The 50,285-nt window shown below is 42.9% G+C and carries 40 protein-coding genes; 21 read left to right on the top strand and 19 right to left on the bottom strand.

Annotated elements, in window-relative coordinates; all coding sequences use genetic code 11:
- Positions 1-367 precede the first annotated feature (367 nt).
- The 4 genes from KFO40_RS18420 to KFO40_RS18405 all read left to right on the top strand — a co-directional run bounded on the left by KFO40_RS18420 (position 368) and on the right by KFO40_RS18405 (position 5,217).
- On the top strand, positions 368-1,321 hold the full coding sequence (locus KFO40_RS18420) for a tyrosine-type DNA invertase cluster 3b (protein ID WP_211146679.1): 954 nt from the start codon (positions 368-370) through the stop codon (positions 1,319-1,321).
- Between the two features lie 414 nt (positions 1,322-1,735).
- Positions 1,736-2,485, top strand: a complete 750-nt coding sequence (locus KFO40_RS18415; RefSeq protein ID WP_004325599.1) for a YjbH domain-containing protein — start codon at positions 1,736-1,738, stop codon at positions 2,483-2,485.
- A gap of 6 nt (positions 2,486-2,491) precedes the next feature.
- The gene (locus tag KFO40_RS18410; protein ID WP_211146678.1) at positions 2,492-3,709 is read left to right on the top strand and encodes a hypothetical protein; all 1,218 of its coding nucleotides are present in this window, start codon (positions 2,492-2,494) and stop codon (positions 3,707-3,709) included.
- Between the two features lie 47 nt (positions 3,710-3,756).
- On the top strand, positions 3,757-5,217 hold the full coding sequence (locus tag KFO40_RS18405; RefSeq protein ID WP_211146677.1) for a carboxypeptidase-like regulatory domain-containing protein: 1,461 nt from the start codon (positions 3,757-3,759) through the stop codon (positions 5,215-5,217).
- A gap of 397 nt (positions 5,218-5,614) precedes the next feature.
- On the opposite strand, the gene KFO40_RS18400 is transcribed toward KFO40_RS18405, so the two are convergent.
- A complete protein-coding gene (locus KFO40_RS18400) occupies positions 5,615-7,831 on the bottom strand; it encodes a patatin-like phospholipase family protein (protein ID WP_120143354.1) in 2,217 nt (738 codons plus the stop codon).
- Between the two features lie 271 nt (positions 7,832-8,102).
- Between KFO40_RS18400 and KFO40_RS18395 the strand changes: the two genes are divergently transcribed.
- From KFO40_RS18395 to KFO40_RS18350, 10 genes are all read left to right on the top strand, one after another.
- Positions 8,103-9,359 (top strand): efflux RND transporter periplasmic adaptor subunit, encoded by a 1,257-nt coding sequence (locus tag KFO40_RS18395; protein WP_008021831.1) that lies wholly within the window; start codon positions 8,103-8,105, stop codon positions 9,357-9,359.
- A 3-nt stretch (positions 9,360-9,362) separates the two neighbouring features.
- On the top strand, positions 9,363-12,467 hold the full coding sequence (locus KFO40_RS18390; RefSeq protein ID WP_008643983.1) for an efflux RND transporter permease subunit: 3,105 nt from the start codon (positions 9,363-9,365) through the stop codon (positions 12,465-12,467).
- Positions 12,467-13,846: an efflux transporter outer membrane subunit gene (locus KFO40_RS18385; RefSeq protein WP_004314974.1), complete on the top strand. Its 1,380-nt coding sequence runs from the start codon at positions 12,467-12,469 to the stop codon at positions 13,844-13,846. The genes KFO40_RS18390 and KFO40_RS18385 overlap by 1 nt, the downstream gene beginning before the upstream one ends.
- Positions 13,847-14,052: 206 nt before the next feature.
- Positions 14,053-15,699 (top strand): diphosphate--fructose-6-phosphate 1-phosphotransferase, encoded by a 1,647-nt coding sequence (locus KFO40_RS18380; RefSeq protein WP_004314973.1) that lies wholly within the window; start codon positions 14,053-14,055, stop codon positions 15,697-15,699.
- Positions 15,700-15,867: 168 nt separating this feature from the next.
- The gene (locus KFO40_RS18375; RefSeq protein ID WP_004314972.1) at positions 15,868-16,761 is read left to right on the top strand and encodes a glycoside hydrolase family 25 protein; all 894 of its coding nucleotides are present in this window, start codon (positions 15,868-15,870) and stop codon (positions 16,759-16,761) included.
- Between the two features lie 76 nt (positions 16,762-16,837).
- On the top strand, positions 16,838-18,181 hold the full coding sequence (gene lpdA / locus KFO40_RS18370) for a dihydrolipoyl dehydrogenase (RefSeq protein ID WP_211146676.1): 1,344 nt from the start codon (positions 16,838-16,840) through the stop codon (positions 18,179-18,181).
- Positions 18,182-18,200: 19 nt separating this feature from the next.
- Positions 18,201-18,923 (top strand): biotin/lipoate A/B protein ligase family protein, encoded by a 723-nt coding sequence (locus KFO40_RS18365; RefSeq protein WP_211146675.1) that lies wholly within the window; start codon positions 18,201-18,203, stop codon positions 18,921-18,923.
- 109 nt (positions 18,924-19,032) lie between these two features.
- Positions 19,033-20,469, top strand: coding sequence for a dihydrolipoamide acetyltransferase family protein (locus tag KFO40_RS18360; protein ID WP_149941714.1), 1,437 nt, complete (start codon positions 19,033-19,035; stop codon positions 20,467-20,469).
- A gap of 37 nt (positions 20,470-20,506) precedes the next feature.
- Positions 20,507-22,543: a thiamine pyrophosphate-dependent enzyme gene (locus tag KFO40_RS18355; protein WP_008774897.1), complete on the top strand. Its 2,037-nt coding sequence runs from the start codon at positions 20,507-20,509 to the stop codon at positions 22,541-22,543.
- Positions 22,544-22,555: 12 nt separating this feature from the next.
- Positions 22,556-23,062 (top strand): flavodoxin, encoded by a 507-nt coding sequence (locus KFO40_RS18350; protein WP_004314967.1) that lies wholly within the window; start codon positions 22,556-22,558, stop codon positions 23,060-23,062.
- A gap of 226 nt (positions 23,063-23,288) precedes the next feature.
- Here KFO40_RS18350 and prmA read toward each other — a convergent pair whose 3' ends face one another.
- Positions 23,289-24,137: a 50S ribosomal protein L11 methyltransferase gene (gene prmA, locus KFO40_RS18345; protein ID WP_074706057.1), complete on the bottom strand. Its 849-nt coding sequence runs from the start codon at positions 24,135-24,137 to the stop codon at positions 23,289-23,291.
- Positions 24,138-24,362: 225 nt separating this feature from the next.
- On the opposite strand from prmA, the gene KFO40_RS18340 reads away from it, so the two are divergent.
- Together KFO40_RS18340 and KFO40_RS18335 are read left to right on the top strand one after the other, a co-directional pair.
- Positions 24,363-25,697 (top strand): hypothetical protein, encoded by a 1,335-nt coding sequence (locus tag KFO40_RS18340; RefSeq protein WP_211146674.1) that lies wholly within the window; start codon positions 24,363-24,365, stop codon positions 25,695-25,697.
- A 25-nt stretch (positions 25,698-25,722) separates the two neighbouring features.
- Entirely contained in the window at positions 25,723-27,318 is a 1,596-nt protein-coding gene (locus tag KFO40_RS18335; RefSeq protein WP_211146673.1) for a hypothetical protein, read from the top strand.
- A gap of 119 nt (positions 27,319-27,437) precedes the next feature.
- Here the strand turns inward: KFO40_RS18335 and KFO40_RS18330 are convergent, their stop codons facing one another.
- From KFO40_RS18330 to KFO40_RS18250, 17 genes are all read right to left on the bottom strand, one after another.
- Positions 27,438-28,247 (bottom strand): fimbrillin family protein, encoded by an 810-nt coding sequence (locus tag KFO40_RS18330; RefSeq protein ID WP_211146672.1) that lies wholly within the window; start codon positions 28,245-28,247, stop codon positions 27,438-27,440.
- Between the two features lie 39 nt (positions 28,248-28,286).
- The gene (locus KFO40_RS18325; RefSeq protein WP_004314961.1) at positions 28,287-28,757 is read right to left on the bottom strand and encodes a nucleoside deaminase; all 471 of its coding nucleotides are present in this window, start codon (positions 28,755-28,757) and stop codon (positions 28,287-28,289) included.
- Between the two features lie 156 nt (positions 28,758-28,913).
- Entirely contained in the window at positions 28,914-29,900 is a 987-nt protein-coding gene (locus KFO40_RS18320) for a Gfo/Idh/MocA family protein (RefSeq protein ID WP_004325616.1), read from the bottom strand.
- An 80-nt stretch (positions 29,901-29,980) separates the two neighbouring features.
- Entirely contained in the window at positions 29,981-30,253 is a 273-nt protein-coding gene (locus tag KFO40_RS18315; RefSeq protein WP_083823414.1) for a hypothetical protein, read from the bottom strand.
- 159 nt (positions 30,254-30,412) lie between these two features.
- Positions 30,413-31,252 (bottom strand): transporter substrate-binding domain-containing protein, encoded by an 840-nt coding sequence (locus KFO40_RS18310; protein ID WP_211146671.1) that lies wholly within the window; start codon positions 31,250-31,252, stop codon positions 30,413-30,415.
- 17 nt (positions 31,253-31,269) lie between these two features.
- Complete coding sequence (locus tag KFO40_RS18305; RefSeq protein WP_087318851.1) at positions 31,270-33,321, bottom strand: putative porin; 2,052 nt, start codon at positions 33,319-33,321, stop codon at positions 31,270-31,272.
- Positions 33,322-33,442: 121 nt separating this feature from the next.
- Positions 33,443-33,985 carry a 2-oxoacid:acceptor oxidoreductase family protein gene (locus KFO40_RS18300; RefSeq protein ID WP_004297415.1) on the bottom strand — a complete coding sequence of 181 codons (543 nt, stop codon included), beginning with the start codon at positions 33,983-33,985 and terminating at the stop codon, positions 33,443-33,445.
- 20 nt (positions 33,986-34,005) lie between these two features.
- Entirely contained in the window at positions 34,006-34,770 is a 765-nt protein-coding gene (locus KFO40_RS18295) for a thiamine pyrophosphate-dependent enzyme (protein ID WP_004297416.1), read from the bottom strand.
- A gap of 12 nt (positions 34,771-34,782) precedes the next feature.
- On the bottom strand, positions 34,783-34,956 hold the full coding sequence (locus KFO40_RS18290; RefSeq protein ID WP_004297417.1) for a hypothetical protein: 174 nt from the start codon (positions 34,954-34,956) through the stop codon (positions 34,783-34,785).
- 7 nt (positions 34,957-34,963) lie between these two features.
- Positions 34,964-36,046, bottom strand: a complete 1,083-nt coding sequence (locus KFO40_RS18285; RefSeq protein WP_004297418.1) for a 3-methyl-2-oxobutanoate dehydrogenase subunit VorB — start codon at positions 36,044-36,046, stop codon at positions 34,964-34,966.
- 11 nt (positions 36,047-36,057) lie between these two features.
- Complete coding sequence (locus KFO40_RS18280) at positions 36,058-36,285, bottom strand: ferredoxin family protein (protein WP_004297419.1); 228 nt, start codon at positions 36,283-36,285, stop codon at positions 36,058-36,060.
- 54 nt (positions 36,286-36,339) lie between these two features.
- Positions 36,340-36,621 (bottom strand): tetratricopeptide repeat protein, encoded by a 282-nt coding sequence (locus KFO40_RS18275; RefSeq protein WP_008021855.1) that lies wholly within the window; start codon positions 36,619-36,621, stop codon positions 36,340-36,342.
- Between the two features lie 238 nt (positions 36,622-36,859).
- Positions 36,860-37,264 carry an SMI1/KNR4 family protein gene (locus KFO40_RS18270; protein WP_225449825.1) on the bottom strand — a complete coding sequence of 135 codons (405 nt, stop codon included), beginning with the start codon at positions 37,262-37,264 and terminating at the stop codon, positions 36,860-36,862.
- 139 nt (positions 37,265-37,403) lie between these two features.
- Positions 37,404-38,060, bottom strand: a complete 657-nt coding sequence (locus tag KFO40_RS18265; RefSeq protein ID WP_015531589.1) for a hypothetical protein — start codon at positions 38,058-38,060, stop codon at positions 37,404-37,406.
- Between the two features lie 72 nt (positions 38,061-38,132).
- Positions 38,133-38,801 carry an SMI1/KNR4 family protein gene (locus KFO40_RS18260; protein ID WP_015531590.1) on the bottom strand — a complete coding sequence of 223 codons (669 nt, stop codon included), beginning with the start codon at positions 38,799-38,801 and terminating at the stop codon, positions 38,133-38,135.
- A gap of 354 nt (positions 38,802-39,155) precedes the next feature.
- A complete protein-coding gene (locus tag KFO40_RS18255; protein ID WP_008644027.1) occupies positions 39,156-39,593 on the bottom strand; it encodes a DUF6078 family protein in 438 nt (145 codons plus the stop codon).
- A 171-nt stretch (positions 39,594-39,764) separates the two neighbouring features.
- Complete coding sequence (locus KFO40_RS18250) at positions 39,765-41,522, bottom strand: AAA family ATPase (protein WP_211146670.1); 1,758 nt, start codon at positions 41,520-41,522, stop codon at positions 39,765-39,767.
- A 254-nt stretch (positions 41,523-41,776) separates the two neighbouring features.
- Between KFO40_RS18250 and KFO40_RS18245 the strand changes: the two genes are divergently transcribed.
- The 5 genes from KFO40_RS18245 to KFO40_RS18225 all read left to right on the top strand — a co-directional run bounded on the left by KFO40_RS18245 (position 41,777) and on the right by KFO40_RS18225 (position 50,256).
- Positions 41,777-42,256 (top strand): DUF456 domain-containing protein, encoded by a 480-nt coding sequence (locus KFO40_RS18245; RefSeq protein WP_117684462.1) that lies wholly within the window; start codon positions 41,777-41,779, stop codon positions 42,254-42,256.
- 111 nt (positions 42,257-42,367) lie between these two features.
- Positions 42,368-44,227 (top strand): right-handed parallel beta-helix repeat-containing protein, encoded by a 1,860-nt coding sequence (locus KFO40_RS18240; protein WP_211146669.1) that lies wholly within the window; start codon positions 42,368-42,370, stop codon positions 44,225-44,227.
- 152 nt (positions 44,228-44,379) lie between these two features.
- The gene (locus KFO40_RS18235; RefSeq protein ID WP_211146668.1) at positions 44,380-46,668 is read left to right on the top strand and encodes an alpha-xylosidase; all 2,289 of its coding nucleotides are present in this window, start codon (positions 44,380-44,382) and stop codon (positions 46,666-46,668) included.
- A 78-nt stretch (positions 46,669-46,746) separates the two neighbouring features.
- Positions 46,747-48,552 (top strand): corrinoid protein, encoded by a 1,806-nt coding sequence (locus KFO40_RS18230; RefSeq protein WP_211146667.1) that lies wholly within the window; start codon positions 46,747-46,749, stop codon positions 48,550-48,552.
- A 132-nt stretch (positions 48,553-48,684) separates the two neighbouring features.
- Entirely contained in the window at positions 48,685-50,256 is a 1,572-nt protein-coding gene (locus KFO40_RS18225; protein ID WP_211146666.1) for a sodium:solute symporter, read from the top strand.
- The last annotated feature ends 29 nt before the right edge of the window (positions 50,257-50,285 follow it).

Here is a 50,285-nt window from a genome sequence, read left to right as displayed (position 1 = left end):
ACGCTCCAACTATTTATCAACTAGTGCATTACACGCGTTTGGTTGCAGGTGGCAGATGTTTTCATGTTTTTTCAACTTTATAGTAGGAGGATTACGCATCAAAATTAGGGTCACAACCGTAAGTCATAAAACAGATTCACCTCTGTGCCCTCTGTGTACTCTGTGGTGAAAACAGTGCAGACATGAATAAGATTCACTTCTGCGGCCTATATGGTGAATAAATTCAGAACGTTATAGGAAAGTAAAAGAATAACTTCCACGCGAGTGAAGGTTTTCTTTTACTTTTCTTTTTTTATAATAGCTGCAATCATAAAGTAGCTTACTTTTGTTCTTTCTCTATATATTGTATAATCTAAAATAACTAGTGATGCAAAAAATGAATAAAAATGGATTTAGCCAATGTGCCGGAGCGTACATTGAGCGTTTGCGAAAAGAAGGGCGATATTCTACCGCTCATGTTTATAAGAATGCTCTTTTTTCTTTTAGTAAGTTTTGTGGAACAGGTAACATATCGTTCAGGCAAGTCACCCGGGAGTGTTTACGATGCTATGGACAGCATCTTTACGGGTCCGGATTAAAGCTCAATACGGTTTCTACTTATATGCGTATGTTGCGTAGTATCTATAATCGGGGAGTAGAAGCGGGAAGTGCCCCTTATGTTCCCCGGTTGTTTCATGATGTCTATACAGGCGTGGATATCCGGCAAAAGAAAGCATTGCCTGTGACCGAATTGCACAAACTACTGTATGAGGACCCGAAATCCGAACGTTTGCGTCGTACGCAGACGATTGCAGCTCTGATGTTTCAGTTCTGTGGAATGTCATTCGCGGATTTGGCGCATTTGGAGAAATCGGCTTTAGACCGGAATGTGCTTCAATATAACCGTATCAAGACTAAAACACCTATAAGCCTGGAAATTCTGGAAAGTGCAAAAGAGATGGTGAATCAGCTTCGAAGCAATAAACCCGCTCTTCCTGATTGTCCCGACTATTTATTCGATATTCTGCATGGTGATAAGAAGCGGAAAGATGAAAAAGCATATAAAGAATATCAGTCTGCTCTTCGTCGTTTTAATAATTCTTTGAAGGATTTGGCGAGAGTGTTGCGCCTGGACTCACCCGTCACTTCATATACCTTCCGACATTCTTGGGCCACTACTGCCAAGTATCGCGGAGTTCCGGTTGAAATGATTAGTGAATCGCTGGGACACAAATCTATTAAAACCACACAAATATATCTGAAAGGCTTTGGATTAAGAGAACGCACAGAAGTAAATAGAAAGAATTTATCTTACGTTAAAAATTACAATGTAAGTAGGTAATAGATAGACAAAACTTTAATAATCAGTATTTAAATGTATCTGTTACTTCTTAGGTAACGGAATCAAATATGACGCAAAGATAGACAAAAATATAAATAGCAAACAAATATTCCCCCATTTTTTTTCGTTTTATCTGATGCATACGGCAAAAAAAAATCCGAACATGAAATAATCATATCTTCATGCCCTCTGATTTATATGTCCTGTCTTAAAAAGAATTTCCCCCTTCGCTAAAGGCAAAAACTCTTCTATCACTGTAATTGTCGATGTTTTTCTCTATTCTCATTCCGATTGGTCTTGGTTGTGTGTTTACTGTTACCTAAGAAGTAACAGAATTATATAAGGTAAAAATAGTGGATTAATCAAAAAAGTTTTGAGAATATCTCTATTTAAAAGTATAACATACAAATAAAGATGAAACAAACTAAAGCGGCTTTTAGGAATAAGCCATTTATTTCGTTAAAAGGTAGTATTCTATTTCTGATACTCATTCCGATGAGCGGTCTGGTTCACGCGCAATATTCCATGGGAACAACGGGGCAGTTGATGATACCTACCGCTGAAATGCAGGAGACCGGTACATTTATGGGAGGAGTCAATTTCTTACCCGAGCAAGTTACTCCATCGGTTTTCAGTTTTCCTACCATGAACTATTTTGTAGATATGACTCTTTTTTCTTTTATCGAATTCACTTACCGGATGACATTACTCAAAATGACAACCGGTACAGGCAGGACGGGTTATCATAATCAGGACCGTTCTAATACGATTCGTATTCGTCCGCTAAAAGAAAGTCGCTATTTCCCAGCTGTTGTGATTGGTGGAGATGATCTTTTGACGGAGAAGAAGACTCCGTATTGGGGAGCTTATTATGGTGTGTTGACAAAGACTATCGGGTTTCGTTCGGGAGACCAATTGGCTGTAACGGCCGGATGGTATATTCATCAAGGTGATTGTCGTGTATTTAATAAAGGACCTTTCGGAGGTGTCCGCTATACGCCTTCTTTTTGCAAAGAATTGAAGTTGATGGTGGAATATGATACGCGTGGATGGAATATGGGTGCTGCCATGCGCTTTTGGAAGCATTTGTCCGTCAATGTGTTTACTCGTGAATTTACATGTGTTTCCGCCGGTCTGCGGTATGAATGTACATTAATGCATTAAAAGAAGATGAAAAGGATTGTTAGTGTGACCGCTGTTTTTCTCTGTGGTATTTCTTTGTTACAGGCACAGCCTGTTCGTGTGAGTGAGACACTGAAAGAGTTGGATATGGAGAATATTTCAGTTGTGGAGAAAAGGGACACGATAACTGCGGCTTTTGAGACCTCTGCTTATAGAGGTATTTATAATGGAATCGGTATTGCCATACGCCATTTGGTTACTATACCGGAAATACCGACTTTGCAGCTACTTATATTAGATAATGCCTTACCACAATTATGCATAACCATCCCTGCAGAATTGATTCAAAAATATCAAGCCGGTGAATGTGCGTTGGATGAAGTGTATCGCAAGATGGGGATGACTACTTCTACCGAAACTGCTGTACGGCAGCTGAAAGGCGTAAAACGAAAAGAAAGTTCTTTCGGTAAGGTCGATTTGGTAGTATATCCCAACGTGATGTTAGTCAATAATGTAACTTATAAGTTGTATAAAGCGGCTCTCGAGTTGCAACCTGCCGTGGAAATGCAATTATGGAAAGGCGCCTCGCTACGGATGCAGGTTTCTTTGCCTATTGTAAGTAATGAAGATGGCAAGTGGAACTGCGTTCGCTTGGGATTCATGGCTTTGCGTCAGGATTTTCGCTTGGCTAATCATTGGAAAGGATACCTCACAGGCGGTAGCTTCTCCAATGACCGCCAGGGACTTGCAGCAGGCATCGGCTATTTTTCGGCAAATGGTCGGTGGACGGTAGAAGGTGGAGGAGGAATAACCGGTTCTGCTCATTTCTATGGTAGCGAATGGAAAATGAGTCAATGGAAAAGAGTCAATGGAAAAATTAGTGTAGGATATTATATACCGGAAGTGAATACCTTGGTAAAAGTAGAAGGAGATCGCTTTATTTATGGCGATTATGGAGTACGCGGAACTCTTTCACGCTACTTCGGCGAATATATTGTAGGTATATATGGTATGTATACAAATGGAGCAACGAATGCAGGATTCAACTTTTCTATTCCATTACCGGGAAAGAAACGCAAGCGACATCTGCTACGGGTAATGCTTCCCGAATATTTTGCTTTTCAGTATGATATGCGTAGCGGGAATGAATATGCCCATCGTTCGTTGGGCGAAAGTTATAGTGTTGAACCTAAGTCGGCAGAGAATTCACATTTCTGGCAGCCGGATTATATTCGATATTATTTGATTAAAACGAGTGAGAAGTGAAACATGATTGATATTTTAACTAGTATTTTTAACAAAATTGAAACATTATGAAAAGTGTAAAATGGTTTTATGTGGGTGCCATGGCAATAGCCTTGGGTATGTTAACTTTTGCGACAGTAGCCTGTCACGATGATGATGACGATCCGAAACCGGCAGAAGGGGAAGTAATTGAAACTCCAAAACCGGTAGTGGAGTATTACATTATGGGTACGGTGACTTCTGGAGGAAAAGCAATGAATGGGGTAAAGGTAAAAGTGGGTAGTAAAAATTACACAACCGACTCGAATGGTAAGTTCTCTGTTACAGAAAGTGCTACAGGTACTTATAGTATTGAAACGTCTTCTAATGGATATCTTTCACAGAAAACGTCAGTTGTCATTGCAGAGAATGCAGAGAATCGTAGTGTGGTAACGGTAGCTCTGGCTCTGACAAAGGAGAGTCGGAAAGAAACGGTGTCAGTAACTGCAGAAGAAGAAATTAAAGTAGAGGATAATAGTGAATCTAATACTACCATTGAAGATCCGGGAGAAGTTGCTCCGGAAGCAGTGGTAGAGGATAAACCACTCGTGAAAGTCGAATTGGCAATACCGGCAGGTGCAATTGATACAGAAGCTAGTGCAAGCCTTATTAGTGATGGGAATGTTGGCATTAGTGTAACAACCTTTGTTCCTGCTCCTGCAGAAGTGACTACTGAAGTGAAGGCTGAAGAAGTGAATAAAGATATACCTAAAAGCATCCCTTTAGCTGCTGCTAAATTTGAACCGTCTGGTTTGCAATTTGCAAAAAAGGTTACGATTTCTATTCCTAACCCTATCCCTGGAGTAACATTCGCTGATGCTGATATGATACTTACTTATCAGAATCCAGATACAGGAGAATGGGGAGATGCAAAAGATAATAAGGGAAATGTAATTAAAAATATATCTTCTACTACAGAAGGTGGAGCTGTCACTGCATATACAGCCGATGTCGATCACTTCTCTGCTTATGCAATAGAAAATAAAGTATACAGCAAGATTAGTAATGAAACTGTGACAACTAATATTCTAGGACAAGCTAGTCGTGATAATAGCGAGAATGCTAAAGCAGTGACTGGTATTGAACTGAAATATAAGGAAAAGTCTGGTTGGGACTATGATAAGAATGATGCTGGTCTTGTTGCTGAAGTTAAATCGCAATTAGGAGCTACTACTAGTGAGAGCGATACAAAAACGGTGAATGCAATGGTTGCTTTCATGAAAACTCGTATGTTCTCATTAATGGGATCGGTATCTGGCATTACGGAAACTGAACGTGTTTATAACACTGTAAATGTAAACGGATACACCACTATGAGTTATACTTGCTATGCAAAAGCGCGTACTACCACGTTGACGGCTAATGTAAAGTTTAATGGTCAAAACAAGACGGTTTCGATTACAGCAACTCGTTATACCGGAACGGAGCATCAATATAAGACGGTTACTTATAATCCGACACATAGCGGCGGTAAGGGTGGTAGTATTTAAGATGTTTTATAGTAAGGGGCTTGGATTCGTTTGTAGCATTGAATCCTTGCCTTAGCCGATTAGGAAAAAGTACAGAGGTACATCTTTACCTAATCGAAGCCATGCATCAGATTTTATTTTGATGCACATTTCCCTGAATATCAACTGTCTGTGAAGATCGTTGATATGATTTGAAACGATTCATTGAATCGATATGTAATATTTTTAATAAAACCCTTTTGAATATGTTCCTTTTTTAATAAACCCTTTGGGGCATGTTCATATAGAGTATAGAGGGAGGAGATCACTGTGAAGCGGTCTCCTCTTTTGCTTTTTGAAAATATTGTATTACGCGAAGTAGTATTGCTAAAATCTGTCTTCCTTGGAGTGTTATTATATTCTTTTTGACTAGATTTGACTAGAAGTAATACCCTAAATTCACAAAACAACTTCCTTTGTCCGTCTGATTGGAGTATCCCAACGATATTTCCAATGGTCCGAAGATGCTGTCCATTCCATAACCTGCACTAACACCGAATAATTGCTTGCCTTTCAATATATCGAAGAAATTACTATCCGTTAGCCCATAGTTACCCGTCAGTGTGAGATAATGAATGGCTCCCATACGTTGTCTGAACTTAATAGACGCAATCATGATGGTGTTATCCATCAATTCCAGATTGGTGACCCCGGCAAACGGTAATTGCTGTGGAATATAGAAACCGGGTACGTCACCGCCAATGGCATTTTGCAACGGATAAGGAAAATCTCTTCCGATCAGGATACGTCCATAAATGGAAGGAATGACGGAGAAACGGCGGGTCACAGGGATGACACTTGCCCACGAAGCATTCAATGCTGAAAATGGAGCGTGGTCGTTGTATTGTGCCATGTTATCCGTATAAAGCGAATAGGCAGCTCTGAAGTCACTTCCTTTAGAAGGGAAGCGTCCTTTATCATAAGTATTATATTGCACTTGGGCAAAATAACTTAGAAAATGTTCCGATTCCACTTTCAGATCGGAGATTTCAGGTTTCTTGAACAGGAAATCTTTGTACTTGTAGTATTCAAAACGCAGACCGAGTCCGAAGCGGAAATTCTTGTACCATACATCGGAGAAACCGAATTCTGCCAGATGATATTTATACGTTGTATTATAGGCACGGTCACCTTCCTCGTAAATGTTGATATCGTTGTATTGGAACATATACGAGAAGTTGAAATTACGTTGCTGCATGGGTTCCAGCGTATAGTCTATGCGGGCAGCATATCGTTTACCCAATCGACCGGTAAGAGCCAGGCGGGAAGGAATATGAGTTTTGAGGTCTGCCGTTGCATTCACCAACAAAGACGCGATTTCTTCCGAATCGAAACGGATGCCCAGATTGATTCTTCTTTCATATTTTTCCTGCAACAGGAAGTTGAGGTGATAACCTTCAGGAGTCTCTTTCAACGTATAGCTGGCACTGGAATAGGATTGGCTACCGCGTAATTGATACAAGGCCTGTTCTATTTGTTGAGTGGTAATGTCACTGTTTTCTTTCAGATTACATTTCTTCATCAGCCATTTTTTATCATCCACCTCTACACCGGAAAATGAGATGTCCGTCACATAAACTGTGCGTGCATTGGAAAGAGAAGAATAAGGGCCATGTTGCTTCGGAGTATAATCTTCGGCTATTCCTATCTTCTTTTTCAAGGCAAGCAACGAATTCCATTGTTCTTTAGCCGCTTCTTCGCCTCTTCGCATCAGAGTGTCGATGGCTGCCGGGGTAAAACTGGCAGATGAATATCCCTCCACATTGACACGGATATAAGTGTCTGTGAGGTCTACATTCTTTTCGTGGTTAGACTGGCAGGTGATGTCTACAATCTGCCCCAGAATATCGGGGACGCTGTTGAGCTTGTCAGCCTTCTTCAAAGCATTCTGCACGTCTACTCCGATAATAATATCGGCTCCCATGGCTTTTACAACATCTGCCGGATAGTTGTTTACAATGCCGCCGTCCACTAATACCATGCTGTCTTGCCGTACCGGAGTGAATACACCCGGAATAGCCATGCTGGCACGCATAGCGGTTGAGAGTATTCCGTCATGGAATACAATTTGCTCTCCATTGACAACATTGGCCGCTACACAGGCAAAAGGAATGGGAAGTTTATTGAAGTCGATAGAGTCATGATACCCCACAGTGAGGTCTGAAAATAGGTTAGCCAGATTTTGCCCTTTCATGAGTCCTCCAGTAGCAGCATCCTTGGGAGTTTTGGTGAAAGGGATAGAGACTGTATATTTTTCAGACCGCTCACGATCAGTCAATGACATGGCACTTCGTTTGATACGGTCGCTCAACAGGAATGTCCAATCTTGTTTTCGTACCATGCTGTCCAATTGTTCCGTAGTATAACCGATGGCATACAGACCACCTACGATAGCTCCCATACTGGTGCCGGCTATATAGTCAATAGGAATTCCGGCTTCCTCAATTACTTTCAGTGCTTTGATGTGTGCCATTCCTTTGGCACCGCCACCGCTTAGAACGACACCTACCTTTTTCCTTTGCTCTTGAGAATGCAAAGAAAAAGGCAATAAGATGCCAATTGATAAAACTAATGTTGAAAAGATTTGTTTTTTCATTAGGATGTGGTCTAGTGTTGATGTTTAATATAATACAAATGTAGAGCATAATTTGTTTAGTTGTTGAAATAGGAACTAAAAAAAATGTTCCAAAAGTCGGAAATGTGGATTTTTTCTACACCATACAGTGAATTTCCACACTTTCTGCAAAACGAAGAAATATCTAATGCTTTGATTTTAAGCAAATAATGCAGCTAACGCATTTTTGGTATATGAGTTGTAAATAAGGATATAGAACAAACATAAGTTAAATTAAATAATAAGATTCGATATGAGATTATTCTTTTCGAAACATGAGTTGAAACTGAGGAGAAAGAGAACCATTGCTGCTATTATATGTATGGTAGTTGTGTTGGGTGTGTACTGGATACTGACCCGACCTCAGAAGGCTGCGCCGGAAATGCCGACAGTCATTGTTGAACCGGTAGTGAAAGACGACGTAGAGATATACGGGGAATATGTGGGGCGTATTCGTGCCCAACAGTTCGTCGAGGTACGTGCCCGTGTGGAAGGTTATCTGGAAAATATGCTTTTTGCCGAAGGTACATATGTCAATAAGAATCAGGTTTTGTTTGTAATCAACCAGGACCAGTATCGTGCCAAAGCAGATAAAGCCAGAGCACAATTGAAAAAAGACGAAGCGCAGGCTTTGAAAGCGGAACGTGATTTAAAACGTATCCGTCCGTTGTTTGAACAGAACGCTGCAAGCCAGTTGGACTTGGATAATGCGGAAGCTGCATATGAAAGTGCCGAGGCAACGGTAGCCATGAGCGAGGCGGATTTGGCACAGGCTGAACTGGAATTGGGTTATACCATTGTTCGTTCGCCCTTATCGGGACACATTAGTGAAAGAAATGTGGACTTGGGTACATTAGTCGGTCCCGGAGGAAAATCATTGCTTGCTACCATTGTGAAGAGTGATACAGTGTTGGTGGATTTCAGTATGACAGCACTCGATTATTTGAAGAGTAAAGAAAGAAACATTAATTTGGGACAGCAGGATTCCACCCGTTCCTGGCAGCCGAATATTACCATTACATTGGCGGATAATACCGTCTATCCATTTAAAGGATATGTGGATTTTGCCGAACCGCAAGTCGATCCTCAAACCGGAACTTTCTCTGTACGTGCAGAAATGCCGAATCCGAAACAAGTATTGTTGCCGGGACAATTTACAAAGGTAAAGTTGTTGCTGGATGTTCGTGAAGGTGCACTGGTTGTTCCGATGAAAGCCGTTACCATCGAAAAGGGTGGAGCATATATTTATACCATGCGCAAAGATAATGCGGTAGAGAAACGTTTTATCGAATTAGGACCGGAAGTCGGGAATAATGTGGTGGTAGAAAGAGGACTGGCAGAAGGAGAAATGGTGGTTGTAGAAGGGTTCCATAAGTTGACTCCGGGCATGAAAGTACGGGTCAGTGATCCGGAAGCCGAAGCTGGGGACAGTATAACTACGACAAAAAATGAAGTGACCGGAGTAAAAGAAAACACTACCGGAACGAAGGATAACGCGAAAGGAGAATAAACGATGAAAGTTACTTTTTTTATAGATAGGCCGGTCTTCTCGGCTGTAATCTCCATCGTGATTGTGATTGTCGGCATTATTGGCCTGACGATGCTTCCGGTGGATCAATATCCGCAGATTACCCCTCCGGTGGTAAAGATCAGCGCATCCTATCCGGGTGCCAGCGCACTTACCGTGTCGCAGGCAGTAGCCACTCCGATTGAGCAGGAAATCAATGGTACGCCGGGTATGCTTTATATGGAATCAAACAGTTCTAACTCCGGAGGTTTTTCGGCAACGGTCACTTTTGACGTATCTGCCGATCCGGATTTGGCAGCCGTTGAGATTCAGAACCGTGTGAAACTGGCGGAATCCCGTCTGCCGGCGGAAGTCATTCAGAATGGTATTTCGGTAGAAAAACAGGCTCCCAGTCAGTTGATGACGCTTTGTTTGACTTCTACTGATCCGAAGTTCGACGAAATTTATTTGAGTAACTTTGCTACTATCAACGTGCTCGATGTAATTCGCCGTATTCCTGGGGTTGGACGTGTATCTAATATCGGTAGCCGCTATTATGCGATGCAGATATGGGCGCAACCCGATAAGTTGGCAAACTTTGGACTGACCGTGCAGGATTTACAGAATGCATTGAAGGATCAGAACCGTGAATCGGCAGCCGGTGTATTGGGGCAACAGCCGGTACAGGGACTGGATATTACCATTCCTATTACGACTCAAGGACGTTTGTCTACCGTAGGGCAGTTTGAAGATATTGTAGTGCGTGCCAATGCCAACGGATCTATTATCAGGTTGAAAGACGTGGCGCGTGTATCGTTGGAGGCTTCTTCTTATAACACGGAAAGTGGTATCAACGGCGAGAATGCCGCTGTGCTTGGCATTTATATGTTGCCGGGAGCAAATGCGATGGAAGTAGCCGAGAGGGTAAAAGAGGCTATGGATGAGATTAGCAAGAACTTTCCGGAAGGATTGAGCTATGAGATTCCGTTCGATATGACGACCTATATTTCCGAATCTATTCATGAAGTATATAAGACGTTGTTTGAAGCGTTGGTATTAGTTGTATTGGTGGTTTATCTATCCTTGCAGAGCTGGCGTGCAACGTTGATTCCGGTAGTGGCGGTGCCTATTTCATTGATCGGTACTTTCGGATTCATGTTGATTTTCGGTTTCTCGCTGAATATACTGACATTACTCGGATTGATTCTTGCCATCGGTATTGTTGTGGATGATGCGATTGTGGTGGTGGAAGGCGTAGAACATATCATGGAAACGGAACATCTAAGCCCATACGAAGCAACGAAGAAAGCGATGAACGGACTTGCTAGTGCTTTGATTGCCACATCACTGGTATTGGCGGCTGTGTTCGTTCCGGTTAGTTTTTTAAGTGGGATTACAGGGCAGTTGTATCGCCAGTTTACGGTGACGATTGTGGTGTCCGTACTTATTTCTACGGTAGTGGCTCTGACATTGAGCCCGGTGATGTGTTCATTGATTCTGAAGCCGGATAACGGAAAGAAAAAGAATATTGTTTTCCGGAAGATTAATGAATGGCTGGGCATCGGTAGCAATAAATATGTAGCTGCCGTGACTCGTACGATCAAGCATCCTCGCCGGGTTTTAAGTGCTTTTGGTATGGTGTTGATTGCTATCATGCTGATTCACCGTATTATTCCGACCAGTTTCTTGCCTGTGGAAGACCAGGGATATTTCAAAATTGAATTGGAACTGCCGGAAGGAGCTACTTTGGAACGTACCCGTATCGTAACAGAACGTGCCATTGCTTATTTGGAGAAGAATCCATATATCGAATATATACAGAACGTAACGGGAAGTAGTCCGCGTGTTGGAAGTAACCAGGGACGTGCTGAACTGACGGTGATCCTGAAACCTTGGGAAGAGCGGAAGAACACCACTATTGAGAAGATTATGGATACGGTGGAAAAACATTTGAGGGAATATCCCGAATGTAAAGTCTATCTGTCCACTCCTCCGGTTATTCCGGGACTGGGTAGCTCGGGAGGTTTTGAAATGCAATTGGAAGCCCGTGGAGAAGCCACTTTCGATAATTTGGTAGACGCGGCAGATACATTAATGTACTACGCATCCAAGCGCAAAGAGCTGGCTGGTCTGTCATCTTCTTTGCAGTCGGAAATACCACAACTCTATTTCGATGTAGACCGTGACAAAGTAAAGATGCTGGGTGTGCCACTGGCTGATGTGTTCTCTACCATGAAGGCTTATACCGGTTCGGTGTATGTGAACGACTTTAATATGTTCAACCGTATATATAAGGTTTACATTCAGGCGGAAGCTCCTTACCGGGAACACAAAGACAATATCAATCTGTTCTTCGTGAAAGCCTCCAATGGAGCGATGGTACCGTTGACTTCTTTAGGAAATGCCTCCTATACCACAGGACCGGGAAGCATTAAACGTTTCAATATGTTTACTACGGCCGTTATCCGTGGAGCAGCTGCACAGGGATATAGTTCCGGACAGGCGATGGAGATCATGGAACAGATTGCCCGTGACCATCTACCCGATAATATTGGGCTGGAATGGAGTGGTCTTTCTTATCAGGAGAAGCAGGCGGGAGGTCAGACAGGCATGGTGATGGCATTGGTATTCCTGTTCGTTTTCCTTTTCCTTGCTGCGCAATACGAAAGTTGGACAGTTCCTATTGCCGTATTGCTTTCTTTACCTGTTGCCGCTTTGGGAGCCTATTTAGGAGTCTGGGTTTGCGGATTGGAGAATGATGTCTATTTCCAGATTGGTCTGGTAATGTTGGTGGGACTTGCCGCCAAGAACGCGATTTTGATTGTAGAGTTTGCAAAAGTACAGGTAGATAAAGGTGAAGACCTGGTGCAGTCGGCTATTTACGCGGCCAAATTGCGTTTCCGTCCGATTCTGATGACTTCTCTCGCATTCGTACTCGGTATGCTTCCGATGGTATTGGCAAGCGGTCCGGGGTCGGCAAGCCGGCAGGCAATCGGTACAGGTGTATTTTTCGGAATGATATTTGCCATTGTATTCGGTATCATTCTTGTGCCGTTCTTCTTTGTGATGGTGTATAAAACAAAGTCGAAAATTTTAAAACATAAGAAATAATGAAACGAAAGAAACTATATATTGCTATCCTGTTACTTGCCGGGGTCTTGACTTCCTGCAAGGTAGGGAAAAGCTATGTCCGCCCTGATCTTCATTTGCCCGACAGCTTGGAAAGAGCGCAAGACTCGATCAGCTTCGGCGATCAGGACTGGAGGGATATTTATACGGATGCTACCTTGAGAAGCCTGATTGAACGTGCACTGGATCACAACAAGGATATGTTGATTGCCGCTGCCCGTGTGAAAGAAATGGCAGCACAGAAACGTATTTCCACCGCTGCGTTACTTCCGGATATCAAAGGAAAAGTAACGGCAGAACGTGAACTCGAAAATCATGGAGGAGATGCTTTCAAGAGATCAGAGACCTTTGAAGCACAATTTCTCGTTTCATGGGAACTTGATCTTTGGGGAAATCTGCGTTGGGCACGTTCGGCCAGTATTGCCGAGTATCTGCAATCTATCGAGGCACAACGCGCATTGCGGATGACGATTGTTGCTGAAGTGGCACAGGCTTACTATGAATTGGTTGCTTTAGATACAGAACTGGACATTGTAAAGCAAACATTGAAAGCCCGTGAAGAAGGAGTACGTTTGGCGCGTATCCGGTTTGCCGGCGGATTGACTTCCGAGACTTCTTATCGACAGGCGCAGGTGGAGTTGGCACGTACGGCAACTTTGGTTCCTGACCTCGAACGTAAAATCTCCCTGAAAGAAAACGATATTGCCTATCTTGCGGGTGAATATCCTAATAAGATAGCCCGTTCCCGTTTGCTTCAGGAATTCAACTCTCCGGAAACACTTCCTGTTGGATTGCCGTCTACATTATTGGAACGTCGTCCCGACATCCGTCAGGCAGAGCAGAAATTGATTGCTGCCAATGCGAAAGTGGGAGTGGCCTATACAAATATGTTCCCGCGTCTTGCCCTGACAGGTGGTTTCGGTAGTGAAAGTACTTCTTTGTCGGAACTTCTGAAATCTCCATACGCAGTGATGGAAGGAGCTTTGCTGACTCCGATTTTTGGCTGGGGAAAGAACCGTGCGGCATTAAAAGCCAAAAAGGCAGCTTATGAGGCTGAAGTACATAGTTATGAAAAAGCCGTACTGGAAGCTTTCAAGGAAACACGTAATGCAATTGTCAATTTCAACAAGATCAAAGAAGTGTATGAACTTCGTGCCAATTTGGAACGTTCGGCCAAGAGCTACATGGACCTGGCACAACTGCAATACATCAATGGAGTTATTAATTATCTGGACGTATTGGATGCCCAACGTGGATATTTTGATGCACAGATTGGGTTGAGTAATGCTATCCGTGACGAGTTGATTGCGGTAGTTCAACTCTATAAGGCTCTTGGTGGAGGCTGGGAACAAAATCCCTAGAATTATCATATCGATTCACTCATTGAAGAAAACGTAAAGGTTATCTCCCACACCGGGAGGTAGCCTTAATTTTTCTTTCTTCTTCTTTTTGTCTTAAAAACAACAACAGAAGAATTTTCATAATTCGGAAAAAAGTGCGAAATTTGCAACGCTTTTCAAGTTTGACAAGAAACTTACTAACACCTTTAAATAAAAAATTAAAGAAAATGACTAAAAGTGCATTGCAAATCGCAAGGGCTGCTTACCAGCCCAAACTTCCGAAAGCATTGGCATCAGGAGCTGTTAAGGCTGTAGCAGGTGCTGCTACTCAATCTGTAGCCGATCAGGAAGCTATCAAAGCATTATTCCCGAACACGTATGGAATGCCGTTGATTACATTCGAAGCTGGTGAAGCTGTTGCTCTTCCCGCTATGAACGTAGGTGTAATTCTTTCCGGTGGTCAGGCTCCGGGCGGACACAATGTAATCTCCGGTTTGTTCGACGGTATCAAGAAATTGAACCCGGAAAACAAATTATATGGTTTTATTCTGGGTCCTGGTGGTCTGGTAGATCACAATTATATGGAACTGACTGCTGATATTATCGACGAATACCGTAACACAGGTGGTTTCGATATCATCGGTTCCGGACGTACGAAGCTGGAAGCAGAAAGCCAATTCGAAAAGGGATATGAAATCATCAAAGAACTTGGCATCAAAGCATTGGTTATCATTGGTGGTGACGACTCTAACACAAACGCTTGTGTCTTGGCTGAATACTATGCAGCTAAGAACTACGGTGTACAGGTAATCGGTTGCCCGAAAACAATCGACGGTGACTTGAAGAACGATATGATTGAAACTTCTTTCGGTTTCGATACAGCATGTAAGACTTATGCAGAAGTAATCGGTAACATCCAACGTGACTGTAACTCTGCACGTAAATACTGGCACTTCATCAAGTTGATGGGTCGTTCGGCTTCTCACATCGCACTGGAATGTGCTTTACAGGTACAGCCTAACGTATGTATCGTTTCTGAAGAAGTAGAAGCTAAAGATATGTCTTTGGACGATGTAGTGACTTACATCGCTAAAGTGGTAGCTGATCGTGCCGCACAAGGAAACAACTTCGGTACTGTATTGATTCCGGAAGGATTGGTAGAATTCATTCCTGCCATGAAACGCCTGATTGCTGAATTGAACGACTTCCTGGCTGCTAATGCTGAAGAATTCGGTCAGATTAAGAAATCTCACCAACGTGATTATATCATCCGCAAACTTTCTCCGGAAAACTCTGCTATCTACGCAAGTCTGCCGGAAGGTGTTGCCCGTCAGTTGACTTTGGATCGTGACCCGCACGGAAACGTTCAGGTATCACTGATCGAAACAGAAAAGCTGTTGTCTGAAATGGTAGCTACCAAATTGGCTTCATGGAAAGAAGCAGGCAAGTATGTTGGTAAATTTGCTGCTCAACACCACTTCTTCGGTTATGAAGGACGTTGTGCTGCTCCGTCAAACTTTGACGCTGACTATTGCTACTCTCTGGGTTACACAGCCTCTATGTTGATTGCTAACGGTAAGACTGGTTATATGTCTTCTGTACGCAACACAACTGCTCCTGCTGCTGAATGGATTGCTGGTGGTGTGCCTATCACTATGATGATGAACATGGAACGTCGCCACGGTGAAATGAAACCGGTTATTCAGAAAGCATTGGTGAAACTGGATGGTGCTCCTTTCAAGGCATTTGCTGCGCAACGTGATCGTTGGGCTATCGAAACGGATTATGTATATCCGGGTCCGATCCAGTACTTCGGTCCTACAGAAGTTTGCGACCAGGCAACTAAGACTTTGCAGCTGGAACAAGCTAAATAAATACACTTCAGAGCAGTTGTTGATGTAACAGTTGCAATAACAGCTGCAATGAAAGATTCTTTCAGGCACGGATTACACGGACTACACGGTTTATAAGAAATAACTAAAAAACCGTGTTAATTCGCGTAATCCGTGCCTATCTCTAAAAACATTGATCGTTTAAAGTAAATGCCGCAACGCAACAACCCGATGTCTGCCGTACAGAAGAAAAGAACTGTTTCCACTACCAAGAAAAAGGGAACGACCTCTTCTTCCAAAACTTCCCGTACCTCAAAAAAGGAACAGATGAAGCATCGAACTGTGATGCCTGTCTGGATTCGTAACATTTTGGCAGTGGTGATTGTCGGTTGTTTTTCCGTTGTATTCTACTATTTCTTTATCCGTCCTTATGCTTATCGATGGAAACCTTGTCATGGTTTAAAGGAATACGGAGTTTGTATCCCTGACGGATATGATATTCATGGTATTGACATTTCTCATTACCAGGGAAAGATTGACTGGAAAAGACTGTTGCAGAATAAAGAAACGGCTACTCCTTTGCATTTCGTTTTTATGAAAGCTACAGAAGGAGGAGACCATAACGATACTACCTTTGAGGCGAACTTCGCCAATGCCCGTAACCATGGATTTATCCGTGGTGCTTATCATTTTTATATTCCTGGTACGGATGCTTTGAAACAGGCGGACTTCTTTATTCGTACGGTGAAACTGGACACGGGTGATTTACCTCCCGTACTTGATGTGGAAGTGACCGGGCGGAAGGAAAAAAAGGAATTGCAGCAAGGCATTAAACGCTGGCTGGACCGGGTGGAATCTCATTATGGAGTGAAACCTATTCTTTATACTTCTTATAAATTTAAAACCCGTTATCTGGACGATTCCATCTTCAATACATACCCTTACTGGATTGCCCATTATTATGTTGACTCTGTAAAGTATCAGGGGAAATGGGACTTTTGGCAACATACTGATGTAGGAAGTGTTCCCGGCATCAAAGAAGACGTAGACCTGAACGTGTTCAATGGCTCGTTAGAAGAACTTAAAAAGCTGACAATTAAATAACAGGTATTTCTTTTCCCAACAACTTATCTCTTCTCTCATTTGTTATAATTGTATTATTACTAAAAAAGATACGATTATGAACTTTGATATAGCTATTATTGGTGGTGGTCCTGCCGGCTACACAGCTGCCGAACGGGCAGGGGCCAACGGATTAAAAGCCGTTCTTTTTGAGAAAAAGGCAATGGGGGGAGTATGTCTCAATGAGGGGTGTATTCCTACTAAAACTTTGTTATATTCTGCTAAAATACTGGATAGCATTAAAAGTGCTTCCAAATATGGCGTTTCTGCCGAATCTCCTTCGTTCGATTTATCCAAGATTATGAGCCGCAAAGACAAAACAGTGAAAATGTTGACGGGTGGCGTGAAGATGACTGTGAATTCTTACGGAGTGACGATCGTGGAGAAAGAAGCTTTTATAGAGGGAGAGAAAGAGGGGATGATCCGCATCACCTGTGATGGAGAAAACTATTCCGTGAAATACTTGCTGGTATGTACCGGCTCCGATACAGTGATTCCTCCCATACCGGGATTGTCGGGAGTCAGTTATTGGACTTCCAAGGAGGCGTTGGAGATAAAAGAACTTCCCAAGACGCTGGTTATTATTGGCGGTGGAGTGATCGGGATGGAATTTGCTTCTTTCTTCAACAGTATGGGAGTAAAGGTGCATGTGGTAGAAATGATGCCGGAGATTTTGGGAGCGATGGATAAGGAAACGAGCGGCATGCTTCGCGCCGAATATGCCAAACGGGGAGTCACTTTCTATTTGAATACGAAAGTAGTGGAAGTGAACGCTCATGGAGTCGTGATAGAAAAAGAAGGCAAAGTTTCCGCTATTGAAGCGGAGAAAATCTTGCTTAGTGTAGGCCGTAAGGCAAATTTATCCAGAGTGGGGCTGGACAAGCTGAATATAGAATTGCATCGGAACGGGGTCAAAGTAGATGAACATCTGTTGACTTCGCATCCCCGTGTATATGCTTGTGGGGATATTACAGGTTATTCTTTATTGGCACATACCGCTATTCGTGAAGCGGAAGTCGCTATCAATCATATCTTGGGAGTGGAAGACCGGATAAATTACGATTGTGTTCCGGGAGTTGTTTATACCAATCCCGAAGTGGCGGGCGTAGGAAAGACAGAAGAAGAACTGATAAAATCAGGACTTTCTTACCGTGTATCCAAATTACCGATGGCTTATTCCGGTCGGTTCGTAGCCGAGAATGAACAGGGAAACGGCCTTTGTAAGTTGATTCAGGATGAAGAAGGGAAGATCATCGGTTGCCACATATTGGGAAATCCGGCGTCGGAACTCATAGTGATCGCAGGTATTGCTATTCAGAGAGGCTATACGGTGGAAGAATTTCAGAAGACTGTATTCCCGCATCCTACGGTCGGAGAGATTTATCACGAGATTATGTTTTAACTCTTATTCTGTCTGACCTATGATTCGATGTATCTATAGTCCGTTTACTGATATTTACTTTCACTTGGCTGCAGAAGAATATCTGTTGAAGCAGGGAAATGAAGACATTTTCATGCTTTGGCAGGACACTCCTTCTGTGGTAATAGGGAAGCATCAGCGGTTACGGTCGGAAGTCGATCAGGAATGGGCGGAACGGGAGCAGGTACATATTGCCCGTCGTTTTTCCGGTGGAGGAACAGTGTACCATGATTTGGGCAATGTCAATCTGACTTTTATAGAAACGACTCCCCGCTTGCCGGAGTTTGTCACGTATTTGCAGCGGACGTTGGATTTCCTGAACTCTATGGGACTGATGGCAACAGGAGGCGAACGATTGGGGATTTATCTGAATGGATTGAAAATATCAGGAAGTGCGCAATGCCTGTACAAGGATCGGGTATTGTATCATTGCACGCTATTGTATGATACGGACCTTACAGCGTTGCATCAAGCATTGAATCCGGAACCGATGGTCGATGATGAAATGTTGTCGTCTGTATATGCTGTTCCTTCTGTTCGGAGTGAGGTGACCAATATCCGCAGGCATTTGTCGGCGGGGACTGTCACTGATTTCAAAGAAAAGGCTTTTCAGTATTTCAGTAAGTCGCAATCTGTCAGTGCTTTCACTAAGGAGGAGATAGAAGCTGTCGATCAGCTCCGGGAAGAGAAATATATTCAGAAAGAGTGGATATATAGCCGTTGATGTACAGTTTGTGCCGATTGGCATCCGGTTAAATTTTACTTAACTTAAAACTTTCTATTTCAGCCCATTGTTGTAATATATCTAAGGTTGAATAATAAATTTACTGTCTATGTCAAAATTCGAAATAAAAATGCCTAAGTTGGGCGAGAGTATAACCGAAGGGACCATTGTCTCTTGGTCTGTAAAGGTGGGTGACATGATTCAGGAAGACGATGTGCTTTTTGAAGTGAATACTGCTAAAGTAAGTGCAGAAATCCCTTCTCCCGTAGCGGGAAAAGTGGTAGAGATTTTATATAAGGAAGGTGACACGGTTGCTGTAGGAATAGTAGTTGCTATTATTGATTTGGATGGCGAAGAATCATCCGGTACGGAGCCGGCAAGCGAAGGTGCCACAAACGAAGGAGCTGATGCCAGTCAGGTTGCCGCTGATGTTTCCGGAATATCACAATCAGCAGCAGACATTGCTAAGAGTCAATCAGTGAATACTGCATCAACCCCCGTTGATACATCCAAACCCGTTGCTGTTGAGGAAGAACGTTGGTATTCTCCTGTTGTGATTCAGTTGGCGCGGGAGGCTAAGATTCCGAAAGAAGAGTTGGATACTATACAAGGTACGGGTTATGAAGGGCGATTGAGTAAGAAAGATATAAAAGACTATATTGAAAAGAAGAAAAGAGGCGATATGGCTGAACCGAAGCCGACCTCTGCTGTTGCTGCTCCGGCTGCAAACAAACCGTCGGTGGTTGTTGCTCCCGAACCGATAACTCCGAAAACGTCTCCGGCTGCATCTGCCCCTGCTGCACAGTCGGCTGCTACTTCATCCAAATCGTCTGCTCCTGTTGCCATGCCTGGAGTTGAAGTGAAAGAGATGGATCGTGTCCGCCGGATTATTGCCGATCACATGGTTATGTCTAAGAAAGTATCTCCTCATGTAACTAATGTGGTAGAAGTAGACGTCACTAAGCTGGTGCGTTGGCGCGAAAAGAACAAAGATGCTTTCTTCCGTCGCGAAGGAGTGAAGTTGACTTATATGCCTGTGATAACCGAGGCCGTAGCGAAAGCATTGGCAGCCTATCCTCAAGTGAATGTGTCAGTAGACGGATATAATATCCTCTTTAAGAAACATATCAATGTAGGTATTGCCGTCTCTCTGAATGATGGAAATCTGATTGTGCCTGTGGTGCATGACGCCGACCATTTGAATCTGAATGGCCTGGCAGTTGCCATTGACTCTTTAGCCCTGAAAGCAAGGGATAATAAATTAATGCCGGAAGATATTGATGGCGGTACATTTACCATTACCAATTTCGGAACGTTCAAGAGCCTATTCGGTACACCGATAATTAATCAGCCGCAGGTTGCTATTTTGGGAGTAGGATATATTGAAAAGAAACCTGCTGTGATAGAAACACCGGAAGGCGATACGATTGCCATCCGCCATAAAATGTATCTGTCTTTGTCTTACGACCATCGGGTAGTAGACGGAATGTTGGGAGGTAACTTCCTCCACTTTATAGCCGACTACCTCGAAAACTGGCAAGGCTGATAACTGATTGTTTCACTCATTAAGAACTTCATTCACTATGAAAAAGAAATATGATATAAAAACGACAGATGTAGAAACCCTGAAAAAGTGGTATCATCTGATGACATTGGGGCGTGCTTTGGATGAAAAAGCACCGTCATACCTGCTACAATCCTTGGGTTGGTCTTATCATGCTCCTTACGCGGGGCATGATGGTATTCAGCTTGCCATCGGTCAGGTATTCACTTTGGGCGAAGACTTCCTGTTTCCTTACTACCGCGATATGCTGACTGTACTTTCTGCCGGAATGACTCCGGAAGAAATCATCCTGAACGGTATCTCGAAAGCGACAGACCCGGGCAGCGGCGGACGTCACATGTCGAACCATTTCGCCAAACCGGAATGGCACATCGAAAACATTTCTTCTGCAACGGGTACACACGACCTTCATGCGGCAGGTGTGGCACGGGCAATGGTATATTATGGACATAAAGGAGTCGCCATCACTTCTCACGGAGAATCTGCCACTTCCGAAGGCTTTGTCTATGAGGCTATCAATGGCGCCAGCCTTGAACGTCTTCCTGTTATTTTTGTGATTCAGGACAACGGATATGGAATCTCTGTCCCTAAATCGGAACAGACAGCCAACCGCAAAGTTGCCGAGAATTTCTCCGGTTTCAAGAACCTGAAGATCATCTATTGCAATGGAAAAGATGTGTTCGACTCGATGAATGCCATGACCGAAGCTCACGAATATGCAAGGGAAACCCGTAACCCGGTGATTGTGCAGGCCAACTGTGTTCGTATCGGTTCCCATTCCAACTCGGATAAACATACCCTGTACCGGGATGAGAACGAACTGGAATACGTAAAAGATGCCGATCCGCTAATGAAATTCCGCCGGATGTTGTTGCGTTACAAACGCCTGACAGAAGAAGAGTTGCAACAGATCGAAGCTGACGCAAAGAAAGAACTGTCGGCTGCCAACCGAAAAGCGTTGGCTGCTCCCGATCCTGATCCTAAGAGCATCTACGATTTTGTGATGCCCGAACCTTATCAACCCCAGAAGTACAAAGAAGGTACTCATGAAGCAGAGGGCGAAAAGACCTTCCTGGTAAATGCCATTAACGAGACATTGAAAGCCGAATTCCGCTACAATCCCGATACGTTTATCTGGGGACAGGACGTAGCAAACAGAGAGAAAGGCGGCGTGTTTAATGTCACCAAAGGGATGCAGCAGGAATTCGGCGAAGCCCGTGTGTTCAGTGCGCCGATTGCCGAAGATTATATTGTAGGCACCGCTAACGGAATGAGCCGCTTTGATCCTAAAATCCATGTCGTGATAGAGGGAGCGGAGTTTGCCGATTACTTCTGGCCTGCCGTAGAACAATATGTAGAATGTACGCATGAGTATTGGCGCAGCAATGGTAAGTTTGCCCCGAATATAACGCTGCGGTTGGCTTCCGGAGGTTATATCGGTGGAGGGCTGTATCACTCTCAAAATATAGAAGGAGCTTTGACTACATTGCCGGGAGCACGAATTGTCTGCCCTTCTTTTGCCGATGATGCAGCCGGATTGTTGCGTACTAGTATGCGCTCTAAGGGATTTACTTTGTTTCTTGAACCGAAAGCTTTGTATAATTCGGTAGAAGCCGCCACTGTGGTGCCGGAAGACTTTGAAGTACCTTTCGGAAAAGCACGTATCCGCCGTGAGGGTACGGATTTGAGTATTATCACATACGGAAATACGACCCATTTCTGTCTGCATGCCGCCGAACGATTGGAGAAAGAGGGTGGTTGGAAAGTAGAAGTGATCGATATTCGTTCTCTGATTCCGCTGGATAAAGAGGCAATATTTGAATCGGTCAAGAAGACCAGCAAAGCATTGGTTGTACATGAAGATAAAGTATTCTCCGGTTTTGGTGCGGAGCTTGCAGCAATGATTGGTGAGGAAATGTTCCGTTATCTCGACGGACCGGTGCAGCGTGTCGGTTCTACGTTTACTCCCGTCGGTTTCAATCCGATACTGGAAAAAGAAATTTTGCCGGACGAAGCTAAGATATACGAAGCTGCACGGAAATTATTGGAATATTAAAAGAGAAGAATTATGAAAAAGATAGGTTTGTTTTATGCTACCAAAGCCGAAAGAACGAGTTGGGTGGCAGAGAAAATACAGAAAGAGTTTGGTGAAGACAAGATAGAAGTAGTGCCTATCGAGCAGGCCTGGCAGAATGATTTTGCTGCTTATGACTGCTTCATTGTGGGTGCTTCCACCTGGTTTGACGGGGAACTTCCTACTTATTGGGACGAACTGTTGCCGGAACTCCGGACAATGAAATTGAAAGGTAAGAAGGTTGCTATCTTCGGTTTGGGAGATCAGATACGCTATCCGGAGAATTTTGCGGATGGAATCGGTTTGCTGGCAGAAGTCTTTGAAGGGGATGAGGCTACCTTGGTCGGTTTTACTTCTTCCGAGGGTTACACTTTCGAACGTTCCAAGGCTTTACGTGGCGAGCAGTGGTGCGGGTTGGTTGTCGATTTGGATAATCAGTCCGAACAGGCGGAAAAGAAAATCAAAGCATGGTGCCAACAAGTCAAAAAAGAGTTCGCGTAACGACTTTATTTCTCTTTATAAGATAGTGACGCTATCCGATGCAAATAGTGACGGTATATGCTATGGATAGCGTCACTATCCCAAGCGTATACCGTCACTATTTTTTTTCTGCATTAATCTGGAGCCTTACGCTTGTTTATAGCGCATATCGACTGCGATTTTTGCTTGCTTCCTTATATCTCTTAATGATAAGGGAGCTTTCTCTTTTAAAGATATTTGTTGGCTCTTATCCTTTATAAATAAATTTCACTTCTGCCCAACGATTCTTCTCTTTATAATGAACGAAAGTCAGCCCGTTCTTCTCCGCTTCTTCGCGGATGGCGGCAATGTCGTCTATATAAAATCCACTCATATAGAGTTCGGAATTCGTATGCATACAGGCAACATATTGCTTCATATCATTTAGTAATATATTCCGGTTGATGTTGGCAATGATAACGTCGAAAGGTCCTTTTCCTACAAGCGACGAGGCATCTCCTTCTGATACGGCAATATCGTCTACGTGGTTCAATTCGATGTTTTCGATGGAGTTTCGTACGCACCATTCATCAATGTCGATGGCCGTACAGGGACGTGCGCCCCGCATACGTGCGAGGATGGCGAGAATCGAAGTTCCGCAGCCCATATCGAGCAGGGATTTATCTTTCAGTTCGCTGTCCAATAATTCTTCAATGATGAGGCTGGTAGTCTCGTGGTGTCCTGTTCCGAAGGCCATTTGAGGATTGATGACGATGTCATATTCCGCTTTGGGGACATCTTGGTGGAAAGTGCTGTGGATCACACATCGGTTTCCGATAATGATAGGTTGGAAGAAATTCTTTTCCCATTCCTCGTTCCAGTCCTTATCTTCCGCTTCGGTATATGTATAAGTAATATCCGTATCGGGTAGGGGGAACTCGTTGATGGCAATCTTGATGGCGTTTTCATCACACAATGTCTGTTGGATATATGCGGTCAGTCCGCCTTCACACTCAACAAAACTTTCAAATCCGACTTCACCCAGTATGGCAGCCAGTACGTCATTGACGGTTTCGGTACAAGGCTGGGTGCGGAATGTGAACTCAAAATACTTCATAGTTGTTTTTAATGCTGGTGAATAATGTGCAAAGATACAGCAATCCGGGTATAGAAAGTCAAGTTTGCCTGAACTTTATGCCGGTGAGCGTTGTATCTTCTACAAAGATAGTTAGAAATAGGGATTTCCCTATTATCCTTTGGGGAAAATCTCCCCCGGACGAAAAATCTCTTCCTTATCTTTGTAACGTGAATAAGTTTAAGTAATTACATAAACCGAGATGATATGAAAAAGATTGTTTATTTCTTGCTATTTGCCTTGTGCCTTCCGATAGGTATCTTTGCACAAAGCGTTGATGACGACCTTTACTTCGTACCTTCTAAAGAGAAACAGGAGAAGAAAGAAACTCCAGTTAAGAAGGAACCGAAGAAACAGGTGACGACTAACATCTATACTTCACCGGGTACTACAGTGGTTGTTCAGGACCGTAAGGGAAGAACACGGGATGTGGATGAATATAACCGCCGTTACGATGCACGTGAAAATGAATTCGTAATGGATAATGATACCTTATATATAAAGGAAAAATCTAATCCGGATTTGGACGGAGAATGGGTGACGGGCGAATTCAATGGTACAACAGACGACTATGAATACGCTGAACGTATCATCCGTTTCCGCAATCCGCGTTTCGCTATCAGTATCAGCAGTCCGTTGTATTGGGATGTAGTTTACGGTCCGAATTCATGGGACTGGAACGTATATACCGATGGTATGTATGCTTATGCATTCCCGACGTTCAGTAACCCGCTTTGGTGGGATTGGCGTTATGGCTCTTACGGCTGGGGATGGAACTATGGCTGGGGATGGAATCGTCCTTATTACTCTTGGGGATATTACCCCGGTTATTGGGGCGGCGGCTACTGGGGTGGCTGGTATGGCGGCGGATATTGGGGACATCATCACCACTGGCACGGTGGTCCTAGCTGGGGCTGGGGCGGAGGTGGAAGACCTTATTATGCCGGACGTAGTGTGATTAATGGTAATAATCGTTCCTATTATTCTGGTTCGAGAAATTATAATTCTACTTCTTACAGAAGAGGTGTCGGTTCATCAACTACCAGACCAGCTAATTCTTCTGTTGGACAAAGTGTTCGCCGTTCAGGTAGTACAGGTACAAATAGCAGAGTTGTAGGTACTCGCGATTATACTCGTAGCGGTAGCAATAGCTCTGTTCGTTCAGGAAGTTCATACTCTCGTAGAAATACAGAAACGTATACACGTCCAAGCAGTACACGTACTTCTGGTACTAGTACACGCAATTCTGGTTCCTCTTATAATAGAAGTAATAGTTCGACGCGAAGTTCCGGAACAAATAGTAGCCGTAGCAGTAGTAGCTATTCACGTGGAAGTTCCACTTCTCCATCAAGAAGTTATACGCCTGACAGATCATCATCCCGCTCTTCTAATTCAGGTAGTTATTCAAGAAGTAGTGGAAGTAGCTATTCATCAGGTAGTAGCGGTAGTTATTCTCGTAGTTCTGGCAGCAGTGGCAGTTCTTCACGTAGTAGCGGCGGTGGTGGTTCTTCACGTAGTTCTGGTGGTAGCTATAGAAGATAGTTTATAATTTCAAAAGAGATTGATTATGAAAAGTAATAGAATATTAGCGATTTGTATTCTTTTGATAAGTGTAGGATTTCTAAATGCTCAAACAACTATCTATGATGCAAATCGATGGATGGGAAGTGATTTAAATGGAACTGCCCGCTTTGTAGGTATGGGCGGTGCCATGGGAGCTTTAGGCGGAGATATAACCACTATAGGAACTAATCCTGCCGGTATCGGAATTTATCGTAGCAATGATGTTATGGTTTCATTTGGCTTTGATAATACAGGAGTGAAAGCGAATGGGGCAAGTCTTGATAAGTTTCATGGCTCATTTGATAATGCCGGATTTGTATTCTCTACAAAAATAGGAAATACAACTGCTTTGAGATTTGCCAACTTTGGTTTCAATTATCGCAAAATGAAGTCCTTCAATAGAAGTATGCTGGTGAGTGGAGTATTCAATACTTCTCAAACAGTTCAGATGGCTAATATGGTGAACTTTGATTCATACGGAGACTTTGATCCGTTCACGGAAGCTGCTTTGAGGAGCGATGATGCTTTTCAGAATCCTGAATTGCCTTGGTTGGGTATCATGGGATATAATGCACATTTAGTGAATCCTGTTTATGGAGAAGTAGATCCGAAGAATCCGGATGCAGAACCTCCTTTTGAGGGATATGTGCCCTATTTCCAGGCAGGAGATGCTGTGAGTCAGTCTTATCGTTCGAAAGAAAGTGGAGGTATCCATTCTTTTGATTTGAATGGTGCACTGAATTTTTATGATCGTTTTTATGTTGGAGCCACGTTAGGACTTTACAGTGTAAACTATGACAGGACTAGTGAATATAATGAAGACTTTACTGATAAGGACGGAAACGGTCACGGAGGATATACTTTAGGAAATGATTTCTGGGTAGATGGTAGCGGAGTTGATTTTAAACTTGGTTTTATTCTTCGTCCTTTTGAGTCATCCTCATTTCGTATTGGTGCTGCTGTACATACTCCGACTTTCTTTAGTTTGAAGGAGCGGAATACTGCTTATATTAATTTTGATTTGAATGAGACTACACGTGGCATTACCAAACCTTATGATGCCCGTGGAAATGATACTGAAGGAGAATATGAATATAAGTTAATAACTCCGTGGAAGTTTAATGCAAGTATGGGATATACTATTGCTTCTTCTGTAGCATTGGGAGTTGAATATGAATATTCAAAACGGTCTTCAGCTAAAATGAAAGATCCGGACGGATATGAATTGGGACAGACTGCAGACATTAAAGCAATGATGAAGGCAGTTCATACACTCCGTGTTGGAGCTGAATTTAAGTTAGCACCGGAATTTGCATTCCGTTTAGGATATAATCATATTACTGCTCCTTTGAAATCAGATGCTTTTAAGTATCTTCCTGTAAATTCAATGCGTACTGATACGGAATTTTCTAATCCGGGTGCTACTAATAATTATACATTGGGTTGTGGCTATCGTGGTGAAAGTTTCTATGTAGACATGGCATATATGTATAATACTTATAAAGAAACATTCTATGCTTTTGATAGTTTAGATTTACCTGGAACGAAAGTGACGAACAACAACCATAAAGTGGTTCTTACTTTAGGTATGCGTTTCTAACCTAAAAAAGACAGTTTTCAATTTCAATAATAACTTTTGTGTGTAAAAAATCCCTGGAATGCTGAGTGTCTACAGCGGTTCCGGGGATTTTTATTAGTATCACTTTTTATTCTTTAGTCTTATCTGAATAGTGGAGTTCGTTCGTCAATGATTCCGCGTCTTGCGTACATTTTTACCGCAACAGGAGTTCCGGCTTCTATGGTAATGTCCTCCTCTGCGATGATAGGTTCTTCTTTACCGTCCTCCAGGATAACCGTTCCTATTTTCTCGCCGGCTTTGATGAGCTGTGGAATCAAGTTAGTCAAGATACCTTCAGATACTTTCCGGATATCAATGTATTCCGGTTTTGCATTGGGGTCAGCTTCGATTTTACCGCTGAACAGGTCTTGTACACCTTTGTTTTTCAAGAACAGTTTAACGATTGCTCTACCTTCGTACGGCTGGTTGTTCTCGTCAAGCAGAACGACGGGCGTTGTCATTCTCTTGAATGAAAGAGCAACATTCTTAGAACCTTTGTTGGTTTGGGCTGTACCGAACAAATATTCTAAGCCACCCTTGATTTCACGATAGCGGCTGCTCAATGATCTGGTAGTAGCTGCTTCGTCGGTCAATTCAGGGTAATGAGCATAGAAAGTAACCGTTTCCGAATCGGTGCCTGCTTCGTTCCAAGTCTGGCTATCCATGCCTATGGCAAACGGATGATAATCCTGCTCGGCAACGGACATGGAGATGACATCCCCGGCAGCGAAATTGCTCTTTAACGGAAGTGTCAGACTACTACTGTTACGAGTAAGAGCATTGTTGATACTTTGGTCAATAGAAGTAGAAAAGTCGATCACTCCTTTACTGGGATCTTGCAGTTCTTCTTGCTGTTGACAACTGAACAGGCATACTGATGCCATAACAAATAAAAGGCTTTTTCTTTTCATTTGAGGGTAATTAATAGGTTAATAATAGTGAGAGGTTTTCTAATATTCTACTCTGTCTTCTTTGGCCACCCAGGCTTTGAAGGCAGTAAGGGCTTCATTATGTAGTAGGATTTCGGAAGGCAGCTTTCTGTCTTCAGGTTTCAGTTGCAGTTCGTCATAGATAAAAGAGTCGTCGAAGCCGATGTTCTTGGCATCGGTCTTGTTGTTTCCATAGTACATCTTGTCCAGGCGTGCCCAATAAATAGCACCTAGGCACATGGGGCAAGGTTCGCAGGAAGTATAGATTTCGTATCCGCTAAGATCAAATGTTCCGAGTTTGGCAGCTGCGGCACGTATAGCGCTCACCTCGGCGTGAGCCGTAGGATCACAAGATGCAGTGACACGATTAACTCCTGTTGCAACTATTTCTCCGTCTTTCGTGGCAATCACAGCACCGAAAGGACCTCCACCATTTTCAACATTCTCTTTTGAAAGCTCGATCGCTTTTCTCATTAAAGCTTCTTTAGTCATGGCACAAAAAATATATTGTTAGTTTCATTTCTTCTTTGCTTCTTTCTACAAAGATAGAAAAAACTAACAATATACAATGGAATGTCCTTATTATTTTTTTTAACAATACCGACAGAATCCGGAAAAAGAAGGAACTTTTTTTTGCTTTTTTTAGGGTTATAGCTTACCTAAGATCTTGTCCATTACCCAGTTAGTCAACGTTGCGCTTTCGCCATCGCAAGAGCAAACCGACTTACCCAATAAGTGGTCTACTACTGCTTGGATAAGAGGCTGTTGCACGTGTTCCGGGTTACCGATACAGATTTCTTCCCGTCCTTTCTCGGTATGTAGTCCGATAGGTTCGTAAGTAAAGACAGAGAAGCAAATCATTCCTTTGTCACCGATAATCTCTATGCGGTCTTCGCGGGCAGAATCATGGGCTACGAAGCACCAGGAACCACTACCCACCAGTCCGTTGTCAAATTGGAAACAGGCGCTTAATGTATCTTCGGCAGGATAAAGCCCGCCGCGATTACTCTTGTAACCGCTTGCTTCGAGGATGCAACCGAACATATCCTGCAACAAATCAATCTGATGCGGAGCAAGGTCGTAGAAGTAGCCGCCGCCGGCAATATCAGCCTGCACACGCCAGGGAAGATTATCACGATTGTAATCCAGATCGCGTGGCGGCTGGGCAAAACGAATCTGTACATTGATAACGTTGCCGATCGTCCCGTTCTCTACTAATTCCTTTACTTTCTGGAAATAGGGAAGATAACGTCGGTAGTATGCTACGAAACAGGGAACCCCCGTTTCATTGGATATGCGGTTGATTCGGGTACATTCTTCATACGTCACCGCCATTGGTTTCTCAATATAGGCCGGTTTACCCGCTTTCATGGACATAATGGCATACGTAGCGTGTGAAGAAGGAGGAGTGGCGATATAGACAGCGTTTACTTCCGGATCATCTATCAGCTCCTGTGCATCGTCATACCATTTCTTGATTCCTCTCTCTTTGGCATACGCTTTCGCTTTCGCGCCGTCACGACTCATCACGGCTACGACTTCCGAATGTTCTACTTTCTGGAAAGCGGGACCGCTTTTCGTCTTGGTTACTTCTCCGCAACCAATGAAGCCCCATTTGATAATCTTTTCACTCATAATATAATATACCTATTGTGTCTGTTCTAACAAACCCCAAAGATAAAGCTATTTTTTGTCAAGAGCAACTTTATTGATTATTAACTTAGCGGGGACAGTTGGAAAACAGACATTATGTTTCGTTTCAACAGAAGCTCCGTTTTATCGGAACAAAGGCTCTGTTTCAGGTAAACAGAACGTCTGTTTGAGGCGGATATATACTTCATTTCGGTAAGAAGCAAGGTGAACACTGCTGATCCTCCGGCTGAAGAACCATAACCACCGGGCAAAGCGCAAGGAAAAGCCGGGGCGGGGAGAGGTTTTCCCCGGATGGATAAAAAGAAAGGAGGGAATTGCGATTCCCTCCTTTGCATGTAGTTTAATTGAAACTACTTTATCATTAACTCTGTAAAGATACAACATTCGAAAGCGAAAGTCAAGTCTTTGGGAGTTTATTTCTGGAAATAGACATGAATATATCTATCTTACATTCTGTTTTTGATTGTTTTCTTCTGATATGTAAAATGATAAGGTTATTCTTTATCATAGTACTTTTTATAAATCTTCTGGTATTCTTTCTCCTTTTGAAATTTATCCAGCCATGTATTCAAACTATCGAGTAAAGCGGGTGATTGTTTACTGACTGCCCATGAGTAGAATTGTGTAAAGCTGATGGCTGTATTTATATCTATCTGCGGGATGGAATCGGCGGCGGCGCGTGCGATGCTTTCGTCGCAAACGGCATAGTCGATATCTCCATGAGCTACCATTGAGATTAATTGTTCGGAACCGTATTTCTCTATTTCTTTGATATAAATGGTATCGCCGATTTCATTACCTAGATTCTGAATACGCAGAATAGAAGGAGACCCTTTTACTACGTGAAGTGTCCGCCCGGCCAAGTCCAGTTGGTTACGGATATAGAGTGAATCGTTTTCTCCGTTTTCTTTCCGTTGCACGAGCACTTGCTTGTTGAGCGTGATGGGAGAGGTGAGGAGCAGAGAATCTTTCAGTTCGCTGGTAGCTAATATGCCGCAGGCAATTACATCGTAACGTCCTTCGCTTAATCCTTCCAGCCGTTCTTCAAAACTCATCAGGGGTGTTATTTCGGTCTTTAATCCCTTGTCATGGGCAAAAGCCTGTATCAGTTCGTAATGAAAACCGGAAACGGTATCGCCGTCCACGTAGAAACTGATCGAGTTATATTCAGTCGCTACACGCAATATACCTTCTTTGGCAATGGCTGCATAATCACGTGGGTGTCCTGACGGCTTTTCCTGATTACCGCATTGGCGGATAGAAAAGATGATTGCCAATACAATGATTACGGGCACTAAATATCGGGACAGTCTCAATTTGGGGCGTGTTACCATAAGCCATATAGATTTTGTTAATCATAGAAATTCCATGAAAGACCGAATTTCAGTACACGCGGATTGATAGGGTAGTGAGGAGCCAGGAAGTAATTCGGGCTGCTCATACCTTGATTCACGTGATACATCATTACATAGAAACGTGTACGCTTTAGGTGTAAGTTTGCGTATACATTCACGATCGGATAACCTCCTATCTCTACCTGGTCATTTTCCGGTTGCAAATAGAAGTTTTGGATAGCTGGCATATAAGCGGGTGCATTGTATTTGCTGAAATAACGCACGTCGGCACCCAATTGTACACTAAGCACTTTCTTTGCCAGCTTGAACTGCATATAGAAATTGTGATACAGCGAAAGATCAGGCAAAGGCAATACGGTCTGGTCGCTGGACTTTTGCCAGGTTACTTCATTATCTAAATGGAAGATTCCCAGCTTGAAGTCCTGATTAAGACTTGCTGACAACACCTGTATACTTCCGCTTTTCTGTTCCGGCACTGCTTGCTGGTTGAAATAAGTGTAGTTCTTTATGTTTTCAACTCCCGCCTTTAAACGTGTTCTCCAACGTGCAATGCTTAATTCTCCTTCAATACGGGTACGAAATTCTTTGTCCATATCATTGTCCCACATGAAATGTTTGGAATGATAATGACGCATATAGAAAGGCGCAAGCTTATTGCTGACTTCACCACGAGCTATAAGGCTCACAGTGTCTTTCCATAACGGAAAGTTAAGGTCGATATCTCCTTTCACATTGAATTGTCCGATTGCTTTTCCGGCAAGTCCCACTTCACCAATGGCATGGTAATGAAGTACATTTCCTTCACGTTTGGATAATTCGCCTCCAACAAATATTTCATTTTCATTGTATTTGTCGGGCAACGGATTCCCCTCCATATTCATAAGAGTATACTTGCTGATTTTATAGGAAGCGAATGCTGTCAGACCCGCTTTGGCATATTTATTGAATCCTTCGAGTAGAGCAATACCTATGGTATTCTTGATACCCATGTAGGTAGTACTGTCTCTGGCAATCGGATTATCCGGTTCCAAATAGGTGTTTTGATAATAGTTTTTTTCACGCATGTCATCATCCGAGTTGAAACTATGACGTGCACGCTCTACCTGAATGGTATGTATAAAACTAGTGACTGGCACAAACTCTTGTTTGGCTGGAGTCGTATCATTTTCGGCCTGCGGTATGTCGCGGCTGAATCCCAAATTGTAACGTTGGGTCAGGAATACATAAAAGTCATGATTACGGTTGGTTGTTGCACTTAGTACGGTCGGGATATTGGTTGATTCATATTCCCTTTGGCCTTGTGCCATTTCTTCAGGCGCAGTGATGTATCGGTCGTCCTCAATACCTCCGTTTTCATTTGTTTTGAGATAATTGTTGCTGTAGATAGCTTGCATCTGATAGCGGTCGCCGATATAACTACCGAAAATTGCCGCATTGAAATAAGCCGTATTTTGGTTATTATAATATCCTCGTCCGTACAAGTAATCTATGTTAAAACCGAAAGCCAGCTTCTTGTTTACATTGACAGAGAAATAAGACTTAAAACGTTCTTCTCCATTTATTTTATTACCGGCTTTATGATACGTCAGATTGGTATAAGGTACGTTACTATTGGTGAAATTGAACTCCGTAGGACGAATAAAGAAACTGGAGAAAGGCTCCATAAAGATAGTAGATTCCGGATCACGACGTTCAAAGAAGATGCGTGACATACGGGGAGAACCCATATTGGCCAGATAATTATAATGTCCGGTAAGTCCTTCGGTAAGATTGGTGTTTTGGAAGTGGTGATAAGCAGTATCCGCCGGGATGATAGTCCGGTCGCCCAACTGATTATTAATACGCCACATATATAATTTCGGAGGTAACCCCTGTACTTCTACATTTGCACTATCCAGTCTGTCCGGAATCATGGCAGGGTCCACCTGGTTACCGTATTGGTCGTATCCGTTTTCGTCCACTCTCTGGCGACCATTATCGAACTGTGCATGGACAGTTGTCAAACCTATAACGGAAAAGATTATATATAATAGTAAGATTCGTCTCATAATTGGAGGCAAAGATACTTACTTTAATTGATTTAATGATAATGGATAATTGAAAATTATGTTGCATACGTACTATACGTAGCTAATAATTATCAATTATCCATTGTACATTATCTGTTAATTAAACCTCACGGATTAACTCCATACCTTTCTTGATAGCTTCCTCGTTCATAGGAATCAAGTGATGGTGGCGTTCCGGCAGGGTTTTCTTAAGTCCTTTGATAACATTCTCCAACGTTACGATGGGGCGAAGCTTCAATAATCCGCCAAGTACGATCATGTTGAATGCTTTGGCATTGTTCATCTCGTTGGCTGCATCCATTGCGTCGATACGATATACCTTAATATCCTTACGGGTAGGAGGGTTGATAATTCCGTAACCGTCATAAATCAGGATACCGCCGGGTTTCACTTTGCTTTCAAACTTTTCGAGTGAAGGCTGATTCAGAATGATGGCAGCGTCGTATTTACTAAGAATCGGTGAGGAAATTTTGTCATCGCTTACAATAACTGTAACGTTGGCTGTTCCACCTCGTTGTTCGGGACCGTATGCCGGCATCCAGGTCACTTCTTTGCCTTCCATCAAACCGGAATATGCCAGAATCTTACCCATAGACAATACGCCTTGTCCACCGAATCCTGCTATAATTATTTCTTCTTTCATTGTTCTGTTGACTTTTAGCGTTATTCTTTATCTTTTAAATCACCCAGCGGATAGAATGGGAACATGTGTTCTTCCATCCATTTGTTCGCCTTCTCCGGAGTCATCTTCCAGCCTGAACTACAAGTGGAAACGATTTCTACCAGGTTGGAACCTTTACCGTTCATGGAGTTCTCAAAAGCCTTGCGGATTGCCTTCTTAGCCTTACGGATAGCCGGTACGGATTGTACGGACTGACGGGTTACGTAAGCAGTTCCTTCCAGTTGGGCTGCGATTTCAGTAATCTTCAATGGATAGCCGTGAAGTTCAACGTCACGTCCGTAAGGACAAGTCGAGCTCTTCATGCCTACTAGTGTAGTCGGAGCCATCTGGCCACCTGTCATACCATAGATCGCATTATTGATAAAGATAATCGTAATATTTTCACCACGGTTCAAAGCGTGGATTGTTTCGGCTGTACCGATGCAAGCCAAGTCACCGTCGCCCTGATAAGTGAAAACAAGGCGGTCCGGCCACAGGCGTTTCACAGCAGTCGCCACAGCAGGAGCACGTCCGTGTGCTGCTTCCTGCCAGTCAATATCGAGATAGTTGTAGGCAAACACTGCACATCCCACCGGAGAGATTCCCACAGTTTTATCTTCCATACCCATTTCCTCAATGACTTCGGCAATGAGTTTGTGTACCACACCGTGACTGCAACCCGGGCAGTAGTGCATGGCGTTATCGTTCATCAGAGTCGGTTTTTTGTAAACCAGATTCTCGGGTTTGATTATTTCTTCTTTAGTCATAACTTCATCTCCTTATCTGTTGGTGAACCGTATAAAAAACTCCATCAGCTTGACAAAGATTGCCGCGCCGCATACGTAGATAAACATTTTGAAATCATCTTTTGCTACAAAGTAGGTGATGATGGCTGCAACAGCCAATATCATAAATAGGATGTTCAGTACGTTTCTTATTTTATCGGGATTCATTGTTTCGTTATTTGATTATTTTTTCTTTCAAGGCAGTTACAATTTCATCCGGATCGGGAACGATGCCACCTAGACGTCCGAAATGTTCTACCTTTACTTTTCCGTTAACAGCGAGACGGACATCTTCAATCATCTGTCCGGCATTTAGTTCCGTAACGAGCATACCTTTTACTTTATCAGCGTATGCAGCAATCGCTTTGGTTGGGAACGGCCACAGTGTAATCGGGCGAAGGATACCTACTTTAATTCCTTTTTCACGGGCTAGTTCCATTGCTTTCTGGCCAATGCGTGCCATTGAACCGAAAGCGATAATCAAATACTCTGCATCTTCGCAGTTGATCTCTTCGAAGCGTACTTCATTTTCTTCAATTTCACGATATTTAGCTTGAAAACGGAGGTTGTTGATTTCCATTGCTTCCGGTTTCAATTCAAGGGAAGTGATAATATTAGGTTTGCGGTCTTTTGCTTTTCCGGTAGCAGCCCATGGACATTGTTCAATTACTTCTGCTTCCGTGCGGCGTGGCTTTTGTGCAGGAAGAACAACCTTTTCCATCATCTGACCGATCACACCGTCGGCAAGGATAATAGCCGGATTACGGTATTTGAAAGCCAGTTCGAATCCTAATGCTACGAAATCCGCCATTTCTTGTACGGATGCCGGAGCGAGGGCAATCAGTTTGTAGTCTCCATGACCACCACCTTTTACTGTCTGGAAGTAGTCAGCCTGGCTAGGTTGGATAGTTCCCAATCCAGGACCGCCACGCATTACATTCACAATCAGACAAGGAAGTTCGGCACCGGCCAAATAAGAGATTCCCTCTTGTTTCAAGCTTACACCCGGACTTGAAGAGGAGGTCATTACCTTCTTTCCGCTACCTGCACCTCCATATACCATATTGATAGCTGCCACTTCACTTTCCGCCTGGAGTACTACCATGCCGGTTGTTTCCCACGGTTTCAGTTCGGCAAGCGTTTCCAACACTTCCGATTGGGGAGTAATAGGATAACCGAAGTAACCGTCGGCACCGCAACGGATAGCTGCGTGGGCGATGGCTTCGTTTCCTTTCATTAATACAACTTCTTCTGCCATATTCTTTTCTTTTATTCTACTTTTACTTTATACACTGAAATACATCCGTCCGGACAAACCGTTGCACACGAGCTGCATCCGTTACAGGTATCTTCCTTCACTTGCCAGGCATAGTTATAGCCTTTCATGTTTACCTCTTTATTGAGGGCGATTACATCGAGCGGACACGCCACTACACACAGGTTGCATCCTTTGCAACGCTCCGTGTCGACTACGATTGCTCCTTTGATTTTTGCCATAATCTTTATTTTATTACGTTATCTTTGAGTACGGTTATTGATTATACATCTCTTTTATTGATTGAACATATCCTTGTGGTAGAAGTTGAGGATATCTATTGCCATCTTCCTGGCCTGAACGGCAGGACTGTCCGGATTGAGCTCGATGGCATACTGGTAGTTGTCCAGCGCCCGCTTCCAATCTCCTTTCTTTCGGTAGGCATTTCCCCGTAAATAGTAAAGAGTATCTTTCTCTTTTTCGACAGAACTGTCTTGGAGAAGCTGGTCCAATTGCTTAATCGCTGTGTCCACATCCCCCTGATTGATAAGCTCTTTTAGGTTGTCTATTTGCTCCATTTCTTTTCGTCTTTCGGGATTCTGAAACGCAAAGATAGTTTTTATTTATGTAAACAGGGCAAATGAGGACGGAAATTTGCAACGTTTTGAGTTTATTGCATATTGTATAGTAGAGGTGGAATTTGCCTTTTTCTTGACATATCCGTAACTTTATTAATCAAAAAACGATATGAATCAGGAGTTATTATTGTTTTTGGAGTTGTAGTTTATTCATTATTTATATCCATGTCTAATCACTTTATATGGTTGAACTATTGTCAACAATATTTTGTGGCTTATCGAAATTAAGATAAATAGCCTTGCCTAAAAAGTCGTCAAAAGAGGGTGCTATATACTTAATAGAAGCTATATCTAAATCTCCTAAATCTACCCTATATATACTATTGTTTGGCAGGTGGAAAATATATCCAATATCACCATCCATGCCAAATGCTAAATACTCTTTTTGAAGATATTTGTGTATTCCATAGTCATTATTGTAAGCAACAATATCTTCAATAGCCCATATATAGATGTAGTTATCTCCTAATTTACCCTCGCCACCATTGCTCCATAACAGAAATCTTTTGTACTGATAGGGCAAGGTTGTATTTAGAAGTTTTTCTACGTCTTCAATAGACGCTGTATTTGCACCATTCTTTATTATACCATTTACTTTCTATTACTTCCATATTGATTTTGTTGTACTACTGTTAATGTGTTTCAGCTAACTGCTGTTTCCTCGTTTATTTTTTTATTTTGATAAATGTTAATCTCAGACGGATCATTTCTTTTAGGACAATTTACCCGTTTGTTACTGATATTATTTCGCTTGCTATTATTTTTCTTTGTTGCTTATTTATGTCCGAAGAGCAGTGGATGCAATTCATGGCATCCACTGCATATAGTTTTGTAGTATGCTTGGAAAGCGGTACACCTATTCTTTTTAATACTGGTTTAATCACTTCATAAATGATACTTATATCTGCATTACTGGTGATTCCCTGCTTTTTAACAAAATCTATTATGCAGTTCAATCTGCATATATATTCTTTATACTCCACATATTGATTTTCTTTTAAGATATAGTGCAATATGATTTTACTTTGCTTTTCGCAGATTCTTGCCGCTTGCTGTATCGATTGGCACATAAAATCTTTTTCTTCTTTTGTGGTAGTTTGAAACCACAAATCATTCTTACCCAATATTTCACCTATTCGTAAGTAACAATCCTGTGGCAATAATATAGGTGAATACATCGCCCATGTATATGACAATGCTGTATAAAATGAAACAGTTTTTCTTCTGTCTTGATACAAAGAAGAAGACTCAATACCTACACAGACTATTAAGCCATTATCCATTTCTTTATAAAAGACTTTATTGCGGTCTTTATTGTATGGCAATGGCAAATAGCCCATTGATAGCAGTTGATTATTTATAAAATCATTCTTTTTCATTTTATTATTGCACTATCGGTAATGGTTTGCGGCTTGCTGCCGTTTATGTGGTACAGGTGCTTGTTAGTAGCATCATTCCATTTTATACATTTTTTTCTCCCAACCTTTTAATTCTTGAAGAACAGGTTTAGGATTTTGTAATATCTGATTAAGAAATTCTATAAAGTTGGGTGCTAATACTTCTGTTTCAGGCGTTTCGTAATCAAAGAGAAGGATTTCACCTTCTTTATTCTCATCATCTGTCAATTTAAGAGCTATCACGCCATAATCAGAATATCGACCTATTGCAAAATACCCTTTGTTAAGAATTTCTTCTTGCAGTTCCTCATTATTTTCAATTAAGATTTTATTCCATGAATGAATGGGCTTTGGATATAGACGAACATCTAAATCCCAAAATATTTCATAAAAGTGTTTGTATTTCAAGTAGATCTTATATGAAAGCGGAAGAATAACATTTAATTTACTTTCTAATTTGGAAATATCCTCGTCTGAAATTTGATTATCTATCGCTTTCCATACATGGTCTTTTTCCGTAATAATGTCCACCATATAATTAGTATGTTCCGGTTGAGTGACATATATCTTAACCGATTTCCCTTGTGGTATAATATTATCAAATGTGTCCTGCATTTCAGGCTCTATGTGTTCTTCATAAGAAGGGACATACATAAGATATTCTCTGTGTTCTTGCACAAAGCCCCAACATTCATCTACATATTTTCTTATTACTTCTTCCATATTTATTTTTTCTAAATATTTTTTCACTCCGTTCTTGTCTATTTGATTACAATATTGGAGAATTTTACGCTGTACACTTCAACTCTTTATTCTGATCTTTCACATACATTCTGAAAATTCACCAATAACACTTGTATTACATATAACTTTTAGACGATATATCCTTCACTGATACTTCTTCTGCTTTCATTAACTAGTTCCATTTTTTGTTTCATACCTTGAAACGAATGGTTTCCCGTAGTGAAACAGTTTGTTTCTCGGTGTGAAACGAATCGTTTCACCCTTTGAAACTTTTAGTTTCTAGCGCTTGAAACAAAAAGTTTCAGCAGGCTGGAAACTGGTTAGAACGCGGCTTTACCAATTATACTCATCCGTGTAACTGTCAAAGACCGGTTCTTCGGTGATACCTTTCCGGTGAAAAAGTTGGCGGATATAGTTTTGATCTGCGGGGCTTAGGAAGCGTTCTTCGCGATAAAAGCGATAGTAAAGCGTTTTTCCGAAATGTCCGATCAGTTGTTGCTTGATATTTGTTCCGTCCTTATAAGGTACGTTGTCCAGCAGGTGGCTGATACCCCATGCCACATGTATCTTTTCTGCGTTTTGGAAGTGGGGACAGTCAATGCCGGTGGCCGGAATACACATTGGGTTTACGATGCTGATGTAGGACGTGTCAGCGGTAGTGAGAAGTGCAGCCACCCGACGCAGGCAGTTACAAGCTTTCGGACATTGCTCGTTGTAGCAGCGGGCGTAGTTGAAAGGGACTGTTTTGTTTTTTAATTTATTGTCGTTCATTTTATATTGTATATTACATACATAATTGACAAAGGTAGTGCTTTTATTGTGGAAAGGTACAGTTTGAAAAAGAAAAAACGTGAAAGGATGGGTGAAGGGAACACCCTTCACCCATAAACTGCTTATAGATAGGATAATACAAGGAAAAGTGAAGGGTGAAGAGATTGTTCATTATAACTCTTCGCATACCCGCATTTCCATACCTTTATATACCACTACAATCTTGTGTAGTTGCGTGGAGCCAATAGCTTGTTTCACCGTGTCTGTGTCGGCATAGCGATTGGCCTGGGCGATGGCTTCTTGACGCAATTCCTCCACACGGTTTTCAGAATCGCGATATTTGGCGTATTTTAACTCAACGATGTAGCTGTGTTTCATGTCAGAATATATGTCCAACATGGGACAGAGGAAAATATCGACGTAACCCGCTTGTGTATCTTGCTCGGAGATAGGACGGTAGAAGCGGTTTTGCGCAGTCATGGCCAAGGTGAAGCCGTGAACGAAGAATTCGCCCTTTTGCTTGTCACGCTGGGATGCATAACGTTTCAGGCAGTCGGCAATGTAACCGAAATAGGCTTGCCAGTTGCCATCATAGGCGAGCTGGCTTGAAAGTTCGCTCTTTTCGTAGCTGCTGAAATTCAAATCTGCGTCGTTGTAGGTATTCAGCAAATAAGTGTAGAGCTGCTCTTGAACCACCAGGTTCGGAATGGTCAGTTTGGTCTTGCCTTTATCTATTCCGCTAATGGTCAACATTCCGAAATAGTATAGCAGGCTTATAAAATTGTCAGGATTGGTGATGTTGACAGCAGGGAAACCTTTCTTCAGTTCGCCAGTGATATAACCTTGACTCACTAAAGTTTGAATGACGGAAGCATCGTGTGCAAACTCCTTATCCTTTCGAATGAGCATACGCAGCTTTTCATAGTCGATACGTATATTATCTTCTATCATTTCTCGTGGCGCTTTGCCGTTATCTATGTAATTCTTCACGAAGTAGAGCACCATGTTGGAGTTGTACATGGTAGTTTCACCGTAACAATCCTGCGCGAAGCAATAATTGTCGTACCATGGTTTCATTATTTCTATCAGTTCGTCAACAGTATGGCGGAAAGGACTGTTCGTTGAATAATAAGTCAGCATTTCGCGCACTTCTTCTTCGGTGAACCCCATCATTTGGTTAAATTGGGGGGTAAGTGAGTAGTTCGTGCCGATGTTGAAGCCACTCGTCAGGTCATCCATCGTTACGGGGCTTACGCCGGTGATGAAACAACGCTCTATGCTGGAATAAGTTCCTGCCTTCACCTTATTGAAGAAAGCACGCAGATAACCTTCGCCATGCGTTTCATCAGTGTAGCGGTGCAAGCTTTTGGCATCAGAAAGGATGGCGTTGGTGAAGTGGTCGTATTCGTCAATGAAGAGATACATTTTCTGTCCGGCACGTTCGCAGGCTTGATAGAGGTAGTCCAACTGCTCTACGGCCCCATTCACTTGGCGTAGTTCTTCTAGTGTCTCCGGTGGCAGAAGGTCGGCATATATCTTGCAAAAATTCATGAAAGTAATGCTGCAATGTGCATCCAGTCCTTTTCGATAATCGTTCAGTTCGCCGGTGATACCTGAAAAGTTGAGGTAAAGCACCAGATAGCTGTTGCGGTTTGCTGTGGGATGCTTCCCGATGTAGAGATTGCCGAATAAGTCGTTGAACTTATCGCGGGTACGCACATCGTAGTAGTGTTGCAGTACGTTCAGCGTGAGGCTTTTGCCGAAGCGGCGGGGACGGATGAAGAAAAAGAACCGGTCTGCCTGCTCTATCATAGGAATGAAGCGGGTTTTGTCTACATAATAATAGTCTTCGCGGCGGATGACTGCGAAGTTCATCATGCCGTAAGGCAAACGCTTTCTGTTGGGTACTATATATTCCATTGGATCCATCTTCTGTCCTCCTGCTGATTTCTTATTTTATAACTTGCTTATTAATAGCGTTAACGACACAAAGATAGTAAAAGTTCTTGTTGGGTACGAGGCATCCTCAAAAAAGTATTGGAAAAACTCATTCACACTAAGAACTGCAGACCTGACAAAGCTATTCTGAAACAGCAGTGAAGTGGCGGAAATAATTCTCGAGGTTAGCTTGTATATATTGAAAGATACTGTATTTTTGTGCAGAACTAAAAAAAGAAGAGACTATGTTGGACATTATTTTGATCGTAATTAGTGCCCTTTGTATGATAGCCGGGTTAGCAGGTTGTATTCTGCCGTTTCTTCCCGGTCCGCCTATTGCTTATGTGGGGTTGGTCATTCTGCACTTCACGGATAAGGTACAATATTCTACGACACAATTAATCGTATGGTTATTGATTGTAGCTGTTTTGCAGGTATTAGATTATTTCACTCCGATGCTGGGAAGTAAATATAGTGGCGGTAGTAAATGGGGTAATTGGGGATGTATCATAGGAACTCTTGTCGGTCTTCTTTTCTTGCCTTGGGGCATTATTCTCGGTCCGTTTCTAGGGGCGGTGATTGGTGAACTATTAGGAAATAAAGAGTTCTCGCAGGCACTTAAATCAGGTGTAGGCTCTTTACTCGGATTTATATTCGGAACTTTACTGAAGTTCGTTGTCTGTGGTTATTTTTGCTATCAATTTATTACAGGTCTTATTCGGTAACCTATTTGATGTTGTAAAACATTTGTAAGAATAACCTATCTATTACCTTTATATAGAGTACTAAATCGATGTGTGTGCGTCTTTATTGAAGTAGCACATTGAGGTAGTACCATGAAAAAGACTTTTATTTATCTTTTTTTTATCATTTTCTTGGGGTGGTTTCCCTCGCTTTTTGCGGGAGAAATTTATGTATCCCTACAGGGGAATGATAAGAATCCCGGGACAAAGGAAGCCCCGTTTAATACATTAAACCGGGCAATCAAGCAGGCTCGTGAATGGCGTAGACTGAATCGGTCGGAAGTAGCCGGAGGAATTTATATTCGTTTGGAAGAGGGTGTTTATGCCCAGCGCAATTCTCTGTTTCTTCGTCCGGAAGATAGTGGGACGTCCGATTCTCCAACGGTGATTTGTGCAGTAGATGGTGCTCACCCTGTAATTAGTGGTGGAGTTGCTGTTACGGGGTGGAAGCGTGGATGCAATCATCCGGCAATTCCTGAAAAGCTAAGGCAGAAGATATGGTCGGCAGAGGCTCCTCTAATAGGAAACAGAAGAGTAGAAACCCGGCAAATGTGGGTGAACGGTCATAAAGTTCAAAGAGCTGCGCAATTTCCTGACGGTGGATTGGAACGAATGATTGATTTCAATCCGGAAGAACAAACAATAACGATCCCCGTTTCTCAAAGTGTAAATCCGAAAAGACTACAAAATGCCGGTCAACTGGAAATGATTGTCCATCAACGCTGGGCGATTGCTATTTTGCGCGTGAAAAGTATAGACGTGAAAGACGGACAAGCTGTAGTTCACTTCCATGAACCCGAAAGTCACCTGGAGTTTGCGCATCCCTGGCCGCAACCCATCATCGGAGGAGAGAAAGGAAATTCTTCCTTCTGCCTGATCAATGCACTGGAATTGCTGGACCAACCCGGTGAATGGTTTCAGGAATATCCTTCCGGCACGATTTACTATTATCCCCAGGCGGGCGAAAATATCGAAACAGCTGAAGTGATTATCCCTGCCTTGGAAACTTTAGTGACCATAGACGGTACATTGTCTCGTCCGGTAAAACATATACAATTTAACGGAATTACTTTTGAGCATACCTCCTGGATGCGTCCTTCTTATCAGGGACACGTCACCTTGCAAGGGGGATTTCCTTTATTGGATGCCTATAAACTACAAGAACCGGGGCTTCCGGAAAAAGCGGAACTGGAGAACCAAGCCTGGATCACCCGTCCCGAAACAGCGATACGTGTAAGAGGTGCCGAGCATATTGATTTCAAGCATTGCACCTTCCGTCATTTATCGTCCACCGGACTGGATTATGAATGGGCAGTCACAGCATCGAGCGTCGAAGATTGTCAATTTACGGATATTGGAGGAACGGCTTTACTGGTCGGTGCATTTCCGGACGGAGGATTTGAGACGCACATCCCTTTTATTCCTGCTGACGTACGGGAATTATGTTCCCATATTACTATCAGAAACAATTTCATAAGTAATGTGACTAATGAGGACTGGGGATGTGTAGGTATCGGCGCCGGATATGTCAGAAACATGGATGTTTCTCATAATGAAGTCTGCCATCTGAACTATTCAGGGATTTGTGTAGGCTGGGGATGGACATCGCTGGAGAGCGGAATGTGTAACAACCGGATAGAAGCAAACTATGTACATCACTTTGCCCGTCGGCTATACGATGCAGGCGGTCTGTATACTCTTTCCAACCAGCCGGGTTCCGTCATGCGAAATAACCGGATCGAACATTTAATCGAAGCCCCCTACGCTACGAATGACCGGGCTTTTTATATCTATCTGGATGAAGCTACGGACGGATATACAATGGAAAACAACTGGTGTCCCACTGAACGTTTTGATTCGAACCGCCCCGGGAAAAAGAACGTGTGGAAGAATAACGGGCCTCAAGTGGCGGACAGTATTAAATACAAAGTTGGAAGAATAAAGCAAGATTGAAACAAATCAATGGATTAACATAGTCATTAATGTACTAGTATAGCAATCAATAAACTAGTGTAATAATCATTAGAACTAGACTAGTATGGTAATCATTCAAACTAATATGATAATTATAGTAATCAATAAACGATATTTAATCAATAAAATAGATGAAACCAACGAACTATCACTTATTTGATTTCCTTGATTTTGATACCGAGTTATTAAGGAATGAGTCGCTTTGGAAAGCATACAAGCCAACGGCTGTTTATGAAAAGGAAGGAGATATTTACGTAACAGTTCCCTTTCAGAAGCAAAAACTGGCTAACGATATGATGGCGGATACCGATGTTCCCCAGGAGGAATATACGTTAATCATCCGTCAGTATAACATCGGCATCACCCGCCTGTTTCTTGGCTTCGGCGATTATGTACTGACAGATGAGTCGGAAATGCTACAATTCAGTGACCGGATTCAGAAAGTGCCCCTGTTTATAAAAGAACAAAAAGGAAAATGGATTCTTTCGACGGAAGACGGAACGAAGCGTGCCATTATCAATGTGGAAGAGCCTCTATTAGACCGATGGAGCGAATTGCTACCAGACCCTCAAGAAACGCTTGATATCACTTTATACCCTGATGGAAAGCGTGAAATCCGCTTGTCAGCCTACGACCATTTTTCGCCTCCCCGCTACGATGCGTTACCTGTTGCTTTTTGCAAACGCGACGGTCGGAAAGAACGTGCAACGCTTTCTTTTGAATGTAAGCCCGATGAATGTTTTGCCGGAACCGGAGAACGTTTCTTTAAAATGGACTTAAGCGGACAGACTTTCTTCCTGAAAAACCAGGACGGGCAAGGAGTCAATAACCGGCGTACTTATAAGAATATCCCTTTCTATCTATCCAGCCGCATGTATGGAACATTCTACCATACATGTGCTCATAGCAAGCTCTCGCTGGCCGGACATTCCACCCGTTCCGTCCAGTTTCTAAGCGACCAGGCATTGCTGGATGTATTCGTAATAGGCGGTGATACGATGGAAGATATTCTTCGCGGTTATCGTGACCTGACCGGCTATCCGTCTATGCCTCCTCTTTGGAGTTTTGGCGTTTGGATGAGCCGTATGACTTATTTCAGTGCCGATGAAGTAGACGAAATATGCGACCGCATGCGTGCCGAACACTATCCTTGTGATGTAATTCATCTGGATACGGGCTGGTTCCGTACCGATTGGCTCTGCGAATGGAAATTCAATGAAGAACGGTTCCCCGATCCGAAAGGATTCATCGGGCGGTTGAAAAAGAACGGCTATCGTGTCTCTTTATGGCAACTTCCATACGTTGCAGAAAATGCAGAGCAGATTGATGAAGCCAGAGCCAATGATTATATAGCCCCATTGACCAAACAACAAGCGACCGATGGTTCCAACTTCTCCGCCCTGGATTATGCCGGAACAATCGACTTTACTTATCCGAAAGCAACCGAATGGTACAAAGGACTATTGAAACAACTCCTGGATATGGGAGTAACCTGTATCAAAACCGATTTCGGTGAAAACATTCACATGGACGCCCTCTATAAAGGTATGAAGCCGGAATTGTTGAACAACCTGTATGCCCTGTTTTATCAAAAGGCTGCTTACGAAATTACGAAAGAAGTGACAGGTGACGGCATTGTCTGGGCACGTTCCGCATGGGCGGGATGCCAGCGTTATCCTTTGCATTGGGGAGGCGATTCCTGTAGTTCTTGGGATGGAATGGCAGGTTCTCTGAAAGGCGGTCTACATTTCGGCCTGTCGGGATTTGCTTTTTGGAGCCATGATGTTCCCGGCTTCCATACATTGCCCAATTTTATGAACTCGGTAGTAGTAGATGATGTGTACATGCGTTGGACCCAATTCGGCGTATTCACATCGCATATCCGTTATCACGGAACCAATAAGCGTGAACCCTGGCACTATCCGACCATAGCTCCGTTGGTGAAAAAGTGGTGGAAATTGCGTTATTCGCTCATTCCATACATCGTAGTACAAAGTAAACTAGCCATAGAAAGCGGCTATCCGCTCTTGCAGGCACTCATTCTGCATCATCCGGAAGATAAACTTTGTTGGCATATAGATGATGAATACTATTTCGGCAATGATTTCCTGGTAGCTCCGGTGATGAACAGCGAGAACCGTCGGGATATCTATCTTCCCGAAGGAAAATGGGTGAACTTCTTTACGGGAGAACGTCTGGAAGGAGCATGCTGGCTGAAAGACGTATATGTTCCATTGGAAGAAATGCCCGTATATGTGCGTGAAAATGCTGTGATCCCCATCTATCCGGAAGACGTGGACTGTACGGATGAAATGGATTTAAGCAAGAGCATAGCTTTACGCATAGATAGTGATTATAAAGGATTTTGGAATAGTTCACCACAGATTACACAGATTGACGCAGATGATAAGGGGAGATAAATCATATCTGTGTTAATCTGTGTAATCTGTGGTGGACTATGATAGATTGTGGTAGAAAATTAATTAATTTAGTATAGTATGAAAACATGGAAGAGTAATTTAGAAGAAACAAAACAACGTTATATAAATTGGTGGAACCATAAAGGAATCATTCTCAATATGTGGGAACACTTCCAGGAAGGAGTGCAACCACATGCAGAGATAGTACCTCCCGCGCCGGCAAAAGATTTGTCGCAAAAGTGGTTCGACCCTCAATGGAGAGCAGAATATCTAGACTGGTACGTAGCGCACAGCAGTCTGAAAGCGGATATTCTTCCGGTTGCGAATACCCAACTGGGTCCCGGCTCACTGGCCGCCATCTTAGGCGGAGTGTTTGAAGGTGGGGAAGATACCATTTGGATTCATCCCAACCCGGATTTCACCGATGAAATAGTCTTTAACCCCGAACACCCGAACTGGATTCTTCATAAAGAACTCCTGAAAGCCTGTAAAGCGAAAGCCAACGGACACTACTTTGTCGGTATGCCCGACCTGATGGAAGGACTGGATGTCCTGGCCGCACTGAAAGGAACGGATAGGGTATTATTGGACACAGTGATGCAGCCCGAAATCCTGGAACAACAGATGCAGCAAATTAACGACATCTACTTCAAAGTATTTGATGAATTATACGACATCATCCGTGAAGGCGACGAGATGGCTTTCTGTTATTTCTCGTCCTGGGCTCCCGGAAAGATGAGTAAACTGCAAAGTGATATTTCGACCATGATTAGTCAGGATGATTATCGCCGGTTTGTGCAACCTTTTATTCGTGAACAATGTCAGAAGATTGATTATACTCTCTATCATCTGGATGGAGTGGGAGCCATGCATCACCTGCCTGCCTTGCTTGAAATTGAAGAATTGAATGCGATTCAATGGACTCCCGGAGTGGGCGAACCACAGGGAGGATCTCCCAAATGGTACGATCTGTATAAGAAGATTCTGGCAGGAGGAAAGAGCGTGATGGCTTGCTGGGTGACATTAGACGAACTAAAACCTCTATTGGATCATATCGGCGCGGACGGTGTACATTTGGAAATGGATTTCCATAACGAAAAGGAAGTGGAACAGGCCATGCGGATTGTCGAAGAATATACCGGTTCTTCTACCGCTGTAAATACTAATAAACATCAACAGGATGCCGACTTGGCAGCTACCGAACAGGAACGTATTTGTATATGGGAAGAACAACATCGGGAAGAGGATAAACTGAAACCTCTGTATGAAGCCATTGTTGCCGGGAAACTGGAACCTGCGGTTGAAATCACCCGGCAAGCTATTGCGGAAGGAGTAGCTCCCCAAATGATTATCAATAATTATATGATTAAAGCAATGGGCGAAGTGGGACAACGTTTCCAGGATGGAAAAGCTTTTGTTCCTCAACTGTTGATGGCAGGACGTGCCATGAAAGGGGCTTTGGAGCTACTGAAACCTTTATTGACAGGAAGTGCTTCCACTACAATCGGTAAGATTGTCATCGGTACAGTGAAAGGAGATCTCCATGATATTGGTAAAAACCTGGTGGCTTCCATGCTGGAGGGTTGCGGCTTTGAAGTCATAAATATTGGTATTGATGTGACTTGTGACAAGTTTGTGGAAGCCGTGAAGGAAAACCATGCTGACATCTTGTGCATGAGCGCATTGCTGACTACTACCATGACATATATGAAAGAGGTTATCCAGGCACTAGAAGAGGCCGGTATTCGTAATCAGGTGAAAGTGATGATTGGCGGAGCACCTGTCAGTCAGGGGTTTGCTGACGAAATCGGTGCGGACGGATATAGTGATAATGCGAATACAGCCGTAGCAGTTGCCAAAGAACTGATTGGAAATAAAAAATAGAATAAAAAGGCACGGATTACACGGATCAACACGGCTCTTAATTACATAGCCTATCAAAACCGTGAAATCCATGTAATCCTTGCCTAAAGAAAATTAGATTTAAACTTACGTTACTTATTTAATACTTGAATTATGCATGTGAAATTCTTAGAGACATTAGATTGGAGTATTCTGATTGCCTACTTCCTTATTTTGATAGCTATTGGTATATGGGCAAGTTCTAAACGAAAAAAGGGGAGTAGTCTTTTCCTTGCGGAGAATTCGCTGAAGTGGTATCATATCGGCTTTTCCATGTGGGGGACGAATGTGGGACCTTCCATGTTGATAGCTTCCGCAAGTGCCGGATTTACTACCGGTATTGTTTCGGGGAATTATGCCTGGTATGCATTTGTCTTTATATGTCTGCTTGCTTTTGTCTTTGCTCCCCGATATTTGGGTAGTCGCATTACGACATTGCCCGAATTTATGGGAAAACGTTTCGGACAATCTACCCGTAACATCCTTGCCTGGTATACCATTATTACCATTCTTATTTCATGGCTTGCATTGACTTTATTTGCCGGTGGAGTCCTGATCCGTCAAGTCTTTGATATTCCTATGTGGCAATCGGCATTGCTGTTACTTGTCATCTCCGCTTTCTTCACGATGCTCGGCGGACTGAAAGCTGTGGCCTACACGAATGTATATCAAATGATACTGTTGATTGTAGTATCAGCCACACTGGCTATCATGGGAATCTATAAAGTGGGCGGTGTAGGCGCACTGGTGGATGCCGTTCCGGCGGATTACTGGAATCTTTTCCATCCAAATGATGACCCGGCTTTTCCTTGGCTACCTATTATCCTGGGTTATCCTATTATGGGAGTTTGGTTTTGGTGTACGGATCAGTCGATGGTGCAACCGGTTCTTGCTGCCAAGAATCTCAAAGAAGGACAGATGGGAACCAACTTTACCGGATGGTTGAAAATATTAGATGTACCTCTTTACATTCTTCCCGGCATTATCTGCCTCGCTTTATTCCCACAATTGGAGAATCCCGATGAGGCTTATATGACAATGGTGACTCATTTGTTCCCGACAGGAATGGTCGGCTTGGTATTGGCTGTATTGACAGCAGCATTGGTAAGTACTGTCGGCTCTGCATTGAATGCATTAAGTACGGTATTCACGATGGATATCTATGTGAAGAAAATCCGACCGCAGGCCAAGCAGAAAGAGATTATCAGAGTGGGACAAGTGGTTACGGTAGTCGGTGCACTGATCTCTGTGATAATAACCATAGCGATCGACAGTATCAAGGGGCTGAATCTATTTAATGTTTTCCAGTCTGTACTGGGATTTATAGCTCCTCCAATGGCAGCTGTATTTCTCTTTGGCGTGTTCTGGAAACGCACCACTACTCTGGCAGCTAATATGGCTCTGACATTGGGAACAGTGTTCAGTATCGGAGTAGGAATCTTGTATTTATGGGTGTTTCCGGCAGAACAATATGATGCATGGCCTCATTTTATGCTGCTTTCCTTCTACTTATTCGTTATCATCGGAATAGGCATGATAGTAGTCAGCCTGTGGGATAAGTCTCCGCAATTGGGCATCTTGAATATGGAAAAGATAGAGGACAAACCTGCACGAATTGTTCTTATCCTATGGGGATTACTTATTGTGACCATGATTGGGCTTTACATCTTCTTCAATGGCCACTAATTTTTATTCACCACAGAGAACGCAAGATC

This window comes from Bacteroides sp. 1001302B_160321_D4, from assembly GCF_015667765.1.
GTDB classification, from domain to species: domain Bacteria; phylum Bacteroidota; class Bacteroidia; order Bacteroidales; family Bacteroidaceae; genus Bacteroides; species Bacteroides xylanisolvens.
Note: the sequence above shows the minus strand (reverse complement) of the source record. Positions and strands in the feature narration are given on the sequence as shown.

Bases quoted from the DNA above. Each gene is read 5' to 3' on its own strand.
- KFO40_RS18420 (WP_211146679.1), top strand. From the start codon at position 368: ATGCAAAAAATGAATAAAAATGGATTTAGCCAATGTGCCGGAGCGTAC.
- KFO40_RS18415 (WP_004325599.1), top strand. From the start codon at position 1,736: ATGAAACAAACTAAAGCGGCTTTTAGGAATAAGCCATTTATTTCGTTA.
- KFO40_RS18410 (WP_211146678.1), top strand. From the start codon at position 2,492: ATGAAAAGGATTGTTAGTGTGACCGCTGTTTTTCTCTGTGGTATTTCT.
- KFO40_RS18405 (WP_211146677.1), top strand. From the start codon at position 3,757: ATGAAAAGTGTAAAATGGTTTTATGTGGGTGCCATGGCAATAGCCTTG.
- KFO40_RS18400 (WP_120143354.1), bottom strand. From the start codon at position 7,831: ATGAAAAAACAAATCTTTTCAACATTAGTTTTATCAATTGGCATCTTA.
- KFO40_RS18395 (WP_008021831.1), top strand. From the start codon at position 8,103: ATGAGATTATTCTTTTCGAAACATGAGTTGAAACTGAGGAGAAAGAGA.
- KFO40_RS18390 (WP_008643983.1), top strand. From the start codon at position 9,363: ATGAAAGTTACTTTTTTTATAGATAGGCCGGTCTTCTCGGCTGTAATC.
- KFO40_RS18385 (WP_004314974.1), top strand. From the start codon at position 12,467: ATGAAACGAAAGAAACTATATATTGCTATCCTGTTACTTGCCGGGGTC.
- KFO40_RS18380 (WP_004314973.1), top strand. From the start codon at position 14,053: ATGACTAAAAGTGCATTGCAAATCGCAAGGGCTGCTTACCAGCCCAAA.
- KFO40_RS18375 (WP_004314972.1), top strand. From the start codon at position 15,868: ATGCCGCAACGCAACAACCCGATGTCTGCCGTACAGAAGAAAAGAACT.
- lpdA (WP_211146676.1), top strand. From the start codon at position 16,838: ATGAACTTTGATATAGCTATTATTGGTGGTGGTCCTGCCGGCTACACA.
- KFO40_RS18365 (WP_211146675.1), top strand. From the start codon at position 18,201: ATGATTCGATGTATCTATAGTCCGTTTACTGATATTTACTTTCACTTG.
- KFO40_RS18360 (WP_149941714.1), top strand. From the start codon at position 19,033: ATGTCAAAATTCGAAATAAAAATGCCTAAGTTGGGCGAGAGTATAACC.
- KFO40_RS18355 (WP_008774897.1), top strand. From the start codon at position 20,507: ATGAAAAAGAAATATGATATAAAAACGACAGATGTAGAAACCCTGAAA.
- KFO40_RS18350 (WP_004314967.1), top strand. From the start codon at position 22,556: ATGAAAAAGATAGGTTTGTTTTATGCTACCAAAGCCGAAAGAACGAGT.
- prmA (WP_074706057.1), bottom strand. From the start codon at position 24,137: ATGAAGTATTTTGAGTTCACATTCCGCACCCAGCCTTGTACCGAAACC.
- KFO40_RS18340 (WP_211146674.1), top strand. From the start codon at position 24,363: ATGAAAAAGATTGTTTATTTCTTGCTATTTGCCTTGTGCCTTCCGATA.
- KFO40_RS18335 (WP_211146673.1), top strand. From the start codon at position 25,723: ATGAAAAGTAATAGAATATTAGCGATTTGTATTCTTTTGATAAGTGTA.
- KFO40_RS18330 (WP_211146672.1), bottom strand. From the start codon at position 28,247: ATGAAAAGAAAAAGCCTTTTATTTGTTATGGCATCAGTATGCCTGTTC.
- KFO40_RS18325 (WP_004314961.1), bottom strand. From the start codon at position 28,757: ATGACTAAAGAAGCTTTAATGAGAAAAGCGATCGAGCTTTCAAAAGAG.
- KFO40_RS18320 (WP_004325616.1), bottom strand. From the start codon at position 29,900: ATGAGTGAAAAGATTATCAAATGGGGCTTCATTGGTTGCGGAGAAGTA.
- KFO40_RS18315 (WP_083823414.1), bottom strand. From the start codon at position 30,253: ATGCAAAGGAGGGAATCGCAATTCCCTCCTTTCTTTTTATCCATCCGG.
- KFO40_RS18310 (WP_211146671.1), bottom strand. From the start codon at position 31,252: ATGGTAACACGCCCCAAATTGAGACTGTCCCGATATTTAGTGCCCGTA.
- KFO40_RS18305 (WP_087318851.1), bottom strand. From the start codon at position 33,321: ATGAGACGAATCTTACTATTATATATAATCTTTTCCGTTATAGGTTTG.
- KFO40_RS18300 (WP_004297415.1), bottom strand. From the start codon at position 33,985: ATGAAAGAAGAAATAATTATAGCAGGATTCGGTGGACAAGGCGTATTG.
- KFO40_RS18295 (WP_004297416.1), bottom strand. From the start codon at position 34,770: ATGACTAAAGAAGAAATAATCAAACCCGAGAATCTGGTTTACAAAAAA.
- KFO40_RS18290 (WP_004297417.1), bottom strand. From the start codon at position 34,956: ATGAATCCCGATAAAATAAGAAACGTACTGAACATCCTATTTATGATA.
- KFO40_RS18285 (WP_004297418.1), bottom strand. From the start codon at position 36,046: ATGGCAGAAGAAGTTGTATTAATGAAAGGAAACGAAGCCATCGCCCAC.
- KFO40_RS18280 (WP_004297419.1), bottom strand. From the start codon at position 36,285: ATGGCAAAAATCAAAGGAGCAATCGTAGTCGACACGGAGCGTTGCAAA.
- KFO40_RS18275 (WP_008021855.1), bottom strand. From the start codon at position 36,621: ATGGAGCAAATAGACAACCTAAAAGAGCTTATCAATCAGGGGGATGTG.
- KFO40_RS18265 (WP_015531589.1), bottom strand. From the start codon at position 38,060: ATGAAAAAGAATGATTTTATAAATAATCAACTGCTATCAATGGGCTAT.
- KFO40_RS18260 (WP_015531590.1), bottom strand. From the start codon at position 38,801: ATGGAAGAAGTAATAAGAAAATATGTAGATGAATGTTGGGGCTTTGTG.
- KFO40_RS18255 (WP_008644027.1), bottom strand. From the start codon at position 39,593: ATGAACGACAATAAATTAAAAAACAAAACAGTCCCTTTCAACTACGCC.
- KFO40_RS18250 (WP_211146670.1), bottom strand. From the start codon at position 41,522: ATGGATCCAATGGAATATATAGTACCCAACAGAAAGCGTTTGCCTTAC.
- KFO40_RS18245 (WP_117684462.1), top strand. From the start codon at position 41,777: ATGTTGGACATTATTTTGATCGTAATTAGTGCCCTTTGTATGATAGCC.
- KFO40_RS18240 (WP_211146669.1), top strand. From the start codon at position 42,368: ATGAAAAAGACTTTTATTTATCTTTTTTTTATCATTTTCTTGGGGTGG.
- KFO40_RS18235 (WP_211146668.1), top strand. From the start codon at position 44,380: ATGAAACCAACGAACTATCACTTATTTGATTTCCTTGATTTTGATACC.
- KFO40_RS18230 (WP_211146667.1), top strand. From the start codon at position 46,747: ATGAAAACATGGAAGAGTAATTTAGAAGAAACAAAACAACGTTATATA.
- KFO40_RS18225 (WP_211146666.1), top strand. From the start codon at position 48,685: ATGCATGTGAAATTCTTAGAGACATTAGATTGGAGTATTCTGATTGCC.